Origin of the sequence: Halothiobacillus sp. (assembly GCF_028710545.1) — a bacterium.
In the GTDB taxonomy this organism is placed as follows: Bacteria; Pseudomonadota; Gammaproteobacteria; order Halothiobacillales; family Halothiobacillaceae; genus Halothiobacillus.
The window spans coordinates 1-46,030 of the sequence record NZ_JAQTTX010000021.1; the positions used below are offsets into that span (position 1 = coordinate 1).

Sequence of the window (46,030 nt, forward strand, 5' to 3'; positions counted from 1 at the left end):
AACGTCAGCCGCCCAGTATTTTCGATTCAATCAGAGGTTCCCTAAGTAAATGCTGATTTATTCCATCCTTGGAATAAATCAGCGCGCTCATCGCGGTACACGCCCGCGATGGCGCTCACGAATCAAAGACTTACGTCTTTGTTCGTGTTGGGGCATCCTGCCCCAAGCGGGACGCACTGAATAAATCAGCGGTTCCCTAAGCGTTTCGGGCATGATTGGATTGTTGGCTCTTGTCAATCAGCTATGACCAGATAGAACTGGTATTCACGGTTTGATGCCACGATCGGCAGTGACAGAAGCCCCGAACTCGGGGCAATCTCAAGGTGCTTTTGGAGGCTGGATCTGCTGGCACATGACGAACGAATTTGGCAAGGAAGCAGTCAATTTTTATTGCGATTGATGTGCGCTCAATCCAGCGGTGGGAGTTCACCGTCATGAGTGGCGCTGGATTTCATGGTGTTCTTTGTGGATGCCTGCGCGGCGGAAGCACGGAGTTCATCTTTACCCGCGCCGAAGTTCATCCGCCATTCCAGGTTGGCTCGACTATCGGCCGCTTTGAGCGCTTCTTCGCGATCGATGCTGCCGGCCTTCCAAAGCGCATGGAGAGACATATCGAAGGTTTGCGAGCCTTCCAGTTCGTTTTTCTCCATGGCTTCTTTCATCTCATCAATCTCGCCCCGTTTGATCAGATCGGCGATGAACGGAGTGTTTACCATGATTTCAACAGCGGGTACACGAACACCCTGGCTGCCGATAATGAGACGCTGGGAGATGATGGCACGCAGGTTCAATGAGAGATCCATCAGCAATTGATCGCGCGATTCAGGCGGGAAGAATCGAATGATTCGGTCCAGCGCCTGATGAGCGTTGGTGGCGTGCAGTGTGGATAGACAAAGATGGCCGGTATCGGCGTAGGCCAGCGCATGTTCCATGGTGGCCTTGTCGCGAACCTCGCCGATCATGATGACGTCAGGCGCTTCGCGCAGTGCTTCTTTCAGCGCGGCGGTATAGCTGTGGGTATCGACACCGACTTCACGTTGGTTGACGATAGAATTCCGGTGTTTGAAGGCGTACTCCATGGGATCTTCAATGGTGAGTATGTGTCCTGGGCGTGCTTCTGCCCGGTAATCGACCATGGCGGCGAGTGTGGTTGATTTGCCTGAGCCGGTAGCCCCCACCACTAGGATCAACCCTCGGCGTTCTTCAACCAGTTTTTCGATGACTTGAGGCAGGTTGAGGTCGGCGATGCGCGGGATGTCGCTTTTGATAAAACGAATCACCATCGACCATTCGCCCCGCTGCAGGAAGACGTTGACGCGGAATCGTCCGAGTGACGGGCGGCTCAATGCCAGGTTGAGTTCAAGGTCTCGATAGAACGCATCAATTTGTTCGGGGGTGAGGATGGATTTTGCATAAACCTCGACTTGGCCGGGCTTGAGCCGCTCCTTGCCGATGAATCTCAATTCGCCCTGAATTTTGACCGCAGGCAAGGCACCGGTACTGAAATACAAGTCCGAGCCTTCCTTTTCAGCCAGCAGCTTCAGAAAGGGGTCGAGAGCAGATTCGTTCATTTGTGTTTCCTTACAAAATCGCCGTACCGTGCGGCGATACTGTGATTTGTCTATTAAAGCTTGACGCTTGCGAGCCGAGCGGCGGATGCCCAGGAAGGTGGTTAATCCTCACTTTCCACGCGCAATTGATCATTCCCATCCTCGAAGTCCTTCGGTGGGCCGCGACGACTGTGCAGTTTGATATTGAGGCGGAGGTCGTTTTGTGAATCCGCGTTGCGCAAGGCTTCCTGGAAAGAAACCAAGCCCTCGTCGTACAAATCCAGCAACGCCTGGTCGAATGTCTGCATGCCGTGTTCGCGTGAGCGTTTCATCACTTCCTTGATTTCTTGCACATCGCCTTTGAAGATCAAGTCACCGATCAGCGGTGTATTGATCAACACTTCGACCGCTGGAACGCGGCCGTTGCCGTCTTCCTTGCGAAGGAGACGCTGGGAAACAACCGACTTCAGGTTCAGGGAAAGATCCATCAGCAGTTGATGGCGCCGTTCTTCCGGAAAGAAGTTGATGATGCGGTCCAGTGCCTGGTTGGTGTTGTTGGCGTGCAGCGTGGACAGACAGAGGTGACCGGTTTCCGCAAAGGCAATGGCGTGATCCATGGTCTCCCGATCCCTGATTTCACCGATGAGGATAACGTCAGGTGCTTGACGCAGGGTGTTTTTCAATGCCGATTCAAATGTTTCGGTATCCACGCCCACTTCACGCTGGGTAACAAGGCACCCTTTGTGGCGGTGCACGTATTCGATCGGATCCTCGATGGTGACGATATGGCCGTGCGAGTTTTCGTTGCGGTAATCGAGCATGGCCGCGAGCGATGTCGATTTACCCGAGCTGGTGGCGCCAACGAAAATCACCAGGCCACGTTTGGTCATGGAAATGGTTTCGAGGATCTTCGGTAGCAGCAATTCGGCGAATTTGGGCACGTCGGAGCGAATCATCCGCAGCACCATGCCCACGCTGCCGCGCTGCATGAACGCGTTGACACGGAAACGGGCAACACCGGGCAGAGAAATCGCGAAATTGGCCTCGCGGGTTTCCTCAAACGCGGCAACCTGCTTGTCGGTCATGATTGAACGAACCAGCATCTGCGTGTGATTGGTCGACAGGCTGGTTTCGGTCAGGTGGGTGATCTCGCCATTGATTTTGGCACTTGGCGGGGCGCCTACGGTCACGAACAAGTCTGAAGCTTCGAGCTCCACTGCTTTACGTAATAAACCCTGGACATAGTTAGCTGCTTGCTGGCGATCCATGAATGCGCGTTCCTTGTTGAGTAGACATAACGATCTGCGAGCCTGAGGCTTGGATAAGTTACATGAAATCCGCTTTGTTCTGTGCTCTGGCGCGCGCCTCATCCTTGGCGACGAGGCCGCGTTTCACGAGTTGCTGCAAATTCTGATCGAGTGTCTGCATGCCTTGTGTCTGGCCGGTTTGAATGGCCGAGTACATCTGGGCGATCTTGTTCTCGCGGATCAGGTTACGAATCGCCGGGCTGCCCAGCATGATTTCGTGCGCGGCAATTCGCCCACCACCGATTTTCTTGAGCAATGTCTGGGAGATAACGGCTCGCAGTGACTCTGAAAGCATCGAACGCACCATGTCTTTTTCGGCAGCAGGGAACACATCCACGACGCGGTCGATGGTTTTGGCGGCTGAGCTTGTGTGCAGAGTGGCAAACACCAGGTGGCCGGTTTCCGCTGCGGTGAGCGCCAGACGGATGGTTTCCAGGTCGCGCAACTCGCCGACCAGGATGACATCGGGGTCCTCACGCAGGGCAGAGCGGAGCGCCGCGTTGAAGCTGTGTGTGTCACGATGCACTTCACGTTGGTTGATCAGGCATTTTTTGCTTTTGTGAACGAATTCGATCGGGTCTTCGATGGTCAAAATGTGGTCATTGCGATTATCGTTGATGTAATCGACCATCGCGGCCAGCGTGGTCGATTTACCCGAACCCGTCGGGCCGGTGACCAGCACGATGCCACGCGGAAACAGACACAAATCCTTGAAGACGCTTGGCGTCGCCAATTGTTCAAGAGAGAGAATTTCACTCGGAATGGTGCGAAATACCGCAGAAGCGCCGCGATTCTGGTTGAACGCGTTGACCCGGAAGCGGGCCACGCCGGGAAGTTCGAAGGAAAAATCCACTTCGAGATTGTCTTCGTACTCCTTGCGTTGCTTGTCGTTCATGATGTCGTACACCATGGCGTGCACGTCTTTGTGCTCCATGACGGGTACGTTGACTTTGCGCACATCGCCGTCGATCCGCACTCGAGGCTGCTCACCGGCAGACAGATGAAGATCCGAAGCGCCGTTTTTTACTGAAAAGGTAAGAAGGGAATCAATGCCGCGTTGTTCTGCCATGATCGAAGATCCTTGTGTGCTAATCCTTAAGAAATAATCCCCTGAGATGACGACATCGGGGGCTTGGCTCAGTCTACTTGATATTTGCTCAGATAATCATGCGGACTGTACATGAACTGCCTCGCATTTGTCAGCATGGGGCGAGGGCTTTTGGCTGCAAAGGTACCGGGGTCGTTACATTTTTTGATGCGCGAGCAACCGTGATGCAAAATGCCTGAAAGATGCAAAAGATCAAGATCCCTGTGATTTATGCTTCAAATCAGGTCACAAAATAAATCGAACCGCCGCGGGGTGCAACTTGAATTCACTACAGGAGCGTTTCTCCAGTATAAAAAACCGTATTGAACGTGCAGCTCGTGCCGCAGGGCGACCCGATGGCTCTGTGGTTTTGATCGCCGTCAGCAAGCGACAAACGATTGAAGCCATGGCACAACTGGCCAGTCTGGGGCAACGCGATTTCGGCGAAAGTTATCTTCAGGAGGCTTTGGATAAGCAGTCGGCTCTGGCTGAACATCCGGATGGAGGATCGATAGTCTGGCATTTTATCGGGCCGATCCAATCCAATAAAACACGAGGCATCGCGGAGCATTTTTCTTGGGTTCATAGTGTGGATCGACCGAAAATTGCGCAGCGCTTAAACGACCAGCGCCTGATCGAATTGCCGCCGCTGAATGTCCTGATCGAAGTCAATATCGATGGCGAGGCCAGCAAGTCGGGCGTAACCCCCGAGCAGTTGCCACAGATGGTAGGCATTTTTCAAAATCTCCCTCGCTTGAGGCTGATGGGATTGATGGCGATTCCTGCGCCGGGCTCTTCTGACGGATTTCGCCGCTTGGCCGCACTCAATGCCCGCCTCGAATCACCGCTTCCAGTTCTGTCCATGGGGATGAGTGACGATTTTGAGGCGGCCATTGCGGCAGGTAGCACGCATGTTCGTGTGGGTTCGGCCTTGTTCGGTCCTCGCCAGTAGGCAGGCGAAACATGGTATTTTGAGTCAGGATTGAATCTGCCCTTGCTTGGTGTTTCAGGGTGCGTTTTTTGGTGTGAAGGGTTTTCAAGAGGTGTTTATGCAGGCAGCACGAATTGCGTTTATTGGGGGCGGCAACATGGCTGCTGCGTTAATAGAAGGCTTGAGAAAAAATCAGGCAGATGATGCAACCCATGCCCCGACTCTTGTGGTGTCCGATCCATCGGAGGCGCGTCGCGAACTGCTGACTTCCCTCTACGGTGTGCTCAGTTCAGCCGAGAACATCACTGCAGTTGATTCGGCCGATCTGATTGTGCTCGCGGTCAAACCCAACCAGATTCATGCCATTGCCCAGGAAATAGCCACTGTTTTGCAGCCGCACCAGTTGGTTGTTTCGGTTGCGGCGGGAATCACCATTGAAGCTTTGCAACGTTGGCTTGGCGGGCATACGGCCGTCATTCGCGCCATGCCGAATACACCCGCGATGGTGGGCTGTGGTGCGACAGGGCTCTATGCCTCGCCCATGTTGACGCCGGATCAGCGTAATCTTGCCGAGTCGCTGATGCGGGCGGTTGGTTTGGTTCAGTGGGTCGAGCGCGAGGCCGATATCGATGCCGTGACGGCACTGTCTGGCAGTGGCCCAGCCTATATTTTCCTTGTGATGGAAGCGATGCAGGCGGCGGCAGAGGACTTGGGATTGCCCGCTGAAACGGCCCGATTGCTCACCTTGGAGACAGTATATGGTGCGGCGCGACTGGCCATGTCTGCCGATGAGCCTCCTGCACAATTGCGTGCTCGCGTGACATCGCCGAACGGCACGACCGAACGCGGTATCGCTGCTTTGGAGCAGGCCGGGTTAAGAGATGCGTTTGCACAGGCTTTGTCGGCTGCACATCAACGAAGTATTGAATTGGGGCGCGAATTGAGCGGAGGCGAGGGTAGGGCATGAGCGGTAGTTTCGGAGATCCGATGATGTTTCTGGTTCGGACCCTGTTCGAACTGGTGATTTTCGTGGTGATGGTGCGTTATTTCCTGCAACTGTTCCACGCCAATTTTTTCAATCCGATCACACAATCGCTGGTCAAGCTGACCAATCCGGTTCTCAACCCCTTGCGGAACATCTTGCCCAAGAGCCGTCGCCACGATTTCGCGTCGTTACTGGTCACGCTGGTATTGATCGTGTTGATGGTCTGGGTGTTGGGCATGATGAGCGTCGGCCGCGTTTCGGCCGCGGCTTTGATTTTCAACTCGCTGTACTTTGTCTTTCTGCTGGTGACTGATCTCTTCTTCTGGACGATACTGATGCGCGCCATCGCTTCGTGGATCGGGAATAGTCGTTCGCCGGGCATCGCCTTGCTGGAAGATCTGACCGATCCGATACTGCAACCGGTACAAAAAATCCTGCCCCCTCTGGGTGGAATCGATCTGAGTCCGCTGGCGGTGCTGATCGCAATTCAGGTGCTGCAGATTTTTGTGGGTAATTTATTGATGGGATAACCGCAGCCTGTACGGTGGATGTCCTGTTCTTACATGATTTAAGGTGTCGGCATTGAGTGATGCATCTGAAAAATTAACGCAATCCGGTTTGAGCCGGTCCGTTGGGATCGTCGAACCGAAGACGGCCCGATTTTCCGAGCCGCTGGCCTTGGATTGCGGTCGTTCACTGCCCTCGTATGAGCTGGTTTACGAAACCTACGGACAGCTAAATGCCGAGCGCAGCAATGCGGTGCTGATCTGCCATGCCTTGTCGGGCGATCACCATGCGGCGGGTTTCCACGCAGAAACCGATCGCAAGCCGGGGTGGTGGGATTCGGCCATCGGCCCCGGGAAACCGATCGATACGGATCGGTTTTTTGTGGTAAGCCTGAACAATTTAGGTGGCTGCAAGGGATCGACCGGGCCGTTGAGCATCGATCCGGTCAGTGGCAAGCCTTATGGCCCGGATTTTCCGATTGTGACCGTCAAAGACTGGGTGCATTCGCAATATCGGCTCATGCAGTATCTGGGGTTGTCCGGCTGGGCGGCGGTGATCGGTGGCAGTCTGGGCGGCATGCAGGTGCTGCAGTGGTCGATTACTTATCCAGATGCGCTTGCGCACGCTGTTGTGATTGCCGCCGCGCCGCGTCTGTCGGCGCAGAACATTGCCTTCAATGAGGTGGCTCGTCAGGCCATCATCACCGATCCCGAGTTCTACGGCGGGCGTTACGCGGATCACAACACACTGCCGCGCCGGGGGCTGATGCTTGCCCGGATGCTGGGGCACATTACTTACTTGTCCGACGACGCGATGCGGGCCAAGTTTGGACGCGAGTTGCGTTCGGGTAAGGTGCAGTATGGTTTTGATGTCGAGTTTCAGGTTGAGAGCTATCTGCGCTATCAGGGCACGAGTTTCGTTGACCGTTTTGACGCCAATACCTATTTGTTGATGACCAAGGCGCTGGATTACTTCGATCCAGCACAGGCCAGTAATGATGATCTGGTTGCCGCGCTGGCCGAAGTTAAGGCCCATTTCCTTGTGGTGTCATTTACATCGGACTGGCGTTTCTCGCCCGAGCGATCCCGGGAAATCGTGCGTGCCCTGCTCGCCTCCGGCAAGCCGGTTTCCTATGCCGAAATCGAATCGAATCACGGCCATGACGCCTTCCTGATGACGATTCCCTACTATCACCGTGTACTGGCAGGTTATATGGCCAATATCGATTTGGCCTCAACGCCACGCGGCGCCACGAGCCCGGTATACAGCACGGAGGGTGCCAAATGATTCGTCCGGATTGGCACATCGTGGAACAGTGGATCGCGCCCAAGAGTCGGGTGCTCGATCTGGGGTGTGGTGACGGGGCCTTGTTGTCTCATCTGATTGAACGGCGGCAGGTTTCAGCCGTTGGGCTTGAGCTCGATGACGACAAGGTCGCGTCCGGAATCGAGCGCGGATTGAACATCATTCAGGAAGACCTGGATAACGGTATCAGCGACTGGTTCGCGCCCATGTCTTTCGATTTCGTGATCGTGAGCCAGACTATTCAGGCCATGCGACACCCCGAGCGCTTGCTGGCCGACATGCTCACCATCGCCCGCGAGGGCATCGTCACCTTCCCGAACATGGGATACTGGCGCAACCGGGTTCAACTCGGTCTGCTCGGGCATATGCCAATCAACCGCGCGTTGCCGAATCCCTGGTACAACACCCCGAACATCCATCTTTGTACCTTGAGCGATTTTGAATCCCTCTGCCAAGAGCTAGGGATTCAAATACTCGACCGGGCCGTTGTTGATAGTGCCCACCGCGAGTCGACCTTACTGCGCGCTTTCCCGAATTGGTTTGGTGAGCACGCCATTTATCGTATTAAACGAAAATCCTGAGCCTGATCCTCCAGACCCGGTTTAACTTTCCTGCGACGGTTTTTTTGAAGTGACTCAAAAAGCCGCTGCGCAGCCGACGCTTCTTGCTGTTATGTCAGACTGATTTTCAATGAGGATAGTCGTTGTATATGCAGAATTTGGTAAAAGCCTGACAATGGACTTTGAGGGTTCATAATTCGCAACTCAGATGCAGGTAGACTTTGGTTTAATGAATTGGATTTCAGCTTTACAAATTCGAGTTATGTAGTGTTTGGTCGGTTTTATCCAATTAGGAATTTACGATGGCAACTCATCTGAGTTCAAAAAACAAACTCGCTGGTTTGTCGCTTGCGGCAACTGGGATTGTGTATGGTGACATTGGCACCAGCCCGATCTACGCCTTGAATACAATTTTCAGTTCGGCGCAGCATCCCATAACACTGGTTGAGGAGCACATTCTAGGCGTGCTTTCGTTGGTTTTTTGGTCGCTTATGATCGTGGTTTCAGTTAAGTATGTGATGTTTATCATGCGGGCCGACAACCAGGGTGAGGGCGGCATCATTGCGCTCATGGCTTTGGCATTGCGATCACTGAAAGAACAATCACGATTGCGAAATAGTGTCGTCTTGCTCGGGATTTTTGGTGCTGCCTTGTTTTATGGCGATAGTGTTATTACCCCGGCGATTTCCGTATTGTCCGCTGTTGAAGGATTGGAGATAGCCAGTGCTGATCTAAAACCATTCGTTATTCCAATTACCATTGGAATTTTGTGGGGACTTTTTATTTTTCAGAGAAAAGGAACTGCCAGTGTTGGGATTCTATTCGGGCCGATAATGCTGCTCTGGTTTTTCGTTTTGGGTGTGTTAGGCCTGCTGGGTATTTTATCTGATCCAAAGGTATTAATGGCATTAAATCCAATCCATGCAGTGCATTTGCTTAAAGATTCTCCATGGACTGGTTTCCTATCTCTGGGTGGTGTTGTTTTGGTATTAACAGGGGCTGAAGCCTTGTATGCGGATATGGGGCATTTTGGTCGTTTACCCGTGCAATTAGCCTGGTTCGGCTTGGTTCTGCCAGCTTTATTATTGAATTACTTTGGTCAAGGGGCATTACTGATACTCCATCCTGAGGATGTGACAAACCCTTTTTTCCGTTTGGCTCCGGAGTGGGCGTTGTATCCTTTGGTTATATTGGCCACCACCGCGACAGTGATTGCATCTCAGGCAGTTATATCCGGTACATTTTCCATAAGTCGACAGGCAATGTTATTAGGTTACATACCGCGCATGAATGTACTGCAAACTTCAGAAAAGCTCCGCGGTCAAATATACATCCCTGTAATTAATTGGATGTTAATGTCAGCAGTATTTTTGTTGATAATTTTTTTTGATAACTCCGCCAAATTGGCCGCCGCTTATGGTATAGCCGTCACTGGCACAATGGTGATTACTTCATTGCTGGCATTCGTTGTGGTAAGTAGGCTTTGGGGCTGGGGGTGGTTAAAATCCGGAATATTTATTTCGGTATTCTTAGGTATCGATCTTGCTTTTTTTGGTGCAAATCTGGTTAAAATTGAGGCAGGAGGCTGGTTTCCATTATTATTTGGCTTGGGTTTGTTTATTTTAATGACCACATGGAAACAAGGGCGAGGGTTGTTGCGCGATAAACTCAAACAGGACTCGATCGATTTATCGACATTCGTTCGATCCATGAGTTCTGAAATTTCAACACGAGTACCTGGGACCGCAATTTTTTTGACAGGAAATCCTGAGGGCGTACCCCACGCGCTTTTGCACAATTTAAAGCATAATAAAGTGCTGCATCAGGATGTTGTTATATTAAGTGTCCGATTTTTGGATATTCCTAAGGTGCACTATTCGGAGCGGTTAACCTATGAAGCGCTGCCAAACAATTTTCACAGGATTTCTGTCTCATTCGGCTTCAATGATAGACCGGATATACCGATGGCATTGACCTTGTTGAATCGAGATTATCTTGAATTAAATCCAATGCAAGTGTCTTATTTTATTGGCCGAGAGACCTTAATTCCAGGTGCGCGGACTCGTATGTCACTTTGGCGTAAAAAGTTATTTATCAGTATGTTTCGAAATTCAGGAAGTGTGGTTAACTATTTCAATCTTCCGCCCAATTCAGTAGTGGAATTAGGTACTCAGATTGTTTTGTAATCAGTCCGATTCATTTGGCGCGTGAATGGTAATTTCAAGCTCGGGTAATGTAAAAAGATGCAGAGGGGTACCTCGAAAAACCCCTTCCATGAGCTGTTTCGAGGACGTTCATTTCGGCTGGATACATCCATGTATCCAGCACTTCGCGAAACGCAAGGGGTTCTCTCGTTCCTTCCAGCAACGATGGTGGGAACTCGCAATGAACTCGCGCCATTTCAATCGCTTACGTGATTGATTTGAGTTCCGAACCCACCTTGACGTACTTCGGTCACGGATGCCCGAAGGGCACGAAAACAGAATGACTACCATGGGAACATACAAGGTGCTAAAAAATCTAGGCCGTTTTCTTTGTTGATCATTGGAGAGCAGGGGCTCTCCGGTGACAGTAGAAACGGGATGGGTTTGGGAACAATATGGGTACAGATGGCGTTAAAGGTGTGCCGAAATGGGATATTCCGAATTTCCCGCCTGTTAGTTAAATTGATGATTTGTTTTAAATAAACTGGTGTCCACGACAGGAGTTGAACCTGTGACCTGCCCCTTAGGAGGGGGCCGCTCTATCCAACTGAGCTACGTAGACGGCGGTCGAATGCTACCACAGCACTATGGGTGGATGAAAAGTCATCTCTTAGTTCATTTCCGGTTCGACCCAGACTTCGGGTTCATCGAACAGGAACGATACGTGGACGATGATCGGGCGACAGCATACGGGGCAGTCTTCAACATATTCCTGTGTGCCAGCGCTGGCGTCCAGCAGCAGGTCGATGGTTTCCCAGCAGTAGGGGCATTGCACGCTGACTTCGGGTTGAAGGTCCATGGGGTGCTCCCGGTTCTTGTGGTGCCGCTCGGTCGTTTGATCACGAGCGGGCGGGTTGGTTAGTCGAGTATGGACGAAAAAGCCCGCTCCGGAAAAGTACCTCGGGCGGGCTGTTCGATCGGACGGTCAGGCACTGTTTTCTGGCAGCGATCAGTTCATGTATTTGATCATTTCATCGCCGAAGGCATCGCTGCCGATTTGGGTGGCGTCGTCCATGAGTCGGGCGAAGTCGCCGGTGACGCGCTTGTGGGCAATCGCACCTTCGACCCCTTTGATGACGAGGTCGGCCGCTTCAGTCCAGCCCATGTGGCGCAGCATCATTTCGGCGGAAAGAATCAGCGATGCCGGGTTGGCGAGGTTTTTACCGGCGATGTCGGGCGCGGTGCCGTGGGTGGCTTCGAACATGGCGATGGAGTCGGACATATTGGCGCCGGGAGCGATGCCGATACCACCAACCTGGGCTGCCAACGCGTCGGAAATGTAATCGCCGTTGAGGTTCAGGGTCGCGATGACGTCGTAGTCTTCCGGTCTGAGCAGTATCTGTTGCAGGAAGGCATCTGCGATGCTGTCTTTGATGGTGATCTCGCGGCCGGTTTTCGGGTTGGTGCATTTGTACCAACCGCCACCGATTTCGGTTGCGCCGAACTCTTTTTTCACAAGATCGTAGCCCCATTGCTTGAAGCCGCCTTCAGTGAACTTCATGATGTTGCCCTTGTGGACAAGCGTCAGGGAACTGCGATCGTTGTCGATCACGTATTCCATCGCCTTGCGCACGAGCCGTTCGGTGCCCTCGCGCGAGACGGGCTTGATGCCGATGCCGGAGCTTTCCGGGAAGCGGATTTTGGTCACACCCATTTCATTGATCAGGAAGTCGATGACTTTCTTGACTTCCGGCGTGCCTGCGGCCCATTCGATGCCGGCGTAGATGTCCTCGGCGTTCTCACGGAAGATGACCATTTCGGTTTTTTCCGGGTGTTTGAGCGGGCTGGGCGTGCCGGTGAAATAACGCACGGGACGCAGGCAGACATACAAATCGAGCTGTTGGCGCAGGGCGACATTGAGTGAGCGAATGCCGCCGCCGACGGGTGTGGTCAATGGCCCTTTGATGGAGACGACGTAATCGCGCACGGCGGCCATGGTTTCGGCTGGCAGGCCGCTTTTATCGTTGGCATAGACGTTGGTCGCCTTCTCGCCGGCATACACTTCCATCCAGGCAATTTTTTTCGTATCGCCATAGGCCTTTGCGACTGCCGCATCAATCACCTTTTTCATGACGGGGGTGATGTCGACACCGATGCCGTCGCCTTCAATGAATGGAATGATCGGTGTGTTCGGTACGGTGATCGATCCATCCGGGTTGGCAACGATGCGTTCGCCTTGAGGGATTTTGATGTGCTGGGAAGCGGATTGGGTCATGTCGTGTATGCCTCTGATAAAGGGTTTAACCGAGTAAAACTGAGCTTTTCATCAGTATATCTTGGTAAATGCTGATTTATTCCATCCTTGGAATAAATCAGCGCGCTCATCGCGGTACCCGCCCGCGATGGCGCTCACGAATCAAAGACTGACCGTCTTTGATTCGGGTTGGGGCATCCTGCCCCAAGCGGGAAGAACTGAATAAATCAGCGCTTCCCTTGAAGTTTTATCGAAACAGTCCGCATTTTGTACCTGTGTGAAATTTCACTCTTGAAATTCCAAACAGCACCCCCATGTTGAACACTCGTTACTGGAGCGCATTGGTCTTGATCGACGGATGCGCAAATTTTTGACTTGAACTTGATACGGAGTGATCTCAATGAAAATTCGTCCCCTACATGACCGCGTCTTGATCAAGCGCGTGGAAGAAGAGCGCAAAACGGCGTTTGGTATCGTTCTGCCCGATTCCGCCGCTGAGAAACCAAATCGTGGTGAAGTCGTTGCCGCGGGCCCCGGTAAGAGCAACGATAAAGGCGAAGTTCGTCCCATGGGCGTCAAGACAGGCGACCAAGTCCTGTTCAATCAATATGCCGGCACCAAGGTCAAAGTGGATGGCGAGGAACTCTTGATGATGGGCGAAGACGATCTGCTCGCTGTCATCGAAGGCTGATTTTCGCTTTATCGCAAACCTAATACCTAATTAAATAAGGAGCAATCTCACATGGCTGCTAAAGAAGTTCGTTTTTCCAGTTCTGCTCGCGACCGCATGTTGCGCGGCGTGAATGTTTTGGCTGATGCCGTCAAGGTCACCCTGGGGCCAAAAGGCCGTAATGTGGTCATCGAAAAGAGTTTCGGCGCCCCGCACGTCACCAAAGACGGTGTGACTGTTGCGCGTGAGATCGAACTCGAAGACAAATTCGAGAACATGGGCGCGCAGATGGTCAAAGAAGTGACTTCGCAAACCAATGATATCGCCGGTGACGGTACCACCACCGCAACCGTTCTGGCTGCTGCGATTGTGCGCGAAGGCGTTAAAGCCGTTGCCGCAGGCATGAACCCGATGGATTTGAAGCGCGGTATCGATAAAGCTGTGATTGCTGCGGTCGAAGAGCTCAAGAAAATCTCCAAGCCCTGCACCAACAGCAAAGAAATTGCCCAGGTCGCCACCATTTCCGCTAACGCGGACGCGAGCATCGGCAAAATTATCGCCGAGGCGATGGATAAAGTAGGCAAGGACGGCGTGATCACCGTTGAAGAAGGTTCTGGCTTTGAGAACGAGTTGGATGTGGTTGAAGGGATGCAGTTCGATCGCGGTTACCTTTCTCCGTATTTCGTCAACAACCAGAAAACCATGTCTGCCGAACTGGAAGATCCATTCATCCTGTTGCACGACAAGAAAATCAGCAATATCCGTGAACTGCTGCCAGCACTCGAAGGCGCTGCCAAAGCGGGCAAGCCTTTGCTGATCGTCGCCGAAGACATCGAAGGCGAAGCGTTGGCGACTCTGGTCATCAACTCCATGCGCGGCATCGTCAAAGTGGCTGCGGTCAAGGCGCCGGGCTTCGGCGATCGTCGTAAAGCCATGCTGCAGGATCTCGCGATCCTGACCGGCGGCCAGGTGATTTCCGATGAAGTGGGCCTGAACCTCGAGAAAATCACGCTGGATGACTTGGGACGTGCCAAGCGCATCGTGGTCAGTAAAGAAAACACCACCATCATCGGTGGCGCGGGCGACAAGGCGGATATCGATGGTCGTGTGACCCAAATCCGTACGCAAATGGAAACCACGACTTCCGATTACGACAAGGAAAAACTCCAGGAGCGTATCGCCAAGCTGGCTGGCGGCGTGGCTGTCATCAAAGTGGGTGCGGCGACCGAAGTCGAAATGAAAGAGAAGAAAGACCGCGTTGACGATGCGCTGCACGCTACCCGTGCTGCGGTTGAAGAAGGTGTGGTTCCCGGTGGTGGGGTTGCCTTGATTCGTGCCCTCGAAGCCATTCGTGGCATGACGGGTGCCAACACTGACCAGAACACCGGTATCGCGATCGCCATGCGTGCAATGGAGGACCCGCTGCGCCAGATCGTTCACAACTGTGGCGAAGAGGCTTCTGTTGTGGTCAATCGAGTGCGTGAGGGTTCTGGCAACTTCGGTTATGACGCATCGAACGGCACCTTTGGTGACATGATCGAAATGGGTATTCTGGATCCAACCAAGGTCACCCGTTCCGCATTGCAGAACGCGGCTTCCGTGGCCGGTTTGATGATCACCACCGAGTGCATGATCGCCGAATTGCCGAAGTCTGATGCGCCAGCCGCACCGGGTGGTGACATGGGCGGTATGGGCGGCATGATGTAATGGCCCCTTGATCTCCGGATCGCCCGGAGATCGCCCGAAAAGATAAAACGCCCCGCACGTTGATAATGTGCGGGGCGTTTTTTATGCCGGCTTCTTATCCGTACGGCAAAATCAGATGTGACTTATATCCATTTCATCAAGCCCAATTCATAGGGGTGAAGTTGAGCGCTGTGATTGGGGACAATCCGGAATCTGAATTTTTGCATACCGGCGAGCTGGATATTCAGGATGAAGCTGTATACCTGTGTCCCGTCTGAGGCGTTGGGTTCGGTGCCCGTTGCGGTAACGGTTGTGCTGAAACGTTCGACTGTTTTCCAATCGCCATTCGGCGTCTCCTCTCCGAACAGACATTCGACTGCGATGTCCTCTGAATTCAAACCATTGAGTGTGACGGCAACGTTCAGGGTGAGCGTGTCGCCGCTGTGTATTTGTGCAGGTACATCAGAAATCAATATTCCCGTCACGCCCGGCCATGCGGCACGAACGCGGCGCTTGAAGTCTTCCAGTGAGAGTGCCTCGGCGCCGTTATTTTGTCTTAAACGACGCCCGTAGACTGATGCAGGCAGATAATGCTGGGTCAGATATTCGCAAATCATCCGTTCGGAGTTGAATTGCGGCAGGATCGTGCGGATGGCCATCTTGGCGTATTTTATCCACTCATTTGGCAGGCCGTTCTGGTCTCGCTTATAAAACAGGGGTTTGACATCGCTCTCCAATAGCGTCAGCAAATCGCTGGCTTCTTCCGTGTCGCAATAGTCATGGTTGAAGCTGCGGTTGTACGGTTTGATAGACCAGCCATTGGCGATTTGCCCTTGCTTTTGGTAACCCTCGCCCCACCAGCCATCGGCCACAGACAGGTTCAATACGCCGTTCAAACCCGCTTTCTGCCCAGAGGTGCCCGAGGCTTCAAGCGGGTATTCCGGATTGTTCAGCCAAACATCGCAGCCGGTGACCAGCTTGCGCGCCAGGGCCATGTCATAGCCTTCAAGCAGCAAAATACGCCCCTGAAATTCTGGTTCGTTGGCCATTTGCCAGATTTCCCGGATCAATGCCTTGCCCGGTTCGTCGGCTGGATGCGCCTTGCCCGCGAAAACGAACACGATCGGGCGATCTTCGTCCGCCAACAGTTTCGCCAGCCGTTCCCGATCTCGGAAGAGTAGATTTGCTCGTTTGTACGTGGCGAATCGGCGCGCAAAACCGACGAGCAGAACATCCGACTCCGGGCGGTTCAGATAGCGCAAGGTGCGTTCTGTTCGAATGTCGCTCAGACCATCTTGCGAGAGTTGTCGGGTGAGGCGCTGACGGATTTCCCGGATCAGTTCGGCCTTGAGCGCACAACGCACCGACCAGAATCGGTCTTCGGGGATGTCGTCGATAAACTTCCAGTAGTTTTTTTCGCGTAAATTCCAGCGCCAATCCCGATGCAAACTGCTGAATAACTGTGAAAACTCCCGAGCCAGGAAGGTATCGACATGCACCCCGTTGGTCACATGGGTGATCGGGTTTTCGTTGGCCGGAACTTCAGGCCAGAAATCACGGCTCATCTCCGCCGCAACCCGACCGTGAATGGCGGAAACCCCATTGTGCTGACGCGAGCCACGCAGCGCCAGTGCGGTCATGTTGAAACCGGAGCCTTCGGGTTCTCGCCCCAGCGCGAGGAACGATTCCTGATCGAGTTTGATTTGTGGCCAGAATGCACTGAAATATTCCGCCATCAACACATCGGTGAATACATCGTGCCCTGCCGGTACGGGCGTATGCGTGGTGAACACCGTGGTTGAGGCAACCATTTCCAATGCAACGGTTTCGGTTTCACCCGATGACACATGCTCGCGCAGGCGCTCCAAAATCTGAAACGCGGCATGACCTTCATTAATATGCCATGCCGTCGGCGCCAATCCGAGCGCGCGCAGTGCACGTACGCCGCCGATGCCCAGCACGATTTCCTGCTCGATGCGGGTTCGTCGATCACCGCCGTACAGCCGGTAGGTGATTTGTCGGTCATCAGTCGAGTTGCCGGGCAAGTCCGTATCCAGCAGGAACAAGCGGATGCGCCCGATCATGGCAAGCCAGACCTTGGCTTCGATAACACGGCCAGGAAAGTCCAGGCGGATGGTGACGGCATTGCCTTTAGGGTCAGTGGCCGGTGCGATGGGTAACGTGGTGAAATCAATGTCCTGATAGGTGGCTATCTGGTTGCCCTGGGCATCGATGGTCTGCTTGAAGTAGCCCTGTCGGTACAACAAGCCGACCGCTACGAACGGGATGCCGGTATCTGATGCGGCCTTGCAGTGATCGCCCGCCAGAATCCCCAGCCCGCCGGAATATATGGGCAGTGATTCGTGAAAGCCATACTCGGCACAGAAGTACGCGATCAGGTCATTGGGTTGGAGGCGCTTTGCGATTGACTCAGGCATGGGCTGAGCCATGTAGTCATCGAAATGCCGACAGGCATCATCATAATCGGCCAGAAATACCGGGTCAGCGATCGCTGCATCAATTTTTGCCTGCGACACCCTTTTCAGGAACAGCCTCGGATTGTCATCGGTCTGTTGCCAGCACACCGGGTCAATCTGGCTGAACAGGTGCCGGATGGACCGCGTCCAGCTGTAATAAAGGTTATTGGCCAGATCATCCAGACGCTTGATACGTTCTGGCAGGCGCGGGGTGATTTCTAGGGCATAAATCTGGGCGGTCATTGGTTTACGTATCCCTTGCTCGGTAATGGTTGCGAGAACAGTGTCTTCGTATCAAGGTTGGCTGATGAGGTTATACCGTTTTCATTTGAAGCTGTCATGTCCATACGAACTATTTCTCGCCACTACGATTTCTGACCTTGATGGCGGAACGTGACTCAAGTTTTTTATCTCGTTGCCGATAAGCAGATGGCGGACGAATTGATGGCTTGTAAAGCGGGCAAATCAAGGGCTGAAAAAATTTTTGAAAAAGTCCTAAAGTTTTTTCAGAGGCCGCCGATACAGCAACTACAGATCGAGTTCATTGGCATGTTGCCAAGCAAAAACCCACGAGAGGATCGAGATCATGTCAAGTGTAATCAATACGAACATCATGTCCCTTCAAGTGCAGAATGCACTGAGCATGAACAGCCAATCTATGCAAACCGCCATGCAGCGCCTTTCTACCGGCCTGCGTATCAACAGCGCTAAGGATGATGCGGCCGGCCTGGCAATCACCGATCGCATGACTACACAGATCAACGGTTCAACCGTGGCAGCTCGCAATGCGCAAGATGGCATTTCCATGGCGCAAACGGCAGAAGGCGCAATGGGTGCTTTGACTTCTACCCTGCAACGGATGCGTGACTTGGCCGTGCAATCAGCCAACGCTACCAACAGCCCCTCTGACCGGCAAAACCTGCAAACTGAATTTGCTCAGTTGCAAAGCGAATTGAGTCGTATTGTCAACAATACCCAGTTCAATGGCAAAAACGTACTAGCCGGTGGCTTGAGTGGTTCTGCGAATGCCAAATATCAGGTTGGCGCCAACACATCTGCTGGCAACCAGATCACATTTTCAGTCACGAACATGCAAAATGGAGGTTACGCTTCTGGCGGGATAAGCGGTGTTCTGTCTACCGGTACTACCGTAATCTCTATCGGTAGTAAAGCGACCTTTACCGGCATTATGACGGCCATGAGCAATATCGATCAGGCGATCACCGCGATCGATACTTCTCGTGCAAAACTGGGCGCGATCCAGAACCGCTTCCAGGTAACGATTGATAACCTGAACACCTTTATCACCAACCAGTCTCAAGCACGTTCTTCGATTCTGGATACGAATTTCGCGCAAGAAACCTCCACATTGTCCAAGGCGCAAATTCTGCAGCAGGCCGGTAATGCGATGTTGACTCAAGCCAACCAGGCGCCACAGGCGGTATTGAGCTTGCTTCGCTAAGTTCGGCGATTGGCGGCTATAATGAGCTAGCCGCATAATCACGATGCTCCGGGGTGGTCGACGGATCGACCCCGGATTTATGAGGAACAGCATCATGAATGTGATTAATTCGACAGTCGGCACAGGCATCCCCTCGGTTTCCGGGCGGGATGTTTCGTCGTCTTTGGCAACTTCTAATTCCGGGGGCGTGTCCAATGGAGTCGGGCGAGCAAAGGAACAAACAGTAGCCGCTACACCTGTGTCTTCTCATGTCAGTGGCACGCCTCAAACTCAGGGTTCTACCGCTGCACCAACCAAAGAGCAGGTGAATCAGGCATTGGAGGATATGATCAAGCGCCAGCAGCCTGATCCTACCTCTGTCCAATTTTCGATTGATGACAAGTTAAATCAGGTCGTCATCAAAGTGGTTGATCCGACAACGAACAAGGTGATCAAGCAGATTCCTGCTGAAGCGGTCATGAAAATGCGTGAAGACATGCTGGCCATGGATTCCAGAACGCTGCCCGCAGGCGCCTTGTTGTCTGAGAAAACCTGATATTTGACGGGGCCTCAGGCCTCAGGAGTGGCGTTATGTCATCAACATCCTCTACCAGTATGGCCGGCTCACTGAGTCCCAGCGGTATTTCATTCTCGGGGCTCGGTTCGGGGCTGGATATCAATAGCATTGTTACTCAGCTGGTGAATGCCCAGGGGCAGCCGCAACAGCAGTTATTGAACAATCAACAGGATGCGCTGAATACCACGCTTTCGGCTCTTGGACAGTTGAAGAGCGGTTTGTCCGGCGTTCAGTCGGCTGTGGATGCGCTGAGCAACATCGACACATATCGGACACGAACCGTGACGATTGGCAACACGGCATTGCTGAACGCAACAGCCTCGCCCGGAACGGCGCAAGGCGTATACCAGGTTGAAGTTGATCAGTTGGCCACGGCACAAAAGCAGGTGTCCGCAGGTTATGCGTCGGCAACCAGTACCGTGGGTTCCGGTGCGCTGACGTTCACCACCGGGTCCGGTAGTTTTACGGTCAACGTCGCAGCGACCGATTCGCTCTCGACCATCCAGAGCAATATCAACGCGGCTTCGGGTAATACCGGGGTTCAGGCTTCGATCATCAACGTGGATAACGGATCGGGTGGAACGGTATCCAAATTGGTGTTCACCGCAACACAGACCGGGTCGGCCAATGCCATTACCGTAACGGCTGCTGATTCCGACGGTAACAATACGGATGCCATTGGGTTGTCGGCGTTGGCTTCGAACAACCTGACTCAGGTGGCTGCTGCACAGGATGCAATCATCAAGGTTGATGGTCAGCAGGTAACCAGTTCAAGCAACACTGTTTCGTCTGTGGTGACCGGCCTTACCATGAATCTGACCCAGGCCCAACCTGGGGTGACGACGACGATGACCGTGGGGACGGATAACTCACCGCTCACAACCGCGTTGCAGAACCTGGTTACGCAATACAACGCCTATCAAAAGACTTACAGCAGTCTGACATCCTACGATCCTTCGACGAATGTAGCCGGGCCGCTGCTGGGGGATGCGACCGCCTCAAGTACCAATAGCGCCCTGCGTTCCATATTCGGCAACAATATCAACACGGGTAGCACCACCGTTCAGAATTTGGCTGATATTGGGCTGCAAATCGACCAGAACGGTGTCATGTCGTTGGATACGACAAAACTCAACAGTGCCTTGCAGGCCGACCCGAGTGCCGTGCGGAGTCTCCTCACGGGTTCGGGAACAGGGTTTGTTTCCCAGGTCGATAAACAGCTCAACCCATTCCTGCAATTTGGAGGGACATTTGATAGCCGCACACAGAGCATCAACTCTCAGTTGAGCAGTATTGCGCAGCAGCAGTCCGATTTAACCCTGAACTTGCAGCAGTATCAGAAGACACTCTTGAATCAGTTTACGGCGATGGATTCCTATGTGGCGCAAATGAATCAGTCATTGAGTTTCTTGTCAAAATTGAATTAACGACTTAAGTTTTGCCAACTTCTGTCGATAAGGTGAAGGCGGGCAAGCGATGTCTTGTCACCAATATAGACTCAGGAGAATCAAAAGTTATGTACGCCAAGGCTTATGCACAAAATTATCATCAGATTGATCTGACGGCCGAGGTTGAGCAGGCATCCCCTCATCGTCTCGTGACGATGTTGTTCGAAGGGTTCTTGAAGCATGTGGCAAAGGCCAAGGTTGCCATGGAACTCGGTCAATATGATGTCAAAGCCCATAACGTGAATCTTGCAATGAACATTCTGGTCGGGCTCAAAGGTGGCTTGAGTCACGATGCCAGCCCGGAGTTGGCGAATCGGTTGTTCGAGTTGTACGACTATTGCGAACGCCGCCTGCTCGATGCAAGTGCACGGCGGGATCTGGCTGGATTTGACGAGGTGGACGGTTTGATTCGCCAAATCAAGGAAGCCTGGGAAGCAATCGGTCCAAGCGAGGAAGTTCGTCGAATCGAAGCTGCCGTCGCTTAATCGGTGCCGAACATGTCACCTGCGGTGCCTGAGGTATTACAAAGCCGTCTTGATGTCCTGCAGCGTTTGGGCGTTGTGGTTGATAAGGCTGCCGCGCGGTGGTTGCCGGATCAGACAGGGCGTTTCGATCAGGAGGCGTTGAACTCCATTGCCGAGGCGCGGCGGGTGATTGAGCTCACGGTCGATCTGGCTTTGGCGCATGGTTGCGCCGAAGCGCCCGCCGTTCTTGCAATGAGAAAGGCGTGGGAAGATCGTTTCGCAACCCTCGCATCTGCCATCAAGCAAAAACACACAAGCTTGACCGAGTCTGCACAAATACGCAGCAGACAGACGCAAGCCGCAAAAGCCTATATTGGCACGAAGGGCCTGGGTCAGGCCTGAATTGACCGCGCCAGGTAAGCGTTATCTCACGACGCTTCCATTCTCCCGTTCAAGACATATTCAGTTGGTGCAGCAACGTGCCCAGCTCGTTGAGTAGTTTGGCTTTTTCTGCGGGCGCGCAATAGTTCGCGAGCTCCATGCATTGCCTGATCCCCTCTGTCGAACGTAGCCGATTGAACAGTTCGGCGAGCATCAGGATGCGTTGATGGTCCCCTGGGAATAGGGTCAGGTAGTTGGCATAGGCTTCAACGGCGTGTGTGTCATCATTTCGCAGTGTGGCGAGTTTTGCCGACAGAAGCCAATGACCGGGGTTCAGGGCCGATGCCATATCCAGCGCCTGGTTGGCCTGTTCCGGATTGCCCAGGGTGAGACTGACGCTGGCAATGCGCAATAAACAGTGCTCGAGTAGTGTGGTGTCGTGTTCTGTGGATGCATGATTCAAGACGTCCTCATAAGCAGACATGGCATTGACCAGTTTATGACCAAGCTCGGCCTGAAGTCCTTTCAGATAGGCGCCATACGGTGCTGCCTGGGTTTGATCGGGGTGAACGGACAGTGCGTGTTCGAGTGCCTGTAACGCGACGAGGTTGTGCTGGGAAAAATACATTTCAGCCAATCGGAGGCTGGCTTTTGGGGCGCGTCTTGCTTGGTTACGCTCGCGGTCGGCGGCAATCATGTCTGTGATCTTGCGTTCGTAATGTGCCTCGGCGTGTGCAACGACTTGTTCCGCTAGATTGCGCGACGTTTTCAGCCAGAGCACACGCTCGGTCTCGTCTCCTTGCTCATAGCGCTCCAGGATCTCTTGGGAAGGCGTCGTGTCGTCGAGTTCCAGTTGCCGCGTATGCAGCCTGTATTCCAGATTCGGGAACAGGGTACGGAGGAATTGGGCGCCGCGCCGGATGGCATCATAAAAACGATGGGTGAGGTTCTCGGCTTGCTTTGCATCGAGCGCAAAAAAATCGTGTGGGATATCCGTGGCGATCAGTTCGTGTTGAGCTACGGCTCTGACCAGTTCTTCCGCCTCCGTCAGTCGGTGGCGCATGAATCGGTCGATGGCCCGTATGCGACGTTGATGCAATGCTTGTCTAGCCGGGTTCACCATTCTGAAAAAGGCATGGTTGGCCTCAATGGCAAGTTGCGCCAAGACCTCGATTTTCCCGAGGTCTTCGTTCATTTGTTTCAGCGCTTCGCTCACGTGATCCAAGTGTTTGCGTCGATCTTCCGACGAGTAGCTGAGTACTTCGTCGAGGGGTGTGCGATCAAACGGCTCGGTTGACCAGTCGATCTCATCGAGTGGCTTGAAAGTCACGCCTGGGATGACGGCGCCATGACGTGAGGGATTGATCAACCTGACCCCTTTCTGTGCCAGATGGCTGGCAAGTATTCTCATCATGTCGATCCCGGCGAAATAGTCGGGTGTCGTCCAGGCGGTGTCGCCCTGATTGGTGGTGACCTTGACCGCGGTATAGTCGAGCAAGGGGCCACTGGATGCTTCGCTGCTGCCTTTGGCGTGTGTTTGCCCCTCGGGGGAGTGGCATAAATCCAGACCCGCAAAGGCAACTTCCGTAAAGCCGAGATAGGCTGCAAGCATGACGCAGGTGTGCGTTACGGTCGGCCCGGTGGAAGTCAGATTATCAATGGGGTTGAGTGGAGCCTTGTCGTCGTCCCCGCTGGTTTTCCTATCCTGTTTCTCATTCCAGGGCAGCAAGTTGTCTGTATACAGAATTTTATGGGGCCAGCGATTGGTGATGCCTGGGTAGGCATGGTTGCCGGACACCAAAATGGTATTGGGTGGAAAGTCGAACATCTGACGGCTGACCGTCAGGCTGATGGGGTGAGGATCGACGGTGGCAATGAGGTCGGGGTGGATGCCTGTTGCCAGCAACCGGGCACTGATCCGCGACACGGCAATCAGAAACAGACGATCTCGATTGGCTTTGATCCAGTCGATTTCAAGATCAAGTGACGGCCCACCAGCCAGAATCAGTGCCTTTTTGCCCTGAAAAATCCCTTTGAGTGGCACCAAATGGGCAAAGAAGTTCGGAATATTCCCAAGTTGCGCCTTGATGAAGGGCAGCTTGCCCAGGTTTGCCGTGGTGATGTACCGACGGCTACTCAACTCGGCGTCCAGTTCGCCAGCCAACTCCAGATAGACCGGTGTGGTGTGATCAAGCGCCGCGAGCGACCGTTCAAACACAACGCCCCCGACTCGGAAATAATCATCGAGCAGCAGCAACCGCGCTGTTTCCGGCCATTGGTCGGGGGTGATCAGATGAACGTAATCGTCAAGTTGCTTGGCGATCTCGGGTTGTGCCGACAGGATGTGCGCAATAGGCGCAGGCTCGATGAACACCCAGCGTGACCCTCGGGGAAGGGGTTGGTGAGACTGGACGTAGTGAATGAGTTGCCCCGAATCGCTGCCGACGATGACGAACAGGCAGTCCTCTTTGTGCAGGCGATGCGAAAAATGACGTTTGAGAACGCTTTGCGCGAAACTTTCGCTGGGGGGCGAGGGCGAGACGTCGTTTGTACCGAAGTGTAGTCCGTTCAGTGCGGGGATGATCCAGTCACCATGAGCAGTTTGCACCAAATCGAAAGTGAGTTCATCGTTCAGCAATTCATTGGGTGATAGATTGGTGGCGTTGCTCATAAACAAACCGGGTCATGAATAGGGAGAGTGCGCTTGGGGACAAAATCAGGAACAGGGTATCATGGCACGGATATTTTTTAGGCAATGGCGTCCGGGTTGTTTTGTGCGAGTCGAAACAAGGCTGCAATAAATCACCACTTGGATTTTTCGGAAATGACAATGGAAAAAAATACGCTGGATCATCCGGGCTCCCGGTCGCCTGATGGGGTGCGTGCACTGGTCACCGGAGCAGATGGATTTATCGGCTCTCACCTTGTCGAGATGCTGGTCTCACGCGGCTACTCGGTGCGGGCGCTGGCTCAGTACAACAGCTTTAACCATTGGGGCTGGCTGGAAGATGTGGCTTGCAAGGACGCCATCGAGGTCGTTGCCGGCGATATTCGCGACGCCCACTTCTGCCGACACATGATGAAGGATGTCGATGTTGTGTTTCATCTGGCGGCACTGATCGCCATTCCGTATTCGTATATCGCCCCGGATAGTTACGTGGATACCAACGTGCGTGGCACATTGAATGTATGCCAGGCGGCTCTGGATGCGGGCGTGAAGCGAGTCATTCACACCTCGACCAGCGAGGTATACGGCACGGCGTGCTACGTGCCGATCGACGAGAAGCATCCGCTCCAGCCACAGTCGCCGTATAGCGCATCCAAAATTGGTGCCGATGCGATTGCCCAGAGTTTCCAGAACAGTTTCAGCCTGCCGCTCACGGTCGCCCGGCCATTCAATACCTACGGCCCACGTCAGTCCGCCCGAGCGGTGATCCCGACCATCATCAGCCAAATCGCTTCCGGCAGGCCGCGAATCGAACTGGGCGATTTGTCACCGACACGCGATTTCAATTATGTCGAAGACACCTGTCGCGGGTTCATTGCCCTGGCCGAGAGCGAGGCGACGGTTGGCGAGGTGGTTAATATCGGCTCGAACTTCGAGATTTCGATCGGGGACACCTTGCATCTGATCCGAGAATTGATGGGCAGCGACATCGAAGTAGTACATGACGATCAGCGCGTTCGACCCACCAATTCCGAAGTATTCCGTCTGTGGTGCGACAACAGCAAGATTCACTCGTTGACCGGCTTCAAACCCGAGGTTGATATCCGGCAAGGGCTCGCGCGCACGATCGATTGGTTCACGAATCCGGACAACCTGCGCCGCTACAAGACCGATATCTACAATGTTTGACGAATTCATTCAGTTTGTCCGAGCGCTGTACGACGAGCCATCGGCCCCGATCCCGCTGCACGCGCCGGTCATGGGAAATCCCGAGAAAGAAGCTGTCGCCGCGGCGATCGATTCAACCTTCGTTTCCAGCGTGGGTGCGTTTGTCACCGAGTTCGAGCGGGCGATTGCCGAGTTTACGGGCGCCAAATACGCAGTGGCGACGGTCAATGGCACGGCGGCCTTGCACATCGCACTCTTGGTTGCGGGCGTGCGGCCGGGCGATCTGGTCATCACCCAGTCGTTGAGCTTTATCGCCACCTGCAACGCCATTCATTATTGCGGTGCCGACCCGCTGTTTATCGATGTGGACGAACACACGCTCGGCCTCTCGCCCGTGGCACTTCAAAGCTGGCTTGAACGCCATGCGGAACGGCGGGCAGAGGGCTCTTTCGAACGGGCGACAGGGCGGCGAATTCGCGCTTGCGTGCCGATGCATACCCTCGGGCATCCGGCGGATATCAATGCCATAAAACCCATCTGTGACGAATGGTCGTTGATGCTGGTCGAGGACGCGGCGGAGTCGCTCGGTAGCACCGTCGGCAACGCACATACCGGCACCTTCGGGCGAATGGGGGTGTTCAGCTTCAATGGCAATAAAGTCATCACCACGGGCGGCGGCGGCATGATCGTGACCGATGACGAGGTACTTGCCGCTCGCGCAAAGCACCTGACGACCACCGCGAAAAAGCCGCACCCCTGGGCGTTCGAGCATGATGAAGTGGGCTACAACTACCGCCTGCCGAATCTGAATGCGGCATTCGGCGTCGCGCAAATGTCCCGCTTGCCCGGTCTGCTCGCCAGCAAGCGCGAAGTGGCGTCCCGATACGCGCAGTGGTGCGCGGCCAACGGTTGGGTATTCGTGCCCGAACCTCAGGGCGCGCGAAGCAACTACTGGCTCAATGCGCTGCGACTGTCTGATCGGCAAACGCGTGATGCCTTCCTTGCCGCCACGAACGAATCGGGGGTGATGACCCGGCCGCTGTGGACGCCGATGCACCGTTTGCCGATGTATGCCTCGGGAGTGCGTGAGCCGTTGCCGGTCACGGACGCCTTGGCGGATACGCTGGTGAATATCCCCAGTTCAGCCCTCACTGACGGTCGTTCGTGATGCGAAGAATCGCAGTCATCACCGGTACGCGAGCCGATTACGGTTTGCTGTACTGGTTGATTCACGACCTGCATCAGGTAGAAAGCATCGACTTGCAATTGATTGTGAGCGGCATGCACCTGATGACGGAATTCGGCCACACCGTCGATGTGATTGAACGGGATGGTTTTCCCATCGCCGCTCGCGTCGATTTGCAGTTGTCGTCCGACAGTCCGCAGGCGGTCGCCCATGCGATGGGCGTCGGGTTGATCGGGTTCTCCGATGCGCTGTCGCGTTTGGCGCCCGATCTGGTCGTGATTCTGGGCGATCGGTTTGAAATGCTGGCGGCGGCCAGTGCGGCGTTCACCTTGCGCATTCCGATTGCCCATATTCACGGCGGGGAGGTGACGGAAGGCGCTCTGGATGAAGGATTCCGCCACGCCATCACCAAGCTGTCCGCCGTGCATTTCACGGCGGCGGAAGCCTATCGGCAGCGCGTGATCCAGATGGGCGAACAGCCGGATCGAGTATTCAATGTCGGCGCACCCGGCCTGGATCATGTCCGCCGAACACCGTTGCTGGATCGGGTAGATTTGGAAGCGGCGCTCGACTTTCGCCTGGGCGTGCTCAATTTCCTCGTTACTTTTCATCCGGCCACGCTCGATATCGAGGACGCTGTCAGCCAATGTCGGCAGTTGTTGGCGGCTCTGGATGCCTTCCCCGATGCTCACATCGTGTTCACGCTGCCCAATGCCGACCCCGGCGGGCGGGCGATCATCCCTGCGCTCGAGGCTTATGTTGCGCGGCATCTCGACCGTTGCCGCCTTTATGCCTCGCTGGGACAGTTGCGCTATCTTTCGCTGATGCGTCAGGTTCAGGTCGTGATCGGCAACTCGTCCAGTGGCATTATCGAGGCCCCAACCTTTGGGGCGGCCACCGTGAATATCGGTGATCGCCAGAAAGGTCGTCTGCGCGCCAGAAGCGTCATCGATTGCGTTGCCGAACGGTTTTCGATTGAGCAGGCGATTGCCCGAGCCGTGGAACCAGAGTTCCAATCATTGTTGCCGACGATGGAAAACCCCTATGGCGCGGGCGATGCATCGGGGCGGATGCTGGCGGTATTGCGTTCGGTTAATCTTTCAGAACTGGGGCGCAAACCGTTTTTCGATCTGCCCGATCGGGCAAGCCGGATGTCCTAAATGGACAGTCATGAGTAGGGAAGAACAGAACATGCGTCCCAATCACCCGCCAAAAGAGGCGTTTTCATGAGTCAACCGTTGATCATCGCCGAAGCGGGCGTGAACCATAATGGCCAGGCTGATCTGGCGTTCGGCTTGGTTGAAGCGGCCGCCAAGGCCGGTGCTGATGTGGTCAAGTTCCAGACCTTCAAGGCTGAATTGCTCGTCACCGCCGATGCTCCCAAAGCCGAATACCAGCAACGCGCGACGGGCGCACGTGAGTCGCAGTACGCGATGCTCAAGCGGCTTGAACTCTCTGCCGATCTTCATCACGAACTCAAGCGTGAGGCCGAACGGTTGGGTTTGGAGTTTCTCTCGACCGCCTTCGATTCGCAAAGCCTGCGATTCTTGGTTGAGGAGGTGGGCTTGAAGCGTCTGAAACTGCCTTCCGGCGAGCTGACCAATGCGCCCTTCGTGCTCGAACATGCACGCACGGGTGCCGAATTGATCGTTTCCACGGGTATGGCGAATCTGGCGGAGATCGAACAGGCGCTGGGGGTGATTGCGTTCGGCCGAATTGCGGGCGCGGATGAACAGCCGTCCGTGGATGCATTCAAGGCGGCCTATGCCTCGGCGGAAGGTCAGGCGGCATTGAAGTCGGGCGTGACACTTTTGCATTGCACCAGCGATTATCCCGCCGCGCCGCAAGCCATTAATCTACGCGCCATGGACACGCTCTCGGCGGCGTTTGGGTTGCCGGTCGGTTATTCCGACCACACGCTGGGCATCGCCATGAGTATTGCCGCTGTGGCTCGCGGCGCCCGTGTCGTTGAAAAGCATTTCACGCTGGATCGCCATCTGGAGGGGCCGGATCATGCGGCATCGCTGGAACCGGATGAATTAACCCAAATGATTCGCGGCATTCGGGATGTTTCCAAGGCATTGGGCGACGGCATCAAGCGTCCGCAGGCGGCGGAGCTTTCCACGGCCCGTGTGGCGCGCAAAAGTCTGGTCGCGCGGGTGCCGATTCGTGCTGGGGAGCCGTTTACAACAGATAATTTGACTGTGATGCGCCCCGGTACCGGATTATCGCCCATCGGGTATTGGGAACTGCTCGGTAAAACGGCGAGGCGGGACTACCCGGCGGGGAGCTTGATCGTTGACTAAACCCTTCATTATTCTGGGCACGGGTGGACACGCCGCCGTGATCCGCGATCTGATCGAGTGCCTGGGACACGAGGTTGCGGGCGTACTGACGCCTGAATTTTCGGCGGGCAGCCATTGGCAGGGTCTGCCCGTGTTGGGTGCTGATGATTTTCTGGATCAACCGTCTGCTGCGGATTATGTCTACGCGCTGGGCGTCGGCTTGATGCCGAATCAGGCTTGTTTGCGTTCGACGCTTTATGTCGAGTTGATGACGAAGGGTTTGGAAGTGCCCACCCTTGTCCATCCTTCGGCCGTGGTGGCACGCAGCGTGCATTTGGGGCAGGGCGTGCAGATACTGGCCGGGGTAGTGGTGCAGGCCCAGGCAGTGATCGGGGATAACGTGCTGATCAACACACGGGCTTCTCTCGATCATCATTGTCATCTTGGTGCTCATAGTCATGTCGCGCCCGGGGCAGTGCTCTGCGGCGGGGTGAGTGCGGGTGAGCGCGTGTTTGTCGGCGCGGGTGCCATTGTCATCCAGGGCGTGGAAATTGGTTCACGCGCCGAGGTAGGGGCCGGGGCAACATTGCTCCGATCATTGCCAGCAGATACCCGTTTCATTCCGGGACACCCGCATCAAGGAATCAAGGAGAAGTAGATTGAGCGAGCAATGGCATAAAATTCGGTTGCGTGTGTCGGATTCGCTGCATCGGGCGATCGAGGTCATCGATCAGGGTGTCAAACAGATCGCATTGGTGCTGGATGATGACGGGCGCCTCATCGGTACGGTAACCGACGGTGATATCCGGCGGGGTATCCTGCGGCATATGTCGTTGGAGGCGCCCGTTTCGGAGGTCATGAACGCCAAGCCGCGGAGTCTGGCGGCAGGTTATAGTCGAGCCGAGGCGCTGCAACTTCTGGGCAGTGCTCAGGTGTTGCAGGTGCCGATCGTGGATCGTGACGGCAAGTTGGTCGGGCTTGAAACCATGACCGATCTGATGAAGCGGCCGCGGCTGGAAAACCCGGTGTTTCTGATGGCGGGCGGCTTTGGTACTCGGCTGCGGCCCTTGACGGATTCCTGCCCCAAGCCGATGCTGAAGGTGGGCGGAAAGCCGATGCTGGAGCACATCCTGCAGGATTTGATCGACTACGGCTTCTATCGTTTTTACATCTCGGTGCATTACCTGCGCGAGCAGGTGATCGAGCATTTCAAGGACGGCAGCCGCTTCGGGGTGTCGATTCAATACATCCACGAAGACACGCCGCTGGGCACGGCGGGGTGTTTGGGGCTCTTGCCGCGCGATGCCGTGCAGCGCCCGATCATCGTCGTTAATGGCGACATCATGACCCGCGTAAATTACGAGGCGCTGTTGCAGGATCATGATCGCCACACGCCCGCCGCGACGGTTTGTACCCGTCAATATGATTTTCAGGTGCCCTACGGCGTGATCGAGCATGAAGATCAGCGCATCACCAACATCACTGAAAAACCCACGCAGCACTTCTTTGTGAGCGCGGGTATTTATGTGCTGGCGCCACAGGTGGTGCATTCGATGGCCGCCGATACGCGGGTCGATATGCCGGATCTGCTGAAATCAGAGATCACCGCCGGACGTTCCGTGCGGATGTTCCCGGTGCATGAATACTGGCTGGATATCGGTCGGATGAATGACTTCGAACTGGCGCAGAACGACGCTGCATCGGTGTTGCAGCGTGTCTGACATCGGATCGATGTTAGCGCTCATTCCCGCGCGGGGCGGGAGCAAGGGCTTGCCCGGCAAGAATATTCGCCCGTTGAAGGGCAGACCGTTGATCGGTTGGAGCATCGAGGCCGCGCGCGCCAGCCGTTATGTTTCGCGGATTGTGGTTTCCTCGGACGATGAAGAAATTCTGGCCGTCGCCCGCGATCAAGGGGCGGAAACGCCCTTTCGACGCCCCGCGTCATTGGCGGGCGATGCCACGCCGGGCATGGATGTCGTGCTGCACGCGCTCGATCAGCTTGCTGGGTTTGAGTGGGTTGTCCTGCTTCAACCCACATCCCCTTTACGGCTGGCCGCGGATATCGATGCTGCGATCGAGCAATGCCTGAAAACGAATGCGCCAGCCTGTGTAAGCGTTTGCGAAGCGCCCGCCAGCCCGTGGTGGATGTTTGAGGTCGGCGCAGAGTGCCGTATGCGTTCGTTTCTTCCTGCCGAACAACGACCGGTAAGGCGACAGGATTTGCCTGATTTGTACGCCCTGAATGGCGCGGTTTATGTGGCGAAAACTGAATGGCTAAGAATGTCGCTCAGTTTTCTGACCGAAGAAACCGTGGCCTATGTCATGCCGCCCGCGCGCTCGGTAGACATCGATACCCTGTTCGATTTTCAACTGGCTGAGTGTCTGCTGGAAAACTACTAAGGAAGCGCTGATTTATTCAGTGCGTCCCGCTTGGGGCAGGATGCCCCAACACGAACAAAGACGTAAGTCTTTGATTCGTGAGAGCCATCGCGGGCGTGTACCGCGATGAGCGAGCTGATTTATTCCATGGATGGAATAAATCAGCATTTACCTAAGGGGGGCTCTGCCCCCGCTCGCTACCTGCCCCATCGCTTCGTTGCAGCAACAGGGTCGGAACGACGCCTTTTATTTCAAGTTCTTGCCGACCCAGTCGAGCACCTGGTCGGCGGCGACGCTCTTGTTCTCACTTTCCCAGCGCAGTCGGGTCTCATATTCACCCGCGGCAAGGCCGCGCTCGCTCACCACGATGCGTAAGGGGATGCCGATGAGTTCCATGTCGGCAAACGCAACACCGGGGCGCAGGCCGCGATCGTCGAGCAGCACGCTGAAACCTAAGCTTGTGAGTTCGGCTTCCAGCCGCTCGGCTTCGGCTTGAACTGCGGGCGCGCGGTGGCCGTTGATGGGAACGATGGCGATTTCGAATGGGGCGAGGGGGACGGGCCAGACAATCCCGTTTTCATCGTGATTCTGTTCGATGGCGGCAGCTACGATGCGGGAGACACCAATGCCGTAGCAGCCCATGATGGCGGTGGCGGGTTTGCCCGCTTCGTCCAGGAATTCGCAGTGCATTTTCTCGCTGTAGGTGGTGCCCAACTGGAATACATGACCGACTTCGATGCCTCGGGCGATGGCAAGAACGCTCTGACCATCGGGTGCCGGATCGCCTTCGACGGCGTTACGAAGATCGGCGGTTTCTGGCTCGGGCAGGTCGCGTCCCCAGTTCACGCCGGTCAGATGCCAGCCATCTTCGTTGGCGCCGCAGACAAAATCCGCGCAGTCAGCTGCCGCAAAGTCGGCGATGACGGGCATGTTCAAATCGATCGGGCCGATGGAGCCGACGTTCGCCCCCGTGTGTGTAAACGCTTCCGCTGGCGGGATGAACTCAAACGGATCGGCGATCAGCGGATGTTTGGCTGCCTTGATGTCGTTCAATTCGTGGTCGCCGCGCAGCACAACGGCTACGACAGACGTTTCCCGCCCGCGCACAAGCAAGGTTTTGAGAATCCGGTTGCTGGGTACGCTCAAGAAGGCGGCCACTTCGTCGATGGTTTTGGCGCCGGGTGTGGCGACACGCGTCAAGCTGGCCGTGGCCGGGGCGCGGCCCGATTTTGCGGGGAAGGTGGGCGCCATTTCGATGTTGGCGGCGTAATCGCCATTGACCGCATAGGCAATGGCATCTTCGCCCGAATCGGCCAGAACGTGAAACTCGTGGGAGCCTTTGCCGCCAATCGAGCCGGTATCGGCTTCCACCGCGCGGAATTTCAAACCCAGGCGGGTGAAAATGCGCGAATAGGCGTCATACATGGCCTGGTAGGTGACACGCAGTGATGCCACATCGGCATGAAACGAGTAGGCATCCTTCATAATGAATTCGCGGGCACGCATGACACCGAAGCGCGGGCGAATCTCATCGCGGAATTTGGTTTGAATCTGGTAGTAGCAGATCGGCAACTGGCGGTAGCTTTTGAGCTCCCGACGGGCGTAATCGGTGATGACTTCTTCGTGCGTGGGGCCGACGCAGAACTCGCGATCATGGCGATCTTTGACGCGCAGCAATTCCGGGCCGTATTTCTGCCAGCGGCCGGATTCCTGCCACAGCTCGGCAGGTTGAATGGCGGGCATCAGCAGTTCCAGCGCGCCAATCCGCTCCATTTCCTCGCGAACGACCGCTTCCACTTTGCGCAAGACACGCAGCCCAAGCGGGCTCCAGGTGTATAAACCCGAGGACAGTCGTCGGATCATGCCGGCACGCAGCATCAATTGATGGCTGACGATCTCGGCTTCGGTCGGGGTTTCTTTCAGGGTGTTTAGCGGGAATTGCGAACTGCGCATGTGGGCTTGGTCTCAAAAGGTTCTGGGGCGTGCCGCTTGCGCCTATCGGGTGCGAGAGACTACGGCGTTATGTCGGTTGTAAACGCAGTATTTTGACATGATTTGGCGAATATTGCCGAGCGTGTTCGCGTGCGGATCACGCCCGTCAGGTGGCTAATAGGCCCAAGCCGGTGCGCACCTGGTATTACTGGACACAGGCCTTATTGGCTACATCCTGCGCTTGTTTCAGGCGGCTGGCGATTTCTTCTGAAGTCAATGGGCGGTACTTGCCATCGGCGTCCTGAGTCATCAGTTGATTTTGCCCGTCCTGCAGCATCTTGATCTGGGCTTTGGCCGTTTCGCAGGCTTTGGCCGCTTCCTTTTTATTTATTGCCAAAACGGGTTGGTCTGGTGCCAAGGGTTTCTTGGTTTCGTCTTGTGATTTTTCTGCAGGCGCGGCCATGCTTTCTTCATTACTGCCCGGAGTGGCGTAATCCGGGTTGACGACCTGGGCTTCGCCTTGTTTCGGTGGGAGTTGGCTGAAATGCGTTTCGCCGTTTTTGTCGACCCATTTATATATCTGGGTAGAGCCATCAGCCAGACTGGCGGCGGAAAACATGACTGTCGCCGCGGCTGTTAATGCAATCAATGCTATTTTCCTTGAGCCTCGCATAATATCGCGTCCCTTTGATGTTGTGAGAGGGGTAGCATAACGTTTTGAACCAATTGTTCAACTGCTCCGAGGATTGATGGAACTGTCGGATGAATCATCGAAAAGACGGGTTTGTGCTTTTTCGTCTGCTGCCTTGGGTGTGTCGATGAACAATATGCAGAAAAATGCTTAGTTTCGCGCAGTAATGTCGCAAATGATAAATGGGCTTGATACACTATCTGGATTCACAACACGAAGGTGAGTTTTCTTCATGGCAGATCGACGTCTTAAGGTGTTCAACACCGTCGCCCGCTTGTTGAGTTTTACCAAGGCGGCAGAAGCCTTGCACATGACTCAGCCGGCCGTCACGTTCCAGGTTCGTCAGTTGGAGGAGCATTTTGATACCCGCCTGTTTGATCGAACACATAACCGCGTCACGCTGACGGATGTCGGCCATGTGGTGTACGAAATATCCGAACGCATGTTCGAGCTGTACGACGAGATGGATCGCCGTGTCAAAGAGATGACGGGTGAGGTTGGCGGCTCACTTAATATCGGTGCGAGCATGACGATTGCAGAGAACATGCTGCCGGCCCTGTTGGGCAAATTCCGCCTCAAACATCGAGACCTCGCCGTGCGCTTGAAAGTGGGTAACACCGAATCGGTTGTTTCCATGGTTGAGCACAATGTGGTCGATCTTGCGATTGTGGAAGGTACGGTGGGGAACAAGAATCTGCTGGTGGAAACCTGCCGCCGTGATGAACTGGTCGTCATTCTTCCGCCTGACCATAAATTGGCCGATCTGGAGTCGGTATCTCTCGAACAGCTCATGTCGTATGACTTCATCTGCCGTGAAGAAGGCTCTGGTACGCGGGAAATGGTACTCAATTATCTGGTTGAGCATGGTTATTCAGATGGTTGGGATGTCTGTATGGAGCTTGGTAGCCCGGAAGCAATCAAGGGCGCAGTTCAGGCGGGTATGGGTTTGTCGATCATGTCTTCATCCGGCATTACCAAAGAACTCAAGCTGGGGCTGCTCAAGGCCGTGCCGCTGAATCCGCGTCTGTACCGTGATTTTTCTTTTGTCCGGCAGCGGCACAAGTTCCGTCTGCCGGCAATGGAGGATTTGCTGGAATTCTCGCGGGATTACTGCAGTAACAGCTCGCCGATGCAGGATCTGGAAAGCATTCAGACGAATACCGCAAGTTGACCTGATTGTTCTTGGACGCTGAGTGGCTGGTCGAACGGTAATCCCTCTTCCGCGTTGATCAACAGTAAAAAACCACCTTGATACGGTGGTTTTTTTGTATCTGGGGTTAAAACAGCAGGCAATAAAAAAACCCCGGAGCTATCCGGGGTTTTTGCACTAGCCGGTGGAGACCACCAGCTGAGTCGGATCAGAAGCCGCCGTGTGCGCCCGCTTCCATCATCTTGTACATTGAATCACGTACGTGCTGCGCGTTGGATTTGAACGGCTCAGGCATGTTCTTGCCGCCGTGGACGAACATGTCCATATTCAGGCCATACAGCCAGTAACGGCCTTCTTTGTCTTCGACTACAGCGATACGGCAAGGCAGGTAGGCTGAAAAATAAGGGCTGAAATCAACAGCCTGACGTGCAATTGAAGGGCTGCAGTATTGATAAATCATCAGGTAACGTTGCTTTTTGCCTGTTTCCAGTTCCAACTGCTTGGACAGTGGCATTTCACCTACGTTTTTCAGGCCGGTGCCCACTGATGCCGATTCGATACTGTTTTTGATATCTTCAGGGCTCAAACCTTTATCGACTTCCATGCGCCATACGGTGGCCGCGCCCAAGTCGCCGCCGCTGCTGACAAAGCGGTCATACATGCCGCTGTAGATATCCATCGCTTGCGGATCGAGCTTGTCTTTGATCGACAAAAAGCCACAGCCCGAAAGAGAAATGATCGCCACACCCAGTACAGATGCTTTCAAGAGATTACGCATTGACTCACCCCGTTTGTTTGTTTCTATCTATGTAGCCTGTTCATTGTTACTGCATTAGTAAACGCTGACAAACTGATTTAGTTCATCAAGAATAAACACGGTTAATATAGTGAACTGCTAATAAACCCAGTTCAGCACTGGGATTCTACACTTTTATGAAATCTGAAGGGGTTGGTTTTTAGATCCCCCTGTTCGAGGATAAATCCACTAGAATCGAACCCATCGATACATTCACGCGAAGGCCATATGCAAACCCAGTTGATCGTTAATCTGTTCGGTCCGATGGGTGCGGCCCATCTGGCCGATCTTCTGGCCTTGATTCAACAGCAGCAGTGTCGCGCCCTTGATAGCCACATGTTGTCGTTTGAACAGCGTATGGCGTTGGCTCTGCGCATTTCTGGTAACTGGGATCGGGTCACACGAGTTGAGTCGGCCCTGCGTGAGTTCGCGCAGCGACTCGGTGTCGATATTCAGGTTCAACATGAACAAACCGTTGCCGAGCGCGAGCCGGTTCTGCCTTACGTGGTTGATGCGATCGGTCTGGCATCTTGTGATATTGCCGCCGTTATCACTCGATTCTTTGCTCAGCAGGGCGTGAGTGTCCGGGAATTGTCCACGCGGGCCTATCGTCCGGCCCGCAGTAGCGAGCGGTTGATTCAGATGCGTGTGCAGATCGATATCCCTGCACGGTGTCATCTGGGGCAATTCAAGTCGGATTTTTTTGATCTCTGCGATAACCTGAACCTGGACGCGGCCATCGAGCCGGAACGTGGGTTTTAGCGCGCTTTAATTTGGATAGCAGGAGGAACAAATGGCGGAATTGATTAGGGGATCGGCGGCGCCTTCATTTACAGGCACCACGACCGAAGGCGATCAAATCAGTGAAACAACCTATTCGGGCAAGTGGTTGGTGCTTTATTTTTATCCTCGCGACAATACACCGGGTTGTACGACCGAAGCGCAGGATTTTCAGCGGTTGCTGCCGGCATTCGATGAAGTCAATGCCGTTGTCGTCGGCGTGTCGAATGATGATCAGGCGAGTCATGCTCGATTCTGTGCAAAGCAGGGGCTGACATTCCCGTTGATTGCCGATACGGAGCAAACGGTCTCACGGGTGTTTGACGTGATTCGTGAAAAGAAAATGTATGGCAAGACCTTTGAAGGTATTGAACGCAGTACTTTTTTGATCTCCCCGGATGGACATATTCATGCCGTATGGCGCAAAGTGAAGGTGCCCGGCCATGCCGAGGCGGTACTGGCAACCATCCGGGAAGCCCGGTGAGTTGGTAATCCATGGATTCTATTTTCGTAAGCAGCCTGGGAGGCCGAGTATTCGATGATTAATCACACGCGCCAGAGAAAGTGCCTGTTTGTACTGGATACCAATGTGCTGATGCACGATCCGACGTCGATTTTCCGCTTCATGGAACATGACATCTATCTGCCGATGATGGTGATCGAAGAGCTGGATAATGGCAAAAAGGGCACCAGCGAAACCGCGCGCAATGTGCGTCAGGTCAGTCGTTTTCTGGACGATTTGTTGCAGGATGCGGATCTGGCAAATATCAATCAGGGGTTGCCGATTCAAAGCCCCTTGCTGTCGAAAAACAACGAGCGGTCCTCGGAAGCCGGGCGCCTGTTCCTGCAAACCGATAATGAGTCGATTGAGCTGCCCGCAAACATGCCCGGTGGCCGCCCGGACAATCAAATTCTGGGCGTCACGTTGGCCTTGCGCCATCGGATCACCGATCGGGATGTCATCCTGGTGTCCAAAGACATCAACCTGCGGATCAAGGCGACCGCCTTGGGCCTCAAGGCCGAGGATTACCATAACGATCAGGTACTGGATGACGTATCGCTGCTGCATAGCGGGATCGTGCAGTTAACCGATGATTTCTGGGATAACCACGGCAAGGCGCTGGAATCCTGGCAGGAAGAAGGGCGGGCATTCTATCGGGTGCATGGCCCGCAGACGTCCGAGTGGTATGTGAATCTGTGCGTGTTCATCGAGGGTGCAACGCCTTTTTCCGGCATTGTGCGCGAGATTGACGCAGATGGATCGGCCGTGGTCGAGAGTGCGATTAATTTTCAGCACGAACGGCAATCGGTCTGGGGCATCACGGCACGCAATCGCGAGCAGAGTTTTGCCCTGAATCATCTGATGGACCCCGAAGTGGATTTCGTCACCTTGCTGGGTCAGGCGGGTACCGGTAAAACCTTGTTGACTCTGGCAGCCGCGCTGGCGCTCACATTGGAAAAGAACCGGTACAGTGAGATCATCATGACGCGGGTCACGATTCCGGTGGGTGAAGACATCGGTTTTCTCCCGGGCACCGAAGAGGAAAAAATGACGCCGTGGATGGGTGCATTGATGGATAACCTCGAGGTGCTCTCCAAAACCGATTCCGGTAGTGATGGCGGTGGTTGGGAGCGGGCAGCGACGAATGACCTGCTGCGTTCACGAATCAAGATCCGCTCACTCAATTTCATGCGCGGGCGCACCTTTCAGAACAAGTTCGTCATTATCGACGAAGCGCAGAACCTCACCGCCAAGCAGATGCGTACCTTGATCACGCGGGCGGGCCCGGGCACGAAAATGGTCTGTCTGGGCAACGTGGCGCAAATCGATACGCCGTATCTGACCGAAACCTCGTCCGGCTTGACCTTTGTGGTTGATCGCTTCAAAGGCTGGCCGCACGGCGCCCACATCACGCTGGCGCGCGGCGAGCGGTCACGTTTGGCCGAACATGCGGCGGAAGTGCTGTAAGTCAGATTTCTGACACAGTTTGCACAAGAAAAAGCCCCGTCGAGGATTCGGCGGGGCTTTTTGCTGGGCAAGTTTGAACTGGGGGCGGTTGAATACCTTCCGGTTGATCAGCCGAGTTCTTTTCTCAATTTACGGGCCACCGCAACCATGGCTTCCAGAGAAGGAATCACTTCCGCCCAGGTGCGGGTTTTCAGGCCACAATCGGGGTTGATCCATAAACGTTCGGCCGGAATTTTTTCCAGCGCGAGTCGAACGCGCGGTTCGATCTCTTCCACGGTCGGAATCTGCGGCGCATGAATATCGTAGATGCCGGGCCCGATGGCGTTGGGGTAGTGGAAGTCTGAAAAGGCATCCAGCAGTTTCATGTTCGAACGCGTGGTTTCGATGGTGATGACATCGGCATCCAGCGCAGCGATCGATTCGATGATGTCATTGAATTCGCTGTAACACATGTGGGTGTGGATCTGGACGTCTTTCGGCGCATCGGCCACGGCGTGCTTGAAGGACCGCACGGCCCAGGCGAGGTAGGCGCTCCAATCTTTTTTACGCAGCGGCAAGCCTTCGCGGAACGCGGGTTCATCGACCTGAATCATGCCGATGCCGGCAGCGGCGAGATCGTTTATCTCCTGTCGTAACGCCTCGGCAATCTGGTAGCACACGGCCTCGCGGGAAAGATCATCGCGCACGAACGACCAGAACAGAATCGTTACCGGGCCGGTCAGCATGCCCTTGACCGGGCGCTGGCTCAGCGATTGTGCATAGCGTGCCCACGCTACCGTCATCGGGCGACTGCGGTACACATCGCCCCAGATAATGGGCGGTTTGACGCAACGCGAACCGTAGGACTGCACCCAGCCTTCCTGGGTGAAGGCAAAGCCATCAAGCTGCTCGCCGAAGTATTCGACCATGTCGTTGCGCTCGGCTTCGCCATGCACCAGCACATCCAGACCAATCTTTTCCTGAACCTCGATCACATGGCGGATTTCAGCCTTCATGCTGGACTCGTATTGTTCCTCGGAAAGTTCCCGGTTCTTGAAGGCCTTGCGTGCCGCTCGGATTTCATGCGTCTGCGGGAAAGAACCGATCGTCGTGGTCGGCAGCAGCGGCAGGTTGAAACGTGCCTGCTGTGCCGCTGCACGCGCTGCGAACGCTTCACTGCGGTTAGGCTCGGTTGCGGCAATCGCCTCTGTCTTGGCCCGTACGGTGGATGAATTGCGACCCGGCTGGCGGTCGAGTTCGGCGCGGGCCGAAGCCGCCTGATTGAGTTCCAGGGCGATGCTGTCCCAACCGTCGCTCAGTCCTCTGGCCAGCAGATTCAGTTCGGTGAGTTTTTGGCGGGCATAGCTTAAGTTATTGCGCAGAAACTCCGGGAGTTTTGTCTCGAAGGTGGCGTCCAGCGGAAGATGCAGCAAGGAGCAGGACGGGGCAAGCCACAGGCGTTCCTTCAGACGGGCATACACGGGCGCCAATCGCTGCAACATAGGCGCCAGATCGGCGCGCCAGATCGAGCGCCCATCGAGAATGCCGACGGAAAGCACTTTGTAATCCGGCAGGCGGTCGGCCACGGCAATCAGATCGCGCGTCATCGTCGCGTCAATGTGCAGGCCATCCACCGGAAGATTGGCGGCGAGCGCCACATTGCCGTTCAAATCGCCGAAATAGGTGGTCAGCAGGAGCTTGATTCCGGGTACTTTCAGTCGGTGGTAGGTCGGTTCGAAGGCTTGCAGCCAGTCAGCAGGCAAGTCAAGCGTCAAAATGGGCTCGTCGATCTGCACCCAGGCAACACCGAGGGCTTTGAGCTCGTTCAACAACAACTGATACCCGGCGGCCAGCGCTTCGGCCTTGGCGAGCCTGCCGGCTTCATCCAGACCACGGCTCAGATAGAGGAAGGTCAGCGGACCGACCAGAACGGGCTTGGCCGCCGGATTCGCCGCCAACGCCTCGCGCACGAGATCAAGATAGCGTGCGGCATCCAGCGTGATGGGTTGATCCGCCTCCAGTTCCGGCACGAGGTAGTGATAGTTGCTGTTGAACCATTTTTTCATCGCCAGCGGGGCGATGTTCTGCCCAGCGACATTTTTGCCGCGCCCGAGTGTAAACAGGTTATCCAGCGTGTTGGCCGTGTTGCCGAAGCGGTGTGGCACTTGCCCGAACAACAGGGCGGTGTCGGCCATGTGGTCGTAAAACGAAAAGTCGCCGACGGGCGGATGGGTGATACCAGCCTCTTTGTGGGCGTGAAATGTTTGCTCGCGCACGCTTTTTGCGGTCGCTTGCAGCGCTTGGGCAGATGATTCGCCCCGCCAGTGCGATTCCAGTGCCCACTTGAGCGCGCGGCGTTCGCCAATGCGGGGAAAACCCAAGGTATGTGTGGTTATGTTTGATGAATTACTCATGTCATTAATTCCGTAAAGTGGCGTGTATGATTAACAACGTTCACGATACGCGAACTAAACATGATTTTGGTTGATGATATTTGTATGAAATGATGAGCCAACAGCATGAAGTTGGCATGCCAATCGAACAGATTGTTTGTTCTTGGGCAATCGGGAAAATTATGGAGTGTACGCAGTGGGTTGGTTGATAACGAAGTATCTGGTCACGGCCGGAGTGATCATCCTTGTATCCGAGATGGCCAAACGCAGTGACAAGCTCGGAGGCTTGCTCGGCGCGTTACCGCTGGTGACCATCATGGCCTTGATCTGGCTGCATGTCGGGCAGCAGTCCGAAGAAAAAATCGCCAATCACGCCTGGTACACCTTCTGGTATGTGCTGCCGACCTTGCCAATGTTCCTGGTTTTTCCAGCCCTGTTGCAGCGCATCGGTTTCTGGCCGACGCTCATTGTCTGCATTGTTCTGACCATGGTGATTTTCTGGATGTTCGCGCTCGTTATGCGGCGTTTCGGGGTGGACCTGCTTTGACATAGTTAGGTCGTTATCGCGCCAACAAAACTTCGTACTCCGGAAAAGACAAAGCCTTCAGGTTGTCGGTGGCTTTTCGGCTGAGGATGATCTCGGCATCCACAGAAAACCATCATCACAACGCGATCCCGACCCATGCATACCGCTGGTGCAGCGGGCGCCACTCTTATGAAAACAGTCCGGGGCACCTCGAAAAACCTACTGCGCGCGCCGATTGCTGCGTTGGGCGGTGCTCGCTCCCTCGCCTATCTATTTGATATGTCTCGGTCACTGCGCTCCGGCCGCCTTGCACTCGGGCCGCTCGTGACGGTTTTTCGAGGTGCCCTCCGGTATATTTATCAACTCAACTGCGTCACCTGCGCTTGAGTTGTCTGGCCAAAGGTGAGGCAGAGAACCGCCTATTGGAGGTTTAGTGCACAGCGCAGTACAAGTACTGTGCCCCTTTAAGGACCTGTTGCCATCAGGCGCGTGGGTGATATGTTAAATTCAGGAAGGCGCACCGGCGATGCTGATGGATCATGTTACGCTTTGTTGATTAACGGCCAGAGCTGAACGACTGGATGGCAAAATTCTTATATTTAATAACATTTTTCATATCGTAATTAACAGAATTCCAATCCGATGCGCTGATATCGCCTGAATTATTTTTTGTTAAAGTTTTAAGATAATTAACAGCTTGACTAAATCTATTGCCTTCGACGGTAAAGGCAATAAAGTCTTGGCATTTGTTGTACTTATGATCCACTTTAATGGCCCATTCGCAGTCTCGTCCTTTTTGTGAAGCTACCGAAATAATTGCAGCTGCCTTAGAAAAATTCCCGTAGTCCGAAGAATCTGAAAAATCAACCGGGCCACTGTATCTCTTTAAGTAATCGTCATCATCTTGAGTACCAATTTGCCTAACTGATGGCATTTCTGACTTGACCGATCCAGTAATGTTTTGCTGTTCTACACCGCCACACGGCAATTGGCTGAATGTGATTTGTCCGTTGGCGTCTTTGCATTTGTAAATATCAGCATGGGCAGCTGCGATACCAATCAGGAAAATAAACACTGATTTATAGAGCATTGTATTACTCCTGTTTTATGGAGGTGGAATGAATCTAGTCAGCCCAAGATGCGGGCTCTTTGGCTCAAGTCGATCTGTCCGATGTGTGCAATTAAGTCTTACCTTTATTGAACGCAATCATACGTCTTTTCTAAATTGATCATTCATTGATCTGTGTTGCCCGTCTTTATCGAGGTGTTTGATATTATGCTTCACATATGGGGTGATATGTCAAACACCCATGCGCAAATAACTGTTGTTCAATCCATGCAGCTGACGGCTGCGATGCGCGTGTACCCTGTGATAATCGGGTACCGATCGAATCACTGAAATCCGATTCAGGGATGATTCGGGGGAGCCAGCGAGCCGGATGATTCCTCGTCTTGGCGCACTTGTTTTTCCGATGTCACCTGAACCACAAACGACACGATTTTTTGCAATATGGGCGATTGCGACGACAGCACATTTGAAACCACCCCGATCAGCATGGGATGGCTTAAATCATCCACCATGAATTTCTCGACCGGCCCACCGTTCTCCTTGATTTTGGCATACAGATTACGGGTGTTTTTCGGGTAGACGATCGTGTCGGCACGGCTCTCGATCAACAGCATGGGCGGGTTGGTGCCATCGGCCCAATGAATGGGCTGGGTGACGGGGTATTGGCTGGGCGGGCCGAAAATGGCTTTGAGGTCGGGCTCGACCAAGGGCAGGAAATCATACGGGCCGCCCAGGCCGATCATGCCGCGAATCCACTGGCGAGAACCTCCCACGGCTTTTAAGTAGGCAGGATTCAAGGCCAGCATCGCCGCATTGTAGGCGCCGGCGGAATGCCCCATCAGCACGACTTTGTTGGTACTGCCGCCGTACTGGCTGATGTGTTCGTGGGTCCACGCCACGGCCTTGGCCGAGTCGTTCACAAAGGCCGGGAAGGTGACATCGGGATACAGTCGATAGTTGGGGATGACCACGACAAAGCCTTTGCTGGCAAGCTCTGCGCCCACGAAACGATACATCGATTTATCGCCGTCCTCCCACCGACCGCCCCAGAAAAAGACGATCACCGGTGCGGCATGCGCATTCGCTGGTTGGTACACATCCAGCTTTAATTCATGCTGGCGATCAAACACAATCGAGCGGGTCACTTGAACGCCATCCCGGGGCGATAAGGTGTTCAGTATGGTCACCCCGGAGCAACCCTGCAGACCAAATGAGATCAATAGAAAAATAAGTACAGACCACCAGGGTTTTTTCATCAAAACAATCCACAACAATAAAGCGAACGCAATAAGAGACGGGTATTGACGCTTTTGTGTACGAAGGACGGCGCCCTTTGGATGCAGACACACCCGGTTAACAGCTTAGTCCATCGATCGTGTGGTGGTTATTTTGCGGGATTGACCGGGTTCGGCACGCGCATGGCCGCGCGGCCACTGCTGGTGGAGAAGTTGTTGACGATGCGGCAGAACAGCTCGGCGGTTTGCTCGGCATCGTAGAGCGCGCCGTGGGCCTGTTGGCTGTCCCATTCCAGGCCGATGGCCTCCAGCGCCTTGGCGAGCACGGTTTCACCGACGGCCAGTGCCGATAGGGTCACGGTGTCGAAGGTCGAGAAGGGGTGGAATGGATTCTTTTTATTTCCCGTGCGTTCACAGGCGGCGTTGATGACTGCGAGGTCGAATGCCGCATTGTGGCCGACCAGCACCGCCCGCCGTGCGCCGTTGAGTTTGACGCGCTGACGAATCGGCTGGAAAAATTCTTTGAGCGCTTCGGCCTCACTCACCGCGCCGCGAAACGGATGATCGATATCGATGCCGTTAATTTTCATCGACGTGGGGTTGAGGTTGGCCCCCGCAAACGGTTGCACATGAATCTGGATGCGATCGACGGGAATGATCTTGCCGTTGGCATCGACATCCAGCAGCACGGCGGCCAGTTCGAGCAGGGCATCGGTTTGTGGATTCAAACCACCGGTTTCGACATCAACCACCACCGGCATAAAGCCGCGAAAGCGCCGTGCGATGTTCCAGTCGTTTTTTTTGGATGTGGTGAGTGCCGTGGCAATCTCGGTGAAGTCGGGCGTGTCCTGTTGCACAGGGTTCGGGCCACTCAAGCTTTGATTACTCAAGAGCAGGCCACCCGCTCGCGCCAGGATTGCACGGTGTTGTGCATCAGCATGGCGATGGTCATTGGGCCGACACCACCGGGCACCGGCGTGATCCACGCAGCGCGTTCGGCGGCAGCGGCAAAATCGACATCACCGCACAGGCTGCCGTCTTTTTGTCGGTGAATGCCGACATCGACGACGATCGCGCCGGGCTTGATCCAGTCGCCACGCACCAACCCGGGCTTGCCTGCCGCGACGACGAGCAGATCGGCCCGGCGTACATGCGCCTCAAGATCACGGGTGAAGCGGTGGGTCACGGTGACGGTCGCGCCTGCCAGCAGCAATTCGAGCGCCATGGGGCGGCCCACGATATTCGATGCGCCCACGACGACCGCTTCCATGCCATATAAATCCAGCTTTGCTGTTTCGAGCAGCTTCATCACACCAAAGGGCGTGCAGGGGCGCAGCGCCGGTTGGCGAATCGCGAGTTTGCCGATGTTCTCCGGGTGAAAGCCGTCCACATCCTTGCTGGGATGAATGCGCTCGATAATTTCTGCAGCACTCAGATGGGCGGGCAGGGGGAGCTGAACCAGAATGCCATCAATGACCGGGTCGGCGTTGTACTGATCGACCAGTGCGTTCAGTTCGGCCTGGGAAATATCCGCCGCAAGATCCTTGGAAACGGAATACATGCCGATCTTTTCGCAGGTTTTGCGCTTGTTCGCCACATAGACGCTGGAGGCCGGGTCATCGCCCACCTGAATCACGGCAAGCCCCGGCGGACGAATACCCTTGGATGCCGCGGCGGTGATTTCTTCTGCGAATGCGGTTTGCAGCGAGGCCGATAATGCTCGACCATCCAGTATGTGTGCCGTCATGTGGTTTGTGCCTTATGGGTTGGCCGGATGCAATGGAAAATGGGGGGTGAATTGTCGCATGAAGCCTGTCATGTGCTCAATGAATCGAAGGCAGTGAATCAGTGTTTGGCTAAGGAAGCTCTGATTGAATCGAAAATACTGGGCGGCTGACGTTCAACGCGATTTTTTTCGCTTGAGGAGCCGGTTTTGGCTGAAAATCTCCCCAAATTTCAGCATTTCGACGGTTTTTGGGCAGATTTTCCCTGTGTTCATGCCGCCAGTCTCCCGCGCAGCAAGTAAAGATTTGCCAGTACCATCAGGCTCA

At 54.6% G+C, this 46,030-nt stretch carries 40 protein-coding genes and 1 tRNA gene; 25 read left to right on the top strand and 16 right to left on the bottom strand.

All coding sequences use genetic code 11. From position 1 onward, the window contains the following. Positions 1–407 precede the first annotated feature (407 nt). From PHD44_RS05840 to PHD44_RS05850, 3 genes are all read right to left on the bottom strand, one after another. Complete coding sequence (locus PHD44_RS05840; protein WP_300189135.1) at positions 408–1,571, bottom strand: PilT/PilU family type 4a pilus ATPase; 1,164 nt, start codon at positions 1,569–1,571, stop codon at positions 408–410. 101 nt (positions 1,572–1,672) lie between these two features. Then, positions 1,673–2,818, bottom strand: coding sequence for a PilT/PilU family type 4a pilus ATPase (locus PHD44_RS05845; protein WP_300189138.1), 1,146 nt, complete (start codon positions 2,816–2,818; stop codon positions 1,673–1,675). 58 nt (positions 2,819–2,876) lie between these two features. Further along, positions 2,877–3,926, bottom strand: a complete 1,050-nt coding sequence (locus tag PHD44_RS05850; RefSeq protein ID WP_300189141.1) for a type IV pilus twitching motility protein PilT — start codon at positions 3,924–3,926, stop codon at positions 2,877–2,879. 298 nt (positions 3,927–4,224) lie between these two features. Between PHD44_RS05850 and PHD44_RS05855 the strand changes: the two genes are divergently transcribed. The 6 genes from PHD44_RS05855 (at position 4,225) to PHD44_RS05880 (ending at position 10,418) form a co-directional block, all read left to right on the top strand. Next, positions 4,225–4,896 carry a YggS family pyridoxal phosphate-dependent enzyme gene (locus PHD44_RS05855; RefSeq protein ID WP_300189143.1) on the top strand — a complete coding sequence of 224 codons (672 nt, stop codon included), beginning with the start codon at positions 4,225–4,227 and terminating at the stop codon, positions 4,894–4,896. Between the two features lie 97 nt (positions 4,897–4,993). Continuing rightward, the gene (gene proC, locus PHD44_RS05860) at positions 4,994–5,842 is read left to right on the top strand and encodes a pyrroline-5-carboxylate reductase (protein ID WP_300189146.1); all 849 of its coding nucleotides are present in this window, start codon (positions 4,994–4,996) and stop codon (positions 5,840–5,842) included. Then, positions 5,839–6,390: a YggT family protein gene (locus PHD44_RS05865; RefSeq protein ID WP_290681651.1), complete on the top strand. Its 552-nt coding sequence runs from the start codon at positions 5,839–5,841 to the stop codon at positions 6,388–6,390. The genes proC and PHD44_RS05865 overlap by 4 nt, the downstream gene beginning before the upstream one ends. 52 nt (positions 6,391–6,442) lie before the next feature. After that, positions 6,443–7,654, top strand: coding sequence for a homoserine O-acetyltransferase (locus PHD44_RS05870; RefSeq protein WP_300189149.1), 1,212 nt, complete (start codon positions 6,443–6,445; stop codon positions 7,652–7,654). Then, complete coding sequence (metW, locus tag PHD44_RS05875; protein WP_300189225.1) at positions 7,654–8,253, top strand: methionine biosynthesis protein MetW; 600 nt, start codon at positions 7,654–7,656, stop codon at positions 8,251–8,253. Before PHD44_RS05870 ends, metW begins: the two co-directional genes overlap by 1 nt. Before the next feature lie 281 nt (positions 8,254–8,534). Continuing rightward, complete coding sequence (locus PHD44_RS05880; RefSeq protein ID WP_300189152.1) at positions 8,535–10,418, top strand: potassium transporter Kup; 1,884 nt, start codon at positions 8,535–8,537, stop codon at positions 10,416–10,418. A gap of 503 nt (positions 10,419–10,921) precedes the next feature. Here the strand turns inward: PHD44_RS05880 and PHD44_RS05885 are convergent. From PHD44_RS05885 to icd, 3 genes are all read right to left on the bottom strand, one after another. Continuing rightward, positions 10,922–10,998 (bottom strand) — tRNA-Arg (locus tag PHD44_RS05885). A 48-nt stretch (positions 10,999–11,046) separates the two neighbouring features. Further along, positions 11,047–11,235, bottom strand: a complete 189-nt coding sequence (locus tag PHD44_RS05890) for a CPXCG motif-containing cysteine-rich protein (protein WP_298217884.1) — start codon at positions 11,233–11,235, stop codon at positions 11,047–11,049. 150 nt (positions 11,236–11,385) lie between these two features. Further along, positions 11,386–12,651, bottom strand: a complete 1,266-nt coding sequence (icd, locus tag PHD44_RS05895; protein ID WP_300189155.1) for an NADP-dependent isocitrate dehydrogenase — start codon at positions 12,649–12,651, stop codon at positions 11,386–11,388. A gap of 379 nt (positions 12,652–13,030) precedes the next feature. Between icd and groES the strand changes: the two genes are divergently transcribed. After that, a complete protein-coding gene (groES, locus tag PHD44_RS05900; RefSeq protein WP_012823508.1) occupies positions 13,031–13,321 on the top strand; it encodes a co-chaperone GroES in 291 nt (96 codons plus the stop codon). A 51-nt stretch (positions 13,322–13,372) separates the two neighbouring features. Continuing rightward, positions 13,373–15,007: a chaperonin GroEL gene (gene groL, locus PHD44_RS05905; protein ID WP_300189158.1), complete on the top strand. Its 1,635-nt coding sequence runs from the start codon at positions 13,373–13,375 to the stop codon at positions 15,005–15,007. Positions 15,008–15,129: 122 nt separating this feature from the next. Here the strand turns inward: groL and glgP are convergent, their stop codons facing one another. Continuing rightward, positions 15,130–17,706 carry an alpha-glucan family phosphorylase gene (gene glgP, locus PHD44_RS05910; RefSeq protein ID WP_300189161.1) on the bottom strand — a complete coding sequence of 859 codons (2,577 nt, stop codon included), beginning with the start codon at positions 17,704–17,706 and terminating at the stop codon, positions 15,130–15,132. A gap of 343 nt (positions 17,707–18,049) precedes the next feature. On the opposite strand from glgP, the gene PHD44_RS05915 reads away from it, so the two are divergent. The 5 genes from PHD44_RS05915 (at position 18,050) to PHD44_RS05935 (ending at position 21,795) form a co-directional block, all read left to right on the top strand. Continuing rightward, positions 18,050–18,925 (top strand): flagellin, encoded by an 876-nt coding sequence (locus PHD44_RS05915; RefSeq protein WP_300189163.1) that lies wholly within the window; start codon positions 18,050–18,052, stop codon positions 18,923–18,925. Positions 18,926–19,019: 94 nt separating this feature from the next. After that, positions 19,020–19,460, top strand: a complete 441-nt coding sequence (locus PHD44_RS05920; protein ID WP_300189165.1) for a flagellar protein FlaG — start codon at positions 19,020–19,022, stop codon at positions 19,458–19,460. Positions 19,461–19,495: 35 nt separating this feature from the next. Continuing rightward, on the top strand, positions 19,496–20,908 hold the full coding sequence (gene fliD, locus PHD44_RS05925; protein ID WP_300189168.1) for a flagellar filament capping protein FliD: 1,413 nt from the start codon (positions 19,496–19,498) through the stop codon (positions 20,906–20,908). 89 nt (positions 20,909–20,997) lie between these two features. Next, positions 20,998–21,414, top strand: a complete 417-nt coding sequence (gene fliS / locus PHD44_RS05930; RefSeq protein ID WP_300189171.1) for a flagellar export chaperone FliS — start codon at positions 20,998–21,000, stop codon at positions 21,412–21,414. 12 nt (positions 21,415–21,426) lie between these two features. Continuing rightward, the gene (locus tag PHD44_RS05935; RefSeq protein WP_300189174.1) at positions 21,427–21,795 is read left to right on the top strand and encodes a hypothetical protein; all 369 of its coding nucleotides are present in this window, start codon (positions 21,427–21,429) and stop codon (positions 21,793–21,795) included. 49 nt (positions 21,796–21,844) lie between these two features. On the opposite strand, the gene PHD44_RS05940 is transcribed toward PHD44_RS05935, so the two are convergent. After that, the gene (locus PHD44_RS05940) at positions 21,845–24,445 is read right to left on the bottom strand and encodes a 6-hydroxymethylpterin diphosphokinase MptE-like protein (protein ID WP_300189177.1); all 2,601 of its coding nucleotides are present in this window, start codon (positions 24,443–24,445) and stop codon (positions 21,845–21,847) included. 153 nt (positions 24,446–24,598) lie between these two features. Between PHD44_RS05940 and PHD44_RS05945 the strand changes: the two genes are divergently transcribed. From PHD44_RS05945 to PHD44_RS05975, 7 genes are all read left to right on the top strand, one after another. After that, positions 24,599–25,630 (top strand): NAD-dependent 4,6-dehydratase LegB, encoded by a 1,032-nt coding sequence (locus PHD44_RS05945; protein ID WP_300189180.1) that lies wholly within the window; start codon positions 24,599–24,601, stop codon positions 25,628–25,630. Continuing rightward, complete coding sequence (locus tag PHD44_RS05950; RefSeq protein WP_300189184.1) at positions 25,623–26,777, top strand: LegC family aminotransferase; 1,155 nt, start codon at positions 25,623–25,625, stop codon at positions 26,775–26,777. Before PHD44_RS05945 ends, PHD44_RS05950 begins: the two co-directional genes overlap by 8 nt. Then, the gene (gene neuC / locus PHD44_RS05955) at positions 26,777–27,955 is read left to right on the top strand and encodes a UDP-N-acetylglucosamine 2-epimerase (protein WP_300189186.1); all 1,179 of its coding nucleotides are present in this window, start codon (positions 26,777–26,779) and stop codon (positions 27,953–27,955) included. Before PHD44_RS05950 ends, neuC begins: the two co-directional genes overlap by 1 nt. A gap of 66 nt (positions 27,956–28,021) precedes the next feature. Beyond that, a complete protein-coding gene (neuB, locus tag PHD44_RS05960; RefSeq protein WP_300189188.1) occupies positions 28,022–29,101 on the top strand; it encodes an N-acetylneuraminate synthase in 1,080 nt (359 codons plus the stop codon). Then, positions 29,094–29,738, top strand: a complete 645-nt coding sequence (locus PHD44_RS05965; protein WP_300189190.1) for an acetyltransferase — start codon at positions 29,094–29,096, stop codon at positions 29,736–29,738. The genes neuB and PHD44_RS05965 overlap by 8 nt, the downstream gene beginning before the upstream one ends. 1 nt (position 29,739) lies before the next feature. Further along, a complete protein-coding gene (locus PHD44_RS05970) occupies positions 29,740–30,801 on the top strand; it encodes a nucleotidyltransferase family protein (RefSeq protein ID WP_300189193.1) in 1,062 nt (353 codons plus the stop codon). Next, positions 30,794–31,480: an acylneuraminate cytidylyltransferase family protein gene (locus PHD44_RS05975; protein ID WP_300189195.1), complete on the top strand. Its 687-nt coding sequence runs from the start codon at positions 30,794–30,796 to the stop codon at positions 31,478–31,480. Before PHD44_RS05970 ends, PHD44_RS05975 begins: the two co-directional genes overlap by 8 nt. A 225-nt stretch (positions 31,481–31,705) precedes the next feature. Here the strand turns inward: PHD44_RS05975 and PHD44_RS05980 are convergent, their stop codons facing one another. Then, positions 31,706–33,412, bottom strand: a complete 1,707-nt coding sequence (locus PHD44_RS05980; protein ID WP_300189197.1) for a proline--tRNA ligase — start codon at positions 33,410–33,412, stop codon at positions 31,706–31,708. A 184-nt stretch (positions 33,413–33,596) separates the two neighbouring features. Next, complete coding sequence (locus tag PHD44_RS05985) at positions 33,597–34,040, bottom strand: DUF4124 domain-containing protein (protein WP_300189200.1); 444 nt, start codon at positions 34,038–34,040, stop codon at positions 33,597–33,599. 274 nt (positions 34,041–34,314) lie between these two features. On the opposite strand from PHD44_RS05985, the gene PHD44_RS05990 reads away from it, so the two are divergent. After that, complete coding sequence (locus tag PHD44_RS05990; RefSeq protein ID WP_300189203.1) at positions 34,315–35,253, top strand: LysR family transcriptional regulator; 939 nt, start codon at positions 34,315–34,317, stop codon at positions 35,251–35,253. 187 nt (positions 35,254–35,440) lie between these two features. Here the strand turns inward: PHD44_RS05990 and PHD44_RS05995 are convergent, their stop codons facing one another. Next, positions 35,441–36,010, bottom strand: a complete 570-nt coding sequence (locus tag PHD44_RS05995; RefSeq protein ID WP_300189205.1) for a DUF302 domain-containing protein — start codon at positions 36,008–36,010, stop codon at positions 35,441–35,443. 246 nt (positions 36,011–36,256) lie between these two features. Between PHD44_RS05995 and PHD44_RS06000 the strand changes: the two genes are divergently transcribed. The 3 genes from PHD44_RS06000 to PHD44_RS06010 are packed head-to-tail and all read left to right on the top strand — an operon-like array spanning position 36,257 to position 38,777. Further along, the gene (locus PHD44_RS06000; RefSeq protein ID WP_300189208.1) at positions 36,257–36,790 is read left to right on the top strand and encodes an ACT domain-containing protein; all 534 of its coding nucleotides are present in this window, start codon (positions 36,257–36,259) and stop codon (positions 36,788–36,790) included. Positions 36,791–36,821: 31 nt separating this feature from the next. Beyond that, a complete protein-coding gene (locus PHD44_RS06005) occupies positions 36,822–37,292 on the top strand; it encodes a peroxiredoxin (RefSeq protein WP_300189211.1) in 471 nt (156 codons plus the stop codon). Positions 37,293–37,349: 57 nt separating this feature from the next. Beyond that, positions 37,350–38,777, top strand: coding sequence for a PhoH family protein (locus PHD44_RS06010; protein ID WP_300189226.1), 1,428 nt, complete (start codon positions 37,350–37,352; stop codon positions 38,775–38,777). 107 nt (positions 38,778–38,884) lie between these two features. Here the strand turns inward: PHD44_RS06010 and metE are convergent, their stop codons facing one another. Then, complete coding sequence (gene metE, locus PHD44_RS06015) at positions 38,885–41,170, bottom strand: 5-methyltetrahydropteroyltriglutamate--homocysteine S-methyltransferase (RefSeq protein ID WP_300189213.1); 2,286 nt, start codon at positions 41,168–41,170, stop codon at positions 38,885–38,887. Between the two features lie 175 nt (positions 41,171–41,345). On the opposite strand from metE, the gene PHD44_RS06020 reads away from it, so the two are divergent. Next, positions 41,346–41,696 carry a DUF3147 family protein gene (locus tag PHD44_RS06020; protein ID WP_300189215.1) on the top strand — a complete coding sequence of 117 codons (351 nt, stop codon included), beginning with the start codon at positions 41,346–41,348 and terminating at the stop codon, positions 41,694–41,696. Between the two features lie 535 nt (positions 41,697–42,231). Here PHD44_RS06020 and PHD44_RS06025 read toward each other — a convergent pair. From PHD44_RS06025 to folD, 4 genes are all read right to left on the bottom strand, one after another. After that, entirely contained in the window at positions 42,232–42,765 is a 534-nt protein-coding gene (locus PHD44_RS06025; RefSeq protein ID WP_300189218.1) for a DUF4124 domain-containing protein, read from the bottom strand. Positions 42,766–43,082: 317 nt separating this feature from the next. Next, entirely contained in the window at positions 43,083–44,000 is a 918-nt protein-coding gene (locus tag PHD44_RS06030) for an alpha/beta hydrolase (protein WP_300189221.1), read from the bottom strand. A 128-nt stretch (positions 44,001–44,128) separates the two neighbouring features. Further along, positions 44,129–44,806 (bottom strand): ribonuclease T, encoded by a 678-nt coding sequence (rnt, locus tag PHD44_RS06035; protein ID WP_300189228.1) that lies wholly within the window; start codon positions 44,804–44,806, stop codon positions 44,129–44,131. Positions 44,807–44,865: 59 nt separating this feature from the next. Further along, a complete protein-coding gene (folD, locus tag PHD44_RS06040) occupies positions 44,866–45,726 on the bottom strand; it encodes a bifunctional methylenetetrahydrofolate dehydrogenase/methenyltetrahydrofolate cyclohydrolase FolD (RefSeq protein ID WP_300189223.1) in 861 nt (286 codons plus the stop codon). Positions 45,727–46,030 lie beyond the last annotated feature (304 nt).

Excerpts from the sequence above, each read along its gene's own strand:
- PHD44_RS06000 (WP_300189208.1), top strand. The coding sequence starts at position 36,257 with ATGCAAACCCAGTTGATCGTTAATCTGTTCGGTCCGATGGGTGCGGCC.
- neuB (WP_300189188.1), top strand. The coding sequence starts at position 28,022 with ATGAGTCAACCGTTGATCATCGCCGAAGCGGGCGTGAACCATAATGGC.
- PHD44_RS05995 (WP_300189205.1), bottom strand. The coding sequence starts at position 36,010 with ATGCGTAATCTCTTGAAAGCATCTGTACTGGGTGTGGCGATCATTTCT.
- glgP (WP_300189161.1), bottom strand. The coding sequence starts at position 17,706 with ATGACCGCCCAGATTTATGCCCTAGAAATCACCCCGCGCCTGCCAGAA.
- metE (WP_300189213.1), bottom strand. The coding sequence starts at position 41,170 with ATGAGTAATTCATCAAACATAACCACACATACCTTGGGTTTTCCCCGC.
- folD (WP_300189223.1), bottom strand. The coding sequence starts at position 45,726 with ATGACGGCACACATACTGGATGGTCGAGCATTATCGGCCTCGCTGCAA.
- PHD44_RS05940 (WP_300189177.1), bottom strand. The coding sequence starts at position 24,445 with ATGAGCAACGCCACCAATCTATCACCCAATGAATTGCTGAACGATGAA.
- groES (WP_012823508.1), top strand. The coding sequence starts at position 13,031 with ATGAAAATTCGTCCCCTACATGACCGCGTCTTGATCAAGCGCGTGGAA.
- PHD44_RS05840 (WP_300189135.1), bottom strand. The coding sequence starts at position 1,571 with ATGAACGAATCTGCTCTCGACCCCTTTCTGAAGCTGCTGGCTGAAAAG.
- PHD44_RS05845 (WP_300189138.1), bottom strand. The coding sequence starts at position 2,818 with ATGGATCGCCAGCAAGCAGCTAACTATGTCCAGGGTTTATTACGTAAA.
- PHD44_RS05880 (WP_300189152.1), top strand. The coding sequence starts at position 8,535 with ATGGCAACTCATCTGAGTTCAAAAAACAAACTCGCTGGTTTGTCGCTT.
- PHD44_RS05990 (WP_300189203.1), top strand. The coding sequence starts at position 34,315 with ATGGCAGATCGACGTCTTAAGGTGTTCAACACCGTCGCCCGCTTGTTG.
- groL (WP_300189158.1), top strand. The coding sequence starts at position 13,373 with ATGGCTGCTAAAGAAGTTCGTTTTTCCAGTTCTGCTCGCGACCGCATG.
- proC (WP_300189146.1), top strand. The coding sequence starts at position 4,994 with ATGCAGGCAGCACGAATTGCGTTTATTGGGGGCGGCAACATGGCTGCT.
- PHD44_RS05890 (WP_298217884.1), bottom strand. The coding sequence starts at position 11,235 with ATGGACCTTCAACCCGAAGTCAGCGTGCAATGCCCCTACTGCTGGGAA.
- fliS (WP_300189171.1), top strand. The coding sequence starts at position 20,998 with ATGTACGCCAAGGCTTATGCACAAAATTATCATCAGATTGATCTGACG.
- PHD44_RS05920 (WP_300189165.1), top strand. The coding sequence starts at position 19,020 with ATGAATGTGATTAATTCGACAGTCGGCACAGGCATCCCCTCGGTTTCC.
- PHD44_RS06025 (WP_300189218.1), bottom strand. The coding sequence starts at position 42,765 with ATGCTCTATAAATCAGTGTTTATTTTCCTGATTGGTATCGCAGCTGCC.
- PHD44_RS05980 (WP_300189197.1), bottom strand. The coding sequence starts at position 33,412 with ATGCGCAGTTCGCAATTCCCGCTAAACACCCTGAAAGAAACCCCGACC.
- fliD (WP_300189168.1), top strand. The coding sequence starts at position 19,496 with ATGTCATCAACATCCTCTACCAGTATGGCCGGCTCACTGAGTCCCAGC.
- PHD44_RS06005 (WP_300189211.1), top strand. The coding sequence starts at position 36,822 with ATGGCGGAATTGATTAGGGGATCGGCGGCGCCTTCATTTACAGGCACC.
- PHD44_RS06030 (WP_300189221.1), bottom strand. The coding sequence starts at position 44,000 with ATGAAAAAACCCTGGTGGTCTGTACTTATTTTTCTATTGATCTCATTT.
- icd (WP_300189155.1), bottom strand. The coding sequence starts at position 12,651 with ATGACCCAATCCGCTTCCCAGCACATCAAAATCCCTCAAGGCGAACGC.
- neuC (WP_300189186.1), top strand. The coding sequence starts at position 26,777 with ATGCGAAGAATCGCAGTCATCACCGGTACGCGAGCCGATTACGGTTTG.
- PHD44_RS05865 (WP_290681651.1), top strand. The coding sequence starts at position 5,839 with ATGAGCGGTAGTTTCGGAGATCCGATGATGTTTCTGGTTCGGACCCTG.
- PHD44_RS05945 (WP_300189180.1), top strand. The coding sequence starts at position 24,599 with ATGACAATGGAAAAAAATACGCTGGATCATCCGGGCTCCCGGTCGCCT.
- PHD44_RS05850 (WP_300189141.1), bottom strand. The coding sequence starts at position 3,926 with ATGGCAGAACAACGCGGCATTGATTCCCTTCTTACCTTTTCAGTAAAA.
- PHD44_RS05935 (WP_300189174.1), top strand. The coding sequence starts at position 21,427 with ATGTCACCTGCGGTGCCTGAGGTATTACAAAGCCGTCTTGATGTCCTG.
- PHD44_RS05950 (WP_300189184.1), top strand. The coding sequence starts at position 25,623 with ATGTTTGACGAATTCATTCAGTTTGTCCGAGCGCTGTACGACGAGCCA.
- PHD44_RS05915 (WP_300189163.1), top strand. The coding sequence starts at position 18,050 with ATGTCAAGTGTAATCAATACGAACATCATGTCCCTTCAAGTGCAGAAT.